A 56,683-nucleotide genomic window follows, 5' to 3' on the forward strand; every position below is an offset into this window, starting at 1 on the left:
TCATCGGTACGCCGACCCGCCGCGCCAGCTGTCTCTCGAGCGACGGCTGGAGCCACGGGCGCAGGACCAGCGCGTCGTCGGCGGTGTGCAGGTGCAGGGTGCCGCGGAGCGTCCCGAGCCGCACCAGGGAGGCGTCCTCGAGCCCCGCGGTGACGGCGTACGGGTCGAAGTCCTCGATGCGGGCGGCCAGGGAGAGGTACGGCGGCAACGTCTCCTGCGCCTGCAGCCCGCCGAGGTGGTGCACCACCGCAGCCGGGTCGTGCGGCGTGCGTTGCAGCAGGTGCTGGCGCGCGAGCAGCGTGCGGTTGAGCCGCCGCGCGCTCAGTCGCACCCGAGTCGCCTCACTGGACGGTGACGGTCCGGGTGTCCTCGGTCGGACCGCCGCCCTCGCCGCCCGACGGGTCGTCGGTCAGGGCGACGAACGTGTAGGTGCCGGGCGCGACGCCGGTCAGGTCGACGGTGGCCTCCCACGGGTACAACGCGTCGAGCCACCCGTCGGCCTGGGCGGACCCGTCGACGACCGCGGTGCCGGAGGCGTCGCGCAGCTCCCACGGCACCGTGCCCTCGAACGACGACGCGACGCCGGAGGCGGTGAACGACCCGTTCACGGTGGCACCCTCGGCGGGGTCGGTGACGTTGACCAGGGCGAGCACGTCGGTGAACTCGCCGGGGGTGAACCCGCCGTCGGGTGCGGTCAGGCCGAGCACCGGGCTGGGCGCCCCGTCGAGGGTGAAGGTGACCGGCAGCTGCTGCTGCAGGGCGCCCTGCACGGTGTGGACGACCTGCTGCACGGCGAGGGTCGCCTGCTCGGTGCTGGTGCCGGCGGGGGCCTGGGCCCAGCTCGCGTCGGGCAGGGCGACGTCGATGGTCGTGCTCTGCGCGGCCGCGGAGAGCGTGCCGGTCGGCAGGAGCGTGGTGTAGTCGGGGTCGAGGGCGTCGCCGGAGGTGATGAGGGCGAGCGCCTCGTTGACGGGCGAGCCGGCCGGGACGTCGCGGAACTCCCGGAACAGGCGCTGACCCAGCGGGGTGTCGCCGACGAAGTACGCCGGCACCGCGACGGTGTCCGCCGTGCCGCCCGACTCGCTGGGCGACGGGTCGGACGTCGCGGTCCCGCTCGGCGCGGCGGACGTCGCGGGCGAGGTCGGTGCGCTGCTGCTCGCCCCGTCCTCGGGGTCCGCGGCGGTGTCCTCGGTGCCGCACGCGCTCAGCGCGGCGCCGGCGACGACGCTCGCGGTGATCAGTCCGGCGAGGCGGGAGCGGTGCGTCGTACGGGTGCTCATGGAGCCATTGTCGCTGTGACGCGTGTGACTCGTGGGATCTGAGAGCTCTGCGCGGGCTCGCGTGTCGGGGCTGTGGCACGATCGCGGACGTGGACGACTGCCTGTTCTGCAAGATCGTCGCCGGCGAGATCCCCGCCGACGTCGTGCACACCACCGAGCGCACGGTCGCCTTCCGCGACCTGAACCCGCAGGCGCCGACGCACGTGCTGGTCGTGCCGCGCCAGCACTTCGCCAACGCCGCCGAGCTCGCGGCGGGCGACCCCGTCGCCTCCGCCGAGCTGGTCACGACCGCCGCCGCGGTCGCCACGGCGGAGGGCCACCCCGACGACTACCGGCTGGTCTTCAACACCGGCGCCGGCGCGGGCCAGACGGTGTTCCACACCCACCTGCACGTGCTCGGCGGGCGCGACCTCGGCTGGCCGCCGGGCTGAGCCTCGGTCATCAGGTCAGCCGGTCAGCCCCTGCAGGATCCGCAGCACCGCGAAGACGACCGGCATCCCGAACACCACGAGCAGCATCCAGGCGGTGAACCGGTGCAGCGGCTTGCTGCCGTCGAGCTTGCCGGCGAAGTCGAGCAGCGCGCCGTCGGGGACGTGGTGGGTCAGCCCCATCCGCACCGCGTCGGGCGGCAGGTGCCCACCCGGGAACCACGACGGCGGCGTGTCCTCGTCGCCGTACTCCTCGTCGAAGTCGGCGTCGGACCCGTGGTCGCCGTGCGGCATGGGGTGACCCTACGCCGCGGGGCAGGAGCCGCGGACCACCCACGACCCACCCGTGACCCGGGTCCTGTCCACAAGTCGTTGGGCGCTCGTCGCGGCGGTCAGTAGCATGGAGGGGCTCCAGCTCCTCACAGATCGGTCGCCCTCCGGGCTCAGATGACAGACGCGACACCCGCGACGCCGACGACGGCCAGCACGGACGGCTCGGCCTCCCAGCCGAAGCCCACCGTCAAGCACACCGTCTCGGTGCCCAACAGCATCAACATGGTCAGCCTCCTCGGGCCGGGCGACGAGCACCTGGGCCTCATCGAGCGGGCCTTCGACGCCGACGTGCACGTGCGCGGCAACCGGATCACCGTCGAGGGCCAGCCGGCCGAGATCGCGCTCGTCGAGCGGCTCCTCGACGAGCTCGTGACCATCATCCGCACGGGTCAGGGCGTCACGGGCGAGACGGTCGAGCGGGTGCTGTCGATGCTGCGGGCCGAGACCACCGAGCGGCCCGCCGACGTGCTCTCGCTCAACATCCTGAGCAACCGCGGCCGCTCGATCCGGCCCAAGACGCTCAACCAGAAGCGCTACGTCGACGCGATCGACAAGCACACGATCACCTTCGGCATCGGGCCCGCCGGCACCGGCAAGACCTACCTCGCGATGGCCAAGGCCGTCCAGGCGCTGCAGTCGAAGAACGTCAACCGGATCATCCTGACCCGGCCGGCGGTCGAGGCCGGCGAGCGGCTCGGCTTCCTGCCCGGCACGCTCTCGGAGAAGATCGACCCCTACCTGCGCCCGTTGTACGACGCGCTGCACGACATGATCGACCCCGAGACGATCCCCAAGCTGCTGGCCGCCGGCACCATCGAGGTCGCGCCGCTCGCCTACATGCGCGGACGCACCCTCAACGACTCCTTCATCATCCTCGACGAGGCGCAGAACACCACGCCCGAGCAGATGAAGATGTTCCTCACCCGCCTCGGCTTCGGCTCCAAGATCGTCGTCACCGGCGACGTGACCCAGGTCGACCTGCCGGGCGGCACCAAGTCCGGGCTGCGCGTCGTCGAGGAGATCCTCGACGGGGTCGAGGACCTGTCGTTCAACCGGCTCTCCGCGCAGGACGTCGTGCGCCACCGGCTCGTCGGCAAGATCGTGGCGGCCTACGACACCTTCGACGCCCGGGCCGCCTCGCCGCGACCGGGGGAGCGGCGCCCGTGAGCATCGAGGTCCTCAACGAGTCCGGGGCGACGCTCGACGTCCAAGGCCTCACGCGGCTGAGCCGCTTCGTCATGGACCGGATGCGCGTGCACCCGATGGCCGAGCTGTGCATCAAGGCCGTCGACGAGGACACGATGACCGGTCTCAACGAGAAGTGGATGGAGGGCACCGGGCCCACCGACGTGCTCGCCTTCCCCATGGACGAGCTGCGGCCCGGACTGGTCAACGAGGAGCCCGAGGAGGGCATCCTCGGCGACCTGATGCTGTGCCCGACCATCGCCGAGAGGCAGGCGGTCACCGCCGGCCACAGCACCGAGGCCGAGCTCGAGCTCCTCACCGTCCACGGCATCCTGCACCTGCTCGGCTACGACCACGCCGAGCCGGAGGAGCACAAGGAGATGTTCGGGCTGCAGGACGAGCTCCTCGCCGCCTGGCGCTCCGCGCCCGCCCCCCAGTGAGCCGCCCAGTGAGCCGCCCAGTGAGCCGCCCGGTGAGCCGCCCGGTGAGCCGCCCAGTGAGCCGCCCAGTGAACGGGCCGGTGTGAGCGGCCCCTCGATCACCGCGCTCGTCTCGGCGGGCGCGCTCGTCGTGCTGGGCGGTGCCTTCTCCGCCGCCGACGCCGCGCTGACGTCGTTCTCCCGCGCCCGCGCCGAGGAGCTGCAGGCCGAGGCCCGTCCCGGGGCCCGCGGGCTGGTCGCCCTGCTGGCCGAGCCGGCGCCGTACCTCAACACCACGATCCTGCTGCGGCTCCTGTGCGAGATCTCGGCGATCGTGATCGTGACCCGCGAGATGATGCGGATCTTCGACGACTCGTGGGCGCTCAGCGCCCTCGTGACGATCGGCGTGATGCTCGTCGTGTCGTTCGTCGTGGTCGGCGTCGCGCCGCGCACCGTCGGTCGCCAGCACGCCGAGCGGATCGCGCTCAGCGCGGCCGGGCCGATCACCGCGGTGACGCGCGTGCTCGGGCCGATCCCGCGGCTGCTGATCCTGCTCGGCAACGCGCTGACCCCCGGCAAGGGGTTCCGCGAGGGCCCGTTCTCCACCGAGACCGAGCTGCGCGAGCTCGTCGACATCGCTGAGGCCTCCGCGCTGATCGAGGCCGGCGAGCGCAAGATGATCCACTCGGTCTTCGAGCTCGGCGACACCACGACCCGCGAGGTGATGGTGCCGCGCAACGACGTGGTCTTCGTCGAGCGCCACAAGAACCTCCGCCAGGCGATGTCGCTCTTCCTGCGCTCCGGGTTCTCCCGGCTGCCCGTCATCGACGACAACCTCGACCACATCGTCGGCATCGCCTACCTCAAGGACGTCATCCGCCGCGACTTCGAGCAGCCCGACGTCGAGCTCACCCAGCGCATCGACGAGGTCATGCGCCCCGTGCACTGGGTGCCCGAGTCCAAGCCCGTCGACGCGCTGCTGACCGAGCTCCAGGCGCGCCGTCAGCACATCGCCGTCGTCGTCGACGAGTACGGCGGAACCGCGGGCCTGGTCACGATCGAGGACGTGCTGGAGGAGATCGTCGGCGAGATCACCGACGAGTACGACGAGGAGGAGGTCCTCGTCGAGCACCTCGACGGCGGGACCGTGCGGGTCTCGACCCGCTACCCGGTCGACGACCTCGTGGACCTGTTCGGCTCGGTCGTCGAGGAGGACGACGTCGACTCCGTGGGCGGGCTGATGGCCAAGCACCTCGGTCTCGTCCCGATCCCGGGCTCGCAGGTCGTGGCGCACGGGTTGCGCTTCACCGCCGAGGACACCACCGGTCGCCGCAACAAGGTCGGCACCGTGCGCATCACCCCCGTCGACCCGGACCCCTCGACCGACGAGACCCCGAGCGTGGCGTCCGCCGCCGACACCCCGAGCCAGGAGGCCACCCGTGACTGACCTGTCCACCGAGGACCAGAAGCTCGTCACCCTCGCCCGCGCCACCCGCGCCCGGACCGGTGCCGCCGAGGGCGCCGCCGTCCGCGACGCCGACGGCCGCACCTACGCCGCCGCCACGGTCGACCTGCCGTCGCTGCAGGTCTCCGCGCTCGGTGTCTGCGTCGCGATGGCCGTCGCCAGCGGCTCGCGCGGCCTCGAGGCGGCAGTGGTGCTCACCGAGGCGTCCGAGCCGGCCGGCGCCGACGTCGACGCCGTCCGCGACCTCGGCGGCGCCGGCCTCCCCGTCCACGTCGGCGACCCCCGCGGCACGATCGGCGCGACGCTCACCACCTGAGCTGTCGCAGGGTGGTTTCGAGGCGGCGCCGGCGCGCCTCCTCGACCACCGACAGCGGTGGTTGAGGAAGGACGGAGTCCTGTCTCGAAACCACTCGTGTGGTCGCGTGGTTCCGAGACGGTTGCGGCGCAACCTCGTCGACCACCGTGACTGGCGTGTGACCCGGCCCACAGCCAGGTGACCCCGGACGACCCGACGGAACCGCGAGGCGACTCGGGAGTAACGTGCGACGGGTGAAGGGCTGGCAACAGCACGAGGCCGCCGTGGCGCGGCTCCGGGCGTCGTACGACGAGATCCCGGCCGGCGCTCCGGTGCGCCTGGCCAAGCGCACCTCCAACCTCTTCCGGCCCCGCGTCAAGGCCCAGGGCAAGGGCCTCGACGTCAGCGGCCTCGACGGCGTGATCGAGATCGACGTGGCCGGGCGCACCGCGCAGGTCCAGGGCATGTGCACCTACGAGGCGCTGGTCGACGCGACGCTGCCGCACGGCCTGATCCCGCTCGTCGTGCCGCAGCTGCGCACGATCACGCTCGGCGGGGCCGTGACCGGGCTGGGCATCGAGTCGACGAGCTTCCGCAGCGGACTGCCGCACGAGTCGGTGCTCGAGATGGACGTCTTCACCGGTGCCGGCGAGGTCGTCACGACCCGCCCGGGGGACGAGCTGTTCGACGCCTTCCCCAACAGCTACGGCTCGCTGGGCTACGCCACGCGCCTGCAGATCCGGCTCGAGGCGGTGCCCAGCCACGTCGAGCTGCGCCACGTCCGCTTCGACGACGCCGAGCTGCTGGCCAAGACCGTCGACGAGATCGTCGAGACCCGCTCCTACGACGGCCTGCAGGTCGACGGTCTCGACGGCACGGCGTTCGAGCCGGGCGAGCTCTACCTGACGCTCGCGCGGTGGGTGGCGACCGAGTCGGCCGACGAGCCGCCGACCGCCGGCGACCGCCCGGCCCGGCCGACCAGCCCGAGCGACTACACCGGGATGGACGTCTACTACCGCTCGATCCAGCAGCGAGAGACCGACCTGCTGACCACCTACGACTACCTCTGGCGCTGGGACACCGACTGGTTCTGGTGCTCGGGTGCGTTCGGGGTGCAGGACCCGCGCGTCCGCCGGCTGTGGCCGCGGCGCTGGCGGCGCAGCGACGTCTACCACCGCCTCGTCGGGCTCAACCAGCGCACCGGGTTCACGGACTGGCTCGACCGGCGCCAGGGCAAGCCCCAGCGCGAGATGGTGATCCAGGACGTCGAGGTGCCGCTGGCGGCGCTGCCGGAGTTCCTGGCGTGGTTCGACGCCGAGGTCGGCATGCGACCGGTGTGGCTCTGCCCGCTGGTCAGCCCCGGCACCTCCACCGGCGCCCAGTGGCCGGCGTACCCCCTCGAGCCGGGCGCGGTCTACGTCAACGTCGGCTTCTGGGGCACGGTCCACGTCGGCCCCGAGGCCCCGGACGCGCCGGTCAACCGCGCCATCGAGGCGAAGGTCGCCGAGCTCGGCGGCCACAAGTCGCTCTACTCCGAGGCGTTCTACGACCGCGAGACCTTCGACCGTCTCTACGACGGTCCCCACCTGGCCGCAGTGAAGCGGCGCTTCGACCCCGAGGACCGGTTCCTCAGCCTCTACGACAAGGCGGTGCGCAGACAGTGACCACCCACACCCAGACCTCCGACAGGCTCTCGATCGCCGATGCGCTCAACCTGCTGATGGCGCACCCGCTGCCGCTGCGGTTCACCGCCTTCGACGGCAGCGCGAGCGGCCCCGAGGACTCGCCGTACCGCCTGCACCTGGCGACCGAGCGCGGCCTGACCTACCTGCTCACCGCCCCCGGCGACCTCGGCTTCGGCCGGGCCTACGTCGCCGGCGATCTCGAGCTGCACGGCGTGCACCCCGGCGACCCCTACGAGGCGCTCAAGCTGGTGCAGTCGCACCTGTCGTTCCGCCGCCCCACCCCGGCCGAGGTCGCGCGGATCGTCCGCTCGCTGGGTCTCAGCCGGCTGCGCCCGGTCGCCCCGCCGCCGCAGGAGGCGCCGTCGCGGCTGCGCCGCGTCGTCGACGGCGTGCGGCACTCGCTGGGCCGCGACGCCGAGGCGATCCACTACCACTACGACGTCTCCAACGCCTTCTACGAGATGGTCCTGGGCCCGTCGATGGCCTACACCTGCGCGGTCTTCCCGACGGCGGAGACCAGCCTCGAGGACGCGCAGGCCGAGAAGTTCGACCTCGTCGCCCGCAAGCTGGACCTGAAGCCCGGCCAGCGGCTGCTCGACCTCGGCTGCGGCTGGGGTGGCATGGTGCGCCACGCGGCGCGGGAGTACGGCGTGCACGCGCTCGGCGTGACCCTCTCGCGCGAGCAGGCGACGTGGGCCCAGCGTGCGATCAAGGAGGAGGGGCTCGACCACCTCGCCGAGGTGCGCCACATGGACTACCGCCACGTGGAGGAGACCGGCTTCGACGCGATCTCCTCGATCGGGCTCACCGAGCACATCGGGGTCAAGAACTACCCGGCCTACTTCGCCTTCATCGAGGACCGGCTCAAGCCCCAGGGGCGCCTGCTCAACCACTGCATCACCCGCCACGACAACGTCTACCGACCGACGGGCGCCTTCCTCGACCGCTACGTCTTCCCCGACGGCGAGCTGATCGGCTCGGGCCGGATCATCGCGGACGTCCAGGACGCCGGCCTCGAGGTGCAGCACGAGGAGAACCTCCGCCCGCACTACGCCCTCACGCTGAAGCACTGGTGCCAGAACCTCGTCGACAACTGGGACGCCTGCGTCGCCGAGGTCGGCGAGGGCACCGCTCGGGTCTGGGGGCTCTACATGGCCGGCTCGCGCATCGGCTTCGAGCGCAACGACACCCAGCTGCACCACGTGCTCGCCACCAAGACCGTCGACGGCGTCAGCGACTACCCGCTGCGGCCGACGTGGCGGGTCTGACCTCGGGCGATACCGGGTGGGCTCGTCGTCCGGTGGTCGAGGGAGGACGAAGTCCTGCGGGTTCCGCTGGTTGAGGAAGGACGAAGTCCTGTCTCGAAACCACTGTCGGGGTCGGGTGGTTTCGAGACGGTCGCTAGCGCGACCTCCTCAACCACCGGGGCATCTCTGTGGGTGAGGAAGGACGAAGTCCTGTCTCGAGACCACCAGGTCTAGTGTGGACACGATGAGCACTCGGGCCCGCACGTACGACGCGCACGTGGTGCGCAGGGAACGGCTCTCGGCGCACCTGGTGCGCCTCGAGCTCGCCGTGGACGGCTTCGTCTCGACCGGGGTGCCCGACGAGTGGGTCGGGCTGGTCGTGCCGGGGCAGTTCCAGAGCCGCTACTACACCGTCCGCTCGTACGCCGACGGCCGGCTGCTGCTCGACGTGGTCGTGCACGAGACCGGCCTGGTGACCGAGTGGGTGCTGCGCGACGACTGCGCCGGCTCGACGGTGACGATCACCGAGCCGAAGGGCTCGTTCGAGCCGCCGGCGGACGCGCAGTGGCTGATGCTCGTCGGTGACCTCACCGCGCTGCCGGCGATCGCCCGGATCGCCGAGACCACCGACCTGCCGACGCGGGTGTGGGCCGAGGTGCCCGACCACCTGCCCGACTACCTGCCGAGCGACCTGGCCGTCACCTGGCGCGACGGGCACGGCGCCGGTCTCGCCGAGGTGGTCGAGGGCCTGGAGTGGCCCGAGGGCGAGGGGTACTTCTGGATGGCCGGCGAGTCGGCCCAGATGCGGGCGATCCGCACCCACCTGATGCGCGTGCGGGGCCTGCCCGCGGCGTCGTACGACGTGATGGGGTACTGGCGCGCCGCCGGGCGCCGCCAGCCGCGCGCGGTCGACCCGGGACCGATCTGGCGTGCGGGCAAGGCCGCGGGCCACAGCGACGAGCAGATCTGGGCGCGCTACGACGAGGCCCGCTCGTGAGCGACCAGGAGCAGCAGCCGCACCGCTCGGGGTTCGCCTCGTTCGTCGGGCGCCCCAACGCCGGCAAGTCCACGCTGACCAACGCCCTCGTCGGCAGCAAGGTCGCGATCACCTCCGACAAGCCGCAGACGACCCGCTCCGCGATCCGCGGCATCGTCCACCGCCCCGACGGCCAGCTGGTGCTGGTCGACACCCCCGGGCTGCACCGGCCACGCACGCTGCTCGGCGAGCGCCTCAACGACCTCGTGATGACCACGTGGGCCGAGGTCGACGTGGTGGCGGTGTGCTTCCCGAGCAACGAGAAGATCGGCCCCGGTGACCGGTTCATCGTCACCGAGCTGGCCAAGGTGCGTCGTACGACGAAGATCGCCGTGGCCACCAAGACCGACCTGGCCGAGCCCGAACGGATCGGTCAGCACCTGCTCGACATCCAGGCGCTCGGCGCCGACCTCGGCTTCGAGTGGCAGGAGATCGTGCCGGTCTCGGCGAAGTCGGGCGACCAGGTCTCCCTGCTCTCCGACCTGCTGGTGGGACTGCTGCCCGAGGGGCCGCCGCTCTACCCCGAGGGCGAGCTCACCGACTCCCCGGAGGAGACGCTGGTCGCCGAGCTCGTGCGCGAGGCCGCGCTCGACGGCGTGCGCGACGAGCTGCCGCACTCGATCGCCGTGGTGGTCGAGGAGATGGGGCTGCGCCCCGACCGTCCGGCCGACAAGCCGCTGCTCGACATCCACGCCAACCTCTACGTCGAGCGCGACTCCCAGAAGGGCATCGTGATCGGCCACAAGGGCGCCCGGCTGCGCCAGGTCGGCACGCGCGCCCGCACCCAGATCGAGGCCCTGCTCGGCACCCCGGTCTACCTCGACCTGCACGTCAAGATCGCCAAGGACTGGCAGCGCGACCCCCGCCAGCTGCGCAAGCTGGGGTTCTGATGGCCCAGCCCGAGACGGTGGAGACGGCGCAGGTGCCCGCGCCGGTCGCCGCCTGGCACCGGATCGCCGAGGCCCGCGACCCCGCGGGGCTCGCCGACCTGCTCGCCGACGACTGCGTCTTCCGCTCGCCGGCCGTGCACACGCCGCAGGAGGGCAAGGCCCTCACCACGGCGTACCTCTCCGCGGCGATCGTCGTCCTCGGACCGACGCTGGCCTACCACCGCCAGTGGTGTGCCGAGGGCTCCGCCGTCCTGGAGTTCAGCGCCGAGCTCGACGGTCTGGCCGTGCACGGTGTGGACATGCTGGCCTGGGGCACCGACGGCCGGCTCACGGAGTTCGCGGTGATGGTGCGGCCGGTCAAGGCGCTTCACGAGCTGATGGCTCAGATGGCGGCCCAGTTGCAGCGCTGAGCTCTGCGCAGAGTCCGAGAGAGCGTGGTTTCGAGACAGGACTTCGTCCTTCCTCAACCATCGGTGGTCGGGGAGACAGGACTTCGTCTTCCTCAACCACCGTGATGGTGGTTGAGGAGGTTGCGCAGCAACCGTCTCGAAACCACTCAGAGCTCGATCGAGAGCCCGACCTGCTCGAGGCTGAGGTCCCACAGCCGGGAGGCGAGGGTCTGGTCCTGGGCGCAGCGGCTGAGGCGGGCGGGGCCGACGGGACCGCGGGCCTCGCGCAGCCAGGTCGAGCCGGTGTAGGAGCCGGGCTCGGCCACGGTGGCGGCGTAGAGCGTGGGACGCGCGCCGGCGGTGGCCGACTGGAAGAGCAGCCGCGACCACACCGGTGCGGTCCAGCGGATCGGCGCGATGGCCCCGAGCCCGTCGCGGCTCGTGACCAGCCCCGTGGCGGAGACGCCGGGGTGGGCGGCGGTCGCGGTGAGGGGCGACCCGGCGGCCGCCGCGCGGCGCTGCAGCTCGAGCGCGAAGAGCAGGTCGGCGAGCTTGCTGTTGCCGTAGGCCTTGTCGGGGCGGTACGTCGCCGCGGGGTTGCCCTGCAGCACCGACTCGTCGCCCGCGTGGTGGGCGATGGACGAGACCGACACGACGCGCGGCGCCGACGCCTCGAGCAGGCGGGGGAGGAGCCGCGCGGTGAGGGCCACGTGGCCGAGGTGGTTGGTGCCGTACTGCAGCTCGAACCCGTCGGCCGTCTCGCGGTAGCGCGGCGGGGTCATCACGCCGGCGTTGTTGACCAGCAGGTCCACCGGCCGGTCGACGCCCTCGGCGAAGCGGCGCACGGAGTCGAGCGAGGCCAGGTCGAGCTCGGCGACCTCCGTCGAGCCGTCGATGCCGGCCGCCGCCTCGCGGCCGGCGCCCGTCTTGCGGCAGGCCAGCACGACGTGGGCGCCGTGCTCGGCCAGCGCCTTCGCGGTCTTGAGGCCGATGCCGGAGTTGGCGCCCGTCACCACCGCGGTGCGGCCGGAGAGGTCGGGCAGGTCGCGCTCGGTCCAGCTCACCTCGTCAGCCTAGGCAGGCCCACCCAGCGGGGTGGGTGGTTCCAGACAGGACTTCGTCCTTCCTCAACCACCGGAGCCGGTGGTTGAGGAGGCCGGCTACGGCCGTCTCGAAACCACGTCCTTCGGCGGGGCTCAGTCCTGGGCCCAGCAGCGGCCGTAGATCTGGCCGGCCTTCCACTGCGCCTTGCTCGGCCACTCGTAGCCCCACTCGTAGTCCAACGGGTCGTCGGCGAGGTCGCGGGCGGCGGAGGCGCAGTCGCCGTCCTCGCCGGCGGCGTCGACGCCCTTCACGGCCCGCACGCCGGGGTAGGCCTTCCCGAGGCTGGCGAGGTCGACGACGCTGATCGCGCGCCAGGTGTGGGACTCGCTGCAGAGCACCCGGGTGAACGCCGGGTCGTCGGGTGCGGCGGTGCCGCACATGGCGTAGGCGTCGCGGACGTCGCTGCGCTCCAGCGCCTCCGTCAGGTCGCCCTCGAGCGGGGCGATCTGGTCGTCGCCCGAGACGGCGACGACGTCGCAGCGGTACCACGACGCGCCGAGGTCGGACTCCTCCAGCGTCGGGGTGAACCACACCGCGCGCAGCATGCTGAGGCGCAGCTGGGCCGGTGTCGCGCCGAGGAAGCGCGGCAGGCCCTGCGGGCACGCCCGGGCCGCCTGGCGGCGCACCGTGTCGGAGTCGACCGCGAGCAGGTGACCGGCCGAGACGGCGTCGAGCGCGCCGACCGCGAAGGTCTGGCTGGTGTGCCGGCGCTTGCACCCGACGGGGGTGGCGGTCGTGCTGGCGGCGACGGCGTCGTCGTAGCTCAGCCGGTAGCACGCGCCCTCGGTCGGCGCGACCGGCGCCGGCTCGGGCGTGGGCTCGGCGCTGGTCGCACCAGACGCAGACCCGGACCCCGCGGCAGAGGCGGACGCAGAGGGGCTCTCGCTCGGCGTCGACTCCGCGGACGGCGACCCGCCGCCCGAGCAGCCGGCGAGGACGACCGCAGCGGTGAGGGCCGCCAGCGTCCGGAGCAGGGTGGGGGAGAGGCGCCTCATCCCGACGTCGCCGCCCAGCAGATCGAGCGCCGGTTGCCGGCGTCCCACTCGGGCTGGTGGAACCAGGTGAAGCCGTAGTCGAACTCCTTCGGGTAGCCCAGCCAGGCGGCGACGGAGTTGTAGCAGTAGTCCTCAGTCGTCCTCGCGACCGCGCGGTCGCCGGGGTAGGGGTCCTCGGGCTGGCCGACCTTGATGGTGGTGACGGCGCGCCAGTTGTGCGGCTCGGTGCACGGCACCTTGGGGGAGGCCTCGACGGAGGCGCCGTCGACGCAGGCCATCCAGGCGTCGTCGGGGCGGTCGGCCAGCAGCCCGGCCGCGGTGGTCGGCAGGTCGACGTACGCCTCGCTCTGCTCGCCGCCGCCGACGATGTCGCAGCGGTACCACCGCGCGCCGTCGGCCCAGGCCTTCTCGGACGGGCGGAACCACGCCCAGCTGACGATCGTGCGCATGACCGTGCTCTCGTCGGCGCCGAGGAACTGCTGGAACTGCCCCGAGCAGGTCGCGTAGGCCCAGGAGCCGAGCGCCTCGGAGTCCCAGCCGGCGTCCGCGAGCTCGGCGGGGACCTCGCCCACGGCGTAGGTCTCCGCGGTGTGCGGCTGGGCGCAGTCGACGACCGGGGAGGCGTTGGACGGCTGGTCCACGTCGTCGGGCTCCAGCACCCGGCAGGCGCCCTGGACCGGGGCCTCGACGGAGTCCACGAGACGGGCGTCGGTCTCGGAGCCGTCGCTGCTGCAGCCGGCGACCAGCCCGGTCCCGAGCAGGGTCGCGGCAGCCAGGAGCAGAGCCGGACGCACCCGGCCGAGCGTACCGGCGGGTGAACCGCGGACCGGCGAGGCGTCGAGGTGCGCTACCGTGACCACGTCATGTGGCGCACCCTTCTCCTTCGCCGCCGCAGCGAGGTCTGAGCCAGAGCCGGACCCCCTCGCTGCGGAGTGTCTGTGCGTGTCCGGCCCACCAGACCGCAGACCAGACCCGAGGATCCCCATGACCATCCCGTCCCAGAAGCCCAGCACCATGCCGTGGCAGCGCTACTCGGCGTTCCCGCCGATCGACCTGCCCGACCGCACGTGGCCGTTCAAGACCATCACCCAGGCGCCGCGCTGGCTCTCCACCGACCTGCGCGACGGCAACCAGGCCCTCATCGACCCGATGAACCCCGCCCGCAAGATGGCGATGTTCGACCTGCTCGTGAAGATGGGCTACAAGGAGATCGAGGTCGGGTTCCCCTCGGCCAGCGAGACCGACTTCTCCTTCGTGCGCCAGCTCATCGAGGGCGACAAGATCCCCGACGACGTCACGATCTCCGTGCTGACCCAGGCCCGCGAGGACCTCATCGAGCGCAGCGTGCAGTCGCTCATCGGCGTCCCGCGCGCCAACATCCACCTCTACAACGCGCTGGCACCGCTCTTCCGCCGCGTGGTGTTCCGGGCCGGCAAGGACGAGATCAAGGACATCGGCGTCCGCGGCACAGAGCTGGTCATGAAGTACGGCGACGCCCACCTCGACATGACCGTCATCGGCTACGAGTACAGCCCCGAGATCTTCACCTCGACCGAGCTGCCGTTCTCCCTCGAGGTCTGCGAGGCGGTCAGCGACGTGTGGCAGCCCGAGGACGGTCGCGAGATCATCCTCAACCTCCCCGCCACCGTCGAGGTCGCGACCCCCAACGTCTACGCCGACCAGATCGAGTGGTTCTCCCGCCAGCTGACCCGGCGCGAGAACACCGTCATCAGCCTGCACCCGCACAACGACCGCGGCACCGCCGTCGCCGCCACCGAGCTGGCGATGATGGCCGGCGCCGACCGCGTCGAGGGGTGCCTGTTCGGCCACGGCGAGCGCACCGGCAACGTCGACCTGGTGACGCTGGGCATGAACCTGTTCAGCCAGGGCATCGACCCGCAGGTCGACTTCTCCGACATCGACGAGATCCGCCGCACGGTGGAGTACTGCACCCAGCTGCCCGTCCACCCGCGCCACCCGTACGCCGGCGACCTGGTCTACACGGCGTTCTCCGGCTCCCACCAGGACGCCATCAAGAAGGGCCTCGAGGACCTCGAGCGCCAGGCCGAGGAGCGGGGCGTCGAGGTCGGGTCGCTGCTGTGGGAGGCGCCGTACCTCCCCATCGACCCCAAGGACGTCGGTCGCACCTACGAGGCGGTCATCCGGGTCAACAGCCAGTCCGGCAAGGGCGGGGTCGCCTACGTCCTCAAGGCCGAGCACAAGCTCGACCTGCCGCGCCGGGCGCAGATCGAGTTCAGCCGCGTCGTGCAGGAGCGCACCGACGCCGAGGGCGGCGAGATGACCTCCGAGGCGATCTGGTCGGTCTTCCGCTCGGAGTACCTCGACCGCACCGCCCCGCTCGAGCTCGACTCGGTCCACACCTCCTCGGCCGCGGGCCAGCGCGACGCGCTCGACGTCGACGTGCGCGTGGACGGCGAGGCCCGCTCGCTGCACGGCGAGGGCAACGGCCCGCTCTCGGCGTTCTGCGCCGCGATCAACGAGCTGCCTCAGGAGTGGGACGTGCGCATCCTCGACTACGCCGAGCACGCGCTCACCGCGGGCGGCGACAGCCTCGCCGCGGCGTACGTCGAGTGCGCGGTGCGCGACGGGGTCTTCTGGGGGGTCGGCATCGACGCCAACATCGTCACCGCCTCGCTGAAGGCCGTCGTCTCCGCGGTCAACCGCGCCGGCTGACGAGGTCACGGCGGAGTCCAGCCCGCGTCGCCGAGTCGGCGACGCGGGCTGCGTCTCCGTAGAATCGGAGTCATGATGCGCCGGATCGACCTGCGCGGCGAGCGTCCCGAGGACTACCGGGACGTCGTACCGCGCGCCGACTTCGACATCGAGGCTGCGGTCCCGGCGGTCCACGCGATCTGCGAGGACGTGCGCACCCGCGGCATGACCGCGATCCACGAGCTGTCCGAGCGCTTCGACGGCGTCGCCCTCGACGACATCCGCATCGACAAGGCCACGCTCGCCGACGCCCTCGAGCGCCTCGATCGCGACGTGCTGGCCGGGCTCGAGGAGTCGATCCGGCGGCTGCGCGCGACGTGCGCGGCCGAGCTGGAGCACGACGTCGTCACCGACCTCGGCCCCGGTGCCCGGGTGACCCACCGCAAGGTGGCCGTCGACCGCGTGGGGCTCTACGTCCCCGGCGGGCTCGCGCCGCTGGTCTCCAGCGTGCTGATGAACGTCGTGCCCGCGCAGACCGCGGGCGTGCGCTCGATCGCGCTGGCCAGCCCGCCCCAGAAGGAGTTCGGCGGGCTCCCGCACCCGACCATCCTCGCCGCGTGCGCACTGCTCGGCGTCGACGAGGTCTACGCCGTCGGCGGCGCCCAGGCGATCGCGATGTTCGCCTACGGCGTCGGCCCCTGCCGTCGCGTCGACCTGGTCACCGGCCCGGGCAACATCTACGTCGTCACGGCCAAGCGGCTGCTCAAGGGGCAGGTCGGCATCGACTCCGAGGCCGGCCCGACCGAGATCGCCGTGCTGGCCGACGCCAGCGCCGACCCCGCCTACGTCGCCTCGGACCTCATCAGCCAGGCCGAGCACGACCCGCTGGCGGCCTCGGTGCTGGTGACCCCGTCCGAGGAGCTCGTCGAGCAGGTCAGCGCGGAGCTCGACCGGCAGGTGGCGGCCACCCGGCACCAGGAGCGGATCCGCACCGCCCTCGGCGGCCGGCAGTCGGCGTTCGTGCTCGTCGAGGACCTCGAGCAGGGCCTCGACGTGGTCGACGCCTACGCCGCCGAGCACCTCGAGATCCAGACCGACGACGCCGCGAGCTGGGCCGCGCGCGTGCGCAACGCGGGCGCGATCTTCGTCGGCCCGCACGCCCCGGTCTCCCTCGGCGACTACTGCGCCGGCTCCAACCACGTGCTGCCCTCCGCGGGCTGCGCCTGCCACTCCTCGGGACTGTCGGTGCGCGCCTTCACCAAGTCGGTGCACGTCGTCGACTACTCCCGCGAGGCCCTGGCCGAGGTGGCCGACCACGTGGTCACGCTGGCCGAGGCCGAGGACCTGCCCGGGCACGGCGCGGCCGTGCGCGCGCGGTTCCCGCGGTGAGGCGCGTCCCGTGACCTTCCCACCGCTGCGCGAGGAGCTGCGGGGCCTCGAGCCGTACGGCGCACCGCAGCTCTCGCCCGAGCTCGTGCCCGTGCAGCTCAACGTCAACGAGAACCCCTACGGTCCCTCGCCCGAGTGCGTCGCCGACATCGCCGCCTCGGTGGCGGCCGCCGCGACGACCCTCAACCGCTACCCCGACCGCGAGTTCGTCGAGCTGCGGGCCGAGCTCGCGGCGTACCTCTCGCGCGACACCCCGCACGGCATCGCGCCCGAACAGGTGTGGGCGGCCAACGGCTCCAACGAGGTCATGCTGCAGCTGCTGCAGGCCTACGCCGGCCCGGGCCGCTCGGCGCTGAGCTTCGCGCCGACGTACTCGATGTATCCCGAGTACGCCCGCGACACCGGCACGCGCTGGGTGCAGGGCCGTCGCGAGGACGACTTCTCGCTCGACCTCGCTCGCGCGCGCGACCTCGTCGAGTCCGAGCAGCCCGCCGTGGTGCTGCTGCCCAGCCCCAACAACCCCACCGGCACCGCGCTGCCGCCCGAGGCCGTCTCCATGCTGTGCGAGGCCGCGGGCGACGGGCTCGTGGTGGTCGACGAGGCCTACGGCGAGTTCCGCCGTGCCGGGGTGCCGAGCGCCCTCGAGCTGCTGCCCGAGCACCGCAACCTCGTCGTCACGCGCACGATGAGCAAGGCGTTCGCGCTGGCGGGTGCCCGGCTGGGCTACCTCGCCGCCGACCCCGCGCTGTGCGACGGCATCCGCGTCGTGCGCCTGCCCTACCACCTCTCCGCGGTCACCCAGGCCGTCGCGCTCGCCGCGCTGCGCCACCGCGACGAGCTGCTCGGCAAGGTCGACGAGCTGCGCGCCGAGCGCGACGCGCTGGTCGACTGGCTGCGCGGCGAGGGGTTCGAGGTCGCCGACAGCGACGCCAACTTCGTGCTGTTCGGCGAGCTGGCGGACCGGCACGCCGTCTGGCAGGCGATGGTCGACCGGGGCGTGATCGTGCGCGAGACCGGCCCCGAGGGGTGGCTGCGGGTCTCGGTCGGCACGCCGGATGAGATGAAGACGTTCAAGGTGAGCCTCACCGCTGCGGTGGCCGAGGTGACGCAGGACCACGCGACGGAGGAGCAGGCATGAGCCGCACGGCCAGGATCGAACGCGCCACCAGCGAGTCCAAGGTGCTCGTCGAGGTCGACCTCGACGGCTCCGGGCGCCACGACATCTCGACCGGTGTCGGCTTCTACGACCACATGCTCACGGCGTTCGCGCGCCACGCGCTGGTCGACCTGACGGTGCAGACCGACGGCGACGTGCACATCGACGCCCACCACACCGTCGAGGACACCGCCATCGCCCTCGGCCAGGCGCTGCGGCAGGCGCTCGGCGACAAGGTCGGCATCCGCCGCTTCGGCGACGCCACCGTGCCGCTCGACGAGGCGCTCGTCCAGGCCGTCGTCGACGTCTCGGGCCGCCCCTACTGCGTGCACACCGGCGAGCCCGAGGGGCAGCAGTACGTCGCCCTCGGCGGCTCCGGCGTGTCCTACCTCGGCTCGCTGACCCAGCACGTCTTCGAGACCCTCGCCTTCCACGGCCACTTCGCGCTGCACGTGCGGGTGCTGGCCGGCCGCGAGCCGCACCACCTCGTCGAGACGCAGTTCAAGGCCTTCGCCCGGGCCTTCCGCGACGCCGTCGCGATCGACCCGCGCGAGACCGGCATCCCCTCGACCAAGGGCGCGCTCTGAAGACGAAACCTCGCGTCGTCGTCCTCGACTACGGCTCCGGCAACCTGCGCTCCGCCGTCCGCGCGGTGGAGCGGGCGGGCGCCGAGGTCGAGCTGACCGGCGACCGCCACGCCGCTGAGGCGGCCGACGGCCTGCTCGTGCCCGGCGTCGGGGCCTACGCCGCGTGCATGGAGGGGCTGCGCGCTGTCGACGGTCCGCGCGCGATCGGGCGCCGGCTCTCGGGCGGGCGGCCCGTGCTCGGCATCTGCGTCGGCATGCAGGTGCTGTTCGCGCGCGGCATCGAGCACGGCGTCGAGACCGAGGGCTGCGACGAGTGGCCCGGGCTGGTCGAGCGGCTCCAGGCTCCCGTCGTACCCCACATGGGCTGGAACACCGTCGAGGTGCCCGAGTCGTCGCGGATGTTCGCGGGCCTCGAGGACGAGCGGTTCTACTTCGTGCACTCCTACGGCGTGCGCAGCTGGGAGCTGGAGACCAACGGGCGCACGACGGCGCCGAAGGTCACCTGGGCGACCCACGGCGGCGACTCCTTCGTCGCCGCGGTCGAGAACGGCCCGCTCTGGGCCACCCAGTTCCACCCCGAGAAGTCCGGCGACGCCGGCGCCGCCCTGCTCCGCAACTGGGTCGAGACGCTGTGAGGCTCACCTTGGCGGCGGAATCCCAGCATCTGCTGGGAATGCCAACGTTCTGGGGTGTTGCAACACCCCAGAACGTCAGTGATCCCAGCAGATGCTGGGATTCCTACGGCGACGCCACGTGAGCAAGGAGCGCGCCCGGCGGCGAGCAGAACGCGAGGTGGCGCAGGCGGCCGAGGCCGAGCGTCGTACGGCGGCCGCCGAGCGCGAGGCCCGTCGTGACGTGCGTCGGGAGCGGCTGACGGGCTGGCTGCCGAGCAGCACCCCGGCGCCGGGACGGCAGCGCGGCGCGCTGGCCGAGAAGCGCCGGCGTCAGGTGCTCGCCACGCTCGCGCTGCTGGTGGTGGTCAACCTGCTGCTCTTCGCCGTGGCCCGCGACCCCGCCCTGAGCGGCCTGCTCCTGGTGGCCAGCGTGCTGGGCGCCCCGATCGTGCACATGATGATGTTCCGGAGGACCTGATGAGCACCTACCTCGATCTGCTGCCCGCCGTCGACATCGCCGGCGGCCAGGCCGTCCAGCTGGTCCAGGGGGTGGCCGGCTCGGAGAAACGCTTCGGCGACCCCGTCGAGGCCGCCCTGCGCTGGCAGGAGGCGGGTGCGGAGTGGATTCACCTCGTGGACCTCGACGCGGCGTTCGGCCGCGGGCACAACCGCGAGCTGCAGGCGCAGATCGTCGGCGCCCTCGACATCCAGGTCGAGATGAGCGGCGGCATCCGTGACGACGAGTCGCTCGAGGCGGCGATGGCGACCGGCTGCCGTCGGGTCAACATCGGCACCGCCGCGCTCGAGCAGCCGGAGTGGTGCGCCCGCGCCATCGCGACGTACGGCGACCGCGTGGCGGTCGGGCTCGACGTGCGCGGCCGCACGCTCGCCGCGCGCGGCTGGACCCGCGAGGGCGGCGACCTCTACGAGGTGCTGGCGCGCCTGGACTCCGAGGGGTGCGCGCGCTACGTCGTCACCGACGTCAACAAGGACGGCATGCTGCAGGGGCCCAACCTCGACCTGCTGCGCGCGGTCTGCGAGGCGACCGAGAAGCCGGTGGTCGCCTCCGGCGGCGTCACCACCCTCGACGACATCGCCGCGCTGATGGAGCTCGTGCCGGTCGGCGTCGAGGGCGCCATCGCGGGCACCGCGCTCTACGAGGGGCGCTTCAGCCTCGAGGACGCGCTCGCACTGACCCGCGGAACGTCGGCGTGAGCCTCGCCGTCCGCGTCATCCCGTGCCTCGACGTCGACGGCGGCCGGGTGGTCAAGGGGATCAACTTCCAGCAGCTGCGCGACGCCGGCGACCCCGTGGAGCTGGCCCGCACCTATGACGCCGAGGGCGCCGACGAGCTGACCTTCCTCGACATCTCGGCCTCGCACGAGGGGCGGGCGACCACGATGGAAGTCGTGTCGCGGTGTGCCGAGGAGGTCTTCATCCCGCTGACCGTCGGCGGGGGAGTCTCGAGCGTCGCCGACGTCGACCGGCTGCTGCGTGCCGGGGCCGACAAGGTCGCGGTCAACACCGCCGCGATCCGCCGTCCCGATCTCGTCGCCGAGATCGCCGACCGCTTCGGCAACCAGGTGCTCGTGCTCTCCGTCGACGCCCGCCGGGCCGCGGAGACCGACTCCGGCTTCGAGGTCACCACCCACGGCGGGCGCCAGTCGGCCGGGCTCGACGCCGTCGCGTGGGCGTCCCGGGCGGCCGAGCTCGGCGCGGGCGAGATCCTGCTCAACGCCATGGACGCCGACGGCACCCAGGACGGCTTCGACCTCGCCCTCATCGAGCAGGTCCGCGCGGCGGTGAGCATCCCGGTGATCGCCTCGGGCGGGGCGGGTCGCCTCGAGCACTTCGCGCCCGCGGTCGACGCCGGAGCCGACGCGGTGCTCGCGGCCACGGTGTTCCACTTCGGGACCCTGCGCATCGGAGAGGTCAAGAAGTCCCTGGAGGAGGCCGGTCACCCCGTCCGATGATGGGCCGGTGACCAGCTACCAGGACGTCAACCGCCTCGTCTGGGACGAGCGCGCCGCCGCCCACGCCGCCTCGCCCGACTACGCCGTGGCGGCGTTCCGCGACGACCCGGAGCACCTCTCCGACGTGGTGCAGTTCGACCTGCCGCTGCTCGGTGACGTCAGCGGGCTGCGCGGGGTGCACCTGCAGTGCCACATCGGCACCGACACGATCAGCCTGGCGCGACTCGGGGCCACCATGACCGGCCTGGACTTCAGCGCCGCCTCCGTGGCCCAGGCGCGCGACCTCGCGACCGCGGCCGGGGCCGACGTCGCCTTCGTCGAGTCCGACGTCTACGCCGCCCGCGAGGCGCTCGACGGCGACTTCGACCTCGTCTTCACCGGCATCGGCGCGCTGTGCTGGCTGCCCAACGTCGAGCGCTGGGCCGCGACCGTCGCGAGCCTGCTGGCCCCGGGCGGGCGGCTGTTCATCCGCGAGGGCCACCCGGTGCTGTGGGCGCTCGGCGACCCGACCGAGCCGGGCCGCATCGAGCTGAGCCACCCCTACTTCGAGCTCGCCGAGCCCACCGTGTGGGACGAGCCCGGCACCTACGTCGAGACCGACGTGGAGTTCGAGCACACCGTCACCCAGGAGTGGAACCACGGCATCGGCGAGATCCTCACTGCCGTCCTCGGGGCCGGCCTGCGCATCGACACCTTCGTCGAGCACCACTCCGTGCCGTGGGAGGCGTTCCCGGGCCACATGGACGCGATCGGCGAGGGTGAGTTCCGGCTGTCGGTCCGGCCCGAGCGGCTCCCGCACAGCTACACCCTGGTGGCGACCCGGGTCTGAGTCTCAGGCCGAGAGGTCGGCCTCGCGCAGCCGCTGCAGGTTGGCCCGGTCGCCGAGCCACTCGAGGTCGGCGAGCTCGGTGCGCCCCGACAGCATCAGCACGAGCTCGGAGGGCCGGCCGATCACCTCCGCCGGTCGGTCGCCCCCGAGCAGCGTCAGCGACTGCGCGGGCACGTCGGAGCGGCGTACGACGAGCGGCACGCCGGCCCTGCGCGCCACCATCCGTCCGAGGAAGCGGAGCTGGGCCCACAGCGTGTCCTCGTCGCCCTGGGGCAGCTCGCGCGGGGACCAGCCGGCCTGCCCGCGTCGCAGGTCCTCGTGGTGCACGACGTACTCCACCGTGTTGGCGAGCCACTCGACCCCCGGCAACCGGAACGGCGTCAGTCCGACCCCGCGCAGGCTCGCCACCGACTTCTCGAACGGCGCCGCGGCGGTCCTGGCCATCGCGCGCTCGGTGAGTCCCGCGAGCGGCGGCACCGCGATGCCGACGCCGGCCAGCGGGGAGCGCTCGCGCACCAGCAGGTGGGCGACGAGGTCGCGGGCGGTCCACCCCTCGCACAGCGTCGGCGCGTCCGGGCCGAGCCCGAGGGCGAGGTCGCAGAGGGCGTGGCGTTCGCGGCGGGCGAGGTTCACGGTCGTCCGGTAACCGAAGGTCTCGACGACGCTCGCTGGCGCTCACTGCTCGACCAGCGGGCCCCCGAGGAAGACCGGGTTGTCGGTGGCCGGGAATACCGTGGCGCAGCGCTCGGGTTGTCCGAGGGTTGCGAGGAGGACTGTGACTGTCGAGCAGGAGACCCACCCTGACGAGCCAGGGCTGGACGGGGACGGAGCGTCCCGGGCGGCGACGACCCGTGAGGGGTTCGGCGTCATCTGGGTGGCGATCAAGCGTGAGCCGGGCGTCTTCGCCCTCTCGACGGTCGGGAGCATGCTCTTCGGCCTGCTCACCGTCGCCGACGCGTGGGCGCTGGGGTGGTCGACCGACCACGTGCTGACGCCGGCGTTCCGCGACGGCGAGATCGGCACCAGCATGCTCGTCGCCGTCTTCGCGATCTTCGTCGGCATCGCCCTGCTGCGTGCGGTCGGCATCGTCGCCCGAAGGCTGTTCGCCGGGATGATGCAGTACCGCATGCAGGCGCACAGCCGCCGCGCGGTCACCCGTCAGTACCTCACCCTCCCGATGGAGTGGCACCAGCGCCACCCCACCGGCGAGCTGCTCAGCAACGCCAACTCCGACGTCGAGGCAGCCTGGGGGCCGATCGCACCGCTGCCGATGGCGGTCGGCACGGTCGTGATGATGGCGATCGCCATCGTCCAGATGTTCGCCGCCGACCTGGTGCTGGCCCTGGTCGGCCTGCTGGTCTTCCCGGCGGTCATCGTCGCCAACCTCGCCTACCAGCGCCTCGCCTCCCCGCTCATGACCCGCGCGCAGGAGCTGCGCGCCGAGGTCAGCGAGATCGCCCACGAGTCCTTCGACGGCGCGATGGTCGTCAAGACGCTCGGGCGCGAGGGCGAGGAGACCGAGCGGTTCGCCGCCAAGGTCCACGAGCTGCGCGACGTCAACATCCGAGCCGGTCGCATCCGAGCGGCGTTCGACCCGACCCTCGCCGCGCTGCCCAACCTCGGCGTGCTCGTCGTGCTCGGGATCGGCGTCGAGCGCGTGCTCGGCGGCAGCACCGACGCCGGCGCGGTCGTCACCGTCGCCTACCTGCTGACGATCGTCTCCTTCCCGATCCGCTCCATCGGCTGGCTGCTGGGCGAGTTTCCACGCAGCGTGGTCGGCTTCCGGCGCCTCAGCACGGTCCTCGAGGCCGAGGGCGAGATGCCGTACGGCGACCGCTCGGTGCCCGACGTGCCCGGGACCGGTGCGCGGCTCGAGGTCGGGGGGCTGGCCTACTCCTACGTCGCCGAGCAGCCGCTGCTGCGCGACGTGAGCTTCACCGTCGAGCCGGGCCGCACCGTCGCGATCGTCGGCGCCACCGCCTCGGGCAAGAGCACGCTCACCGCGCTGCTGACCCGTCTCGTCGACCCCGACCGGGGCCGCATCACCCTCGACGGCGTCGACCTGCGCGACCTCGACCGCGGCGAGCTCGCCCGGGTCAGCGGCGTCGTGCCCCAGACGGCGTTCCTCTTCGACGACACCGTGCGCGGCAACGTCACCCTCGACGCCCGGGTCGACGGCATGCCGCTCACCGACGACGACGTGTGGGAGGCCCTGCGCGCCGCGCAGGCCGACGGGTTCGTCGCGGCCCTGCCGCACGGTCTCGACACCCAGCTCGGCGAGCGCGGCACCTCCCTCTCGGGCGGTCAGCGTCAGCGCATCTCGCTGGCCCGCGCCCTGGTGCGCCGTCCCCGTCTGCTCGTGCTCGACGACGCCACCTCGGCCGTCGACCCGGAGGTCGAGGCGCGCATCCTCGCGGCGCTGCGCCACGGCCCGTCCGACACGACGCTGGTCGTGGTCGCCTACCGCAAGGCCACCATCGCGCTGGCCGACGAGGTGGTCCACCTCGAGGACGGTCGCATCGTCGACCGCGGCACCCACGCCGAGCTGCTGCGCCGCAGCCCGTCCTACGCCCGGCTGGTCAACGCCTACGAGCAGGCCGAGCCGGGCGACGCCCCGGTCTCGGTGGAGGTCGGCTCGTGAGCACCACCGTGAAGGCACCCGCCGACGCGACCGGGACCGCCGCGGCCGCCCGCTCCGGCACCGCCATGGACTCCGGCGAGGAGATGGCGGCGCTCCAGACCCTCCGGCGCGGGGTGCAGATCAGCCCCGAGCTCAGGGAGGGCATCGGCTGGACGCTGGTCCTGGCCGTGCTGGCCTCCGTCGGCCAGGTCATCGTGCCCGTCGTCGTGCAGCAGACCCTCGACCGCGGCCTCGGCGCCGACGGCGGCCCGGACGTGTCCTTCGTGGTGTGGATGGGCGTGATCGCCGCTGCCGCGATCGCGCTGACCTCCGGCGCGTCGTACCTCATGACGAGCCGGCTCTTCCGCACCTCCGAGCGCGGCCTCGCGACGCTGCGGATCAAGGCGTTCCGCCACGTGCACGACCTGCCGCTGCTCACCCAGAACACCGAGCGCCGCGGCGCGTTGGTCTCACGCGTCACGAGCGACGTCGACCAGGTCAGCCAGTTCCTGGTCTTCGGCGGGCTGCTGTTCGTCGTGAGCGTCGGGCAGGTGCTGATCGCCACGATCGTGATGGCGATCTACTCCTGGCAGCTCGCGCTGGTCGTGTGGATCGCCTTCGCGCCGCTGTTCCTCTCGATCCGGTGGTTCCAGCGCAAGCTCTCGGAGGCCTACGGCGTGGTGCGCCGCCAGATGGGGTCGATGCTCTCGGCGATCTCCGAGCCGGTCGTCGGCGCCGCGGTCGTGCGCTCCTACGCCGTCGAGGCCCGCACCCAGGCCCGCATCGACGAGGCCATCGACGGGTTCCGGGCCGCGAGCACCCGCGCCCAGCGCTTCACGGTGGTGTCGTTCTCCCTCGGCGGCATATCGGCGGGCCTCGCCAACGCGGGGGTGATCGTCATCGGCGTGCTGCTCGGCTTCGCCGACCAGATGACGATCGGCACGGTGCTGGCGTTTGCCTTCCTCGTGACCCTCTTCGTCGGGCCGGTGCAGATGGGCACCCAGATCCTGACCGACGCCCAGAACGCCATCGCCGGCTGGCGCCGCGTCATCGGCATCCTCGAGACCCCGGCCGACCTGGTCGACCCGGGGGAGGACGGCGAGACGCTGCCGCGCGGCCCGGTCGACGTCCGCTTCGAGGGTGTCTCGTTCGCCTACCCCGGCGGTCCGTTCGTGCTGCGCGACATCGACCTCGACATCGCGGCGGGTCGGCGCGTCGCGGTGGTGGGCGAGACCGGGTCGGGCAAGTCGACGGTGGCCAAGCTGCTGACCCGGCTGATGGACCCCACCGAGGGCGCGGTGCTGCTCGACGGCGTCGACGTGCGCCGCATCGCCGCGCGGTCCCTGCGTCGCTCCGTGGTGCTGGTGCCCCAGGAGGGGTTCCTCTTCGACGACTCGATCACGGCCAACGTCCGCTACGGCGATCTCGACGCCACAGAGGCCGACATCCTCGCCTCCGCCGACGAGCTCGGGCTCAGCGACTGGCTGGCCACGCTGCCGGCCGGGCTCGCGACGCAGGTCGGCCAGCGCGGTGAGTCGCTGTCCGCCGGTGAGCGTCAGCTCGTCGCGCTGCTGCGCGCCCACCTCGCCGACCCCGACCTGCTGGTGCTCGACGAGGCGACCAGCGCGGTCGACCCGGCGCTCGAGATGCGCATCGGGCGCGCGCTCGAGCGGCTGATGTCGGGACGCACCTCCGTCACGATCGCCCACCGGCTCTCGACCGCCGAGTCCGCCGACGAGGTGGTGGTCGTCGACCGCGGGCGCATCGTGCAGCGCGGCCCCCACGCTGAGCTCGTGCACCAGGAGGGCAGCGTCTACGCCGGCCTCCACGCCAGCTGGGTGGCGCAGCAGGGGGCGTGACCCGCGCCACGGGCGCTCGTTGAGGTCACATGACCTCGACCCGTCGTGTGCTCGTCGCCCTCGCCACGCTCCTGGTGCTCCCCGCCCTCGTGCTGGGACTGCTCCCCGGTGCCGCCGGCGCCGGGACGCCGGGGGAGCGGTTGAAGTACGTCGCCCTCGGCGACTCCTACAGCGCCGCCTCCGGGGTGCTGCCGGTCGACCTGACCTCCCCGGCGTGCCTGCGCTCGACGCGCAACTACCCGAATGTCGTCGCGAGGACGATCGGCGCGCGCCTGACCGACGTCACCTGCGGCGCAGCGGAGACGCGACACTTCAGCGAGCCGCAGTACCCCGGCGTCGCGCCCCAGCTCGACGCCCTCGACGCCCGCACCGACCTGGTCACGATGACCATCGGCGGCAACGACAGCTCGGTGTTCATCGGCGCGATCGCGGCCTGCGGGGCGGCGGGCCTCACCACGCTCGGCACCGGCAGTCCGTGCCGCGACACCTACGGCACCTCCTTCGAGGACACCGTGCGCACCACGACCTACCCGGCGCTGGTCTCCGCGCTGCAGGCGGTGCAGGCGAAGGCCCCGCACGCCCGCGTCGCCATCCTCGGCTACCCGTGGATCACCCCGGCCTCCGGCTCCTGCTATCCGCAGCTGCCGGTCGCCCGCGGCGACGTCGCCTACCTCCACTCGCTGCAGACCACCCTCAACGACGCCGTGCGTCGCGCCGCCGCGGCCACCGGGGCGACGTACGTCGACCTCGACCAGGCCTCGACGGGCCACGACGCCTGCCAGGCGATCGGCACCCGCTGGGTCGAGCCCGTCGTCGGCACCACCAACCCCGTGGTCGTGCACCCCAACGCCCTGGGCGAGCGCGAGATGGCCGCCGAGGCGATCCGCCAGCTCGGTCTCTGACCGCAGGGCGGGCGCCACTGGTGGCGCGGCGCGGCTTCGGGCACTGTCGGGGCATGACTGCTGATGAGGCCACCCGGGCCAAGGCCACCGAGCTGCTCCGCCTGCACCAGGACGAGAAGCTGCTCACCGTCGTCAACGTGTGGGACGTCGTCTCCGCCACCACCGTCGCCGCCGTCGAGGGCACCATGGCGCTCGCCACCGCGAGCCACTCCATCGCCTCGTCGTTCGGCTACGAGGACGGCGAGAACATCCCGCTCGACCTGATGCTCGAGCAGGTCGAGCGGATCGTCGACGCCACCGACCTGCCGGTGACCGCCGACCTCGAGGGCGGATACGGCAACGCCGCGGAGACCGTGCGCCGCGCCATCGGCCTGGGCGTGGTCGGCGCCAACATCGAGGACCAGCTCAAGCCGCTCGCCGAGGCCGCGCGCCAGGTCGAGCAGATCGTCAAGGTCGCCGAGGAGGAGGGCGTCGACTTCGTCCTCAACGCCCGCACCGACGCCTTCGCGCTCAACCGGGAGGGCGACCCGGACGAGAACCTCGCCAACGCGATCGAGCGCGGCAAGGCGTTCCTCGACGCGGGCGCGCCGGTGGTGTTCGTGCCGGCGATCCTGAGCGAGGAGCAGATCCTCGCCCTCGTCGACGCCTTCGGCCCGCGCCGGCTCACCACGATCGGCATCCCCGGCCTGCCCCCGCGCGACTGGCAGGAGGCCCACGGCGTCGCGCGCACGTCGTACGGCCCGCTCTCGCAGAACGTCGCCCTCACCGCCCTCCAGGAGCTCGTCGAGGAGGTCCACCGCGGCGGCGGCGTGCCCTCGAACATGCGCATCCTCAACTGAGGACCGGGCGTCGCGGCCGAGCGCCACTGGCCCGTCCGTCGACAGTCGAACATCCGGGACGCCAGGGGGTCCCGGATGTTCGACTGTCGATCTCGCGCGCCCGCCTCCGTCCCACGCGGAGGGAGGCGGGCGAGATCGTCCCGGACCGGGAGATAGGGTCAGGCCCACCCAGGGCGAGGGAGCGGTGATGGCGGAGGCAGGGCTCGACGACCAACCGGTCGTGCCGGTGTTCTTCCTGTCCGACTCGACGGGCATCAGCGCCGAGACGATGGGCAACGCGCTGCTCATCCAGTTCCCCGACCTGCGCTTCGACCGGACGCTGTTCCCGTTCATCACCACGGTGCAGGAGGCCCAGCGGGTCGTCGAGGTGCTCGACGCCGCGATGGACGGGCCGGTCACCCCGCTGGTCTTCATCACCGCCGCCGACGACACGGTGCGCGACGAGCTCGTGAAGACCCGGGCGCCCGTCATCGACTTCTTCGCCCTGCACATGGACCGCGTCGAGGCGGTGCTCGGCCAGCGCGGCCTGCACGAGGCGGCCCGGCTCCACGGCGTCGGCGACATCCGCAACTACAACGACCGGATGGCCGCGGTCGAGTTCACCATCGAGCACGACGACGGCCAGAGCCTGCGTGTGCTCGAGAAGTCCGACGTCATCCTCATCGCGCCGTCCCGGTGCGGTAAGACGCCCACCAGCATGTACCTCGCGCTGCAGCACGGCCTGTTCGTGGCCAACTACCCGCTGGTCGACGAGGACCTCGAGTCCACCGACCTGCCGCGCCCCCTCCTCGACTTCGCCGACCGCTGCGTCGGCCTCTCTACGACCGTGGAGCGGCTCAGCCGGGTCCGCAACGAGCGGCGCCCCGGCTCGCGCTACGCCAGCGCCGAGCAGTGCCGCTGGGAGCTGCGCCGCGCCGCAGCGCTCTACGAGGCGCACCGCATCCCCGCCATCGACTCCTCGGCCCGCTCGGTCGAGGAGATGGCGACCCTGATCGTGCAGAGCCTGAAGCGCAACCGGAAGAGGGATCGATGAGCGACAACGTCAGGTGGTTCTCCGAGCTCGGCATGGGCGACGTGGAGGAGGTGGGCGGCAAGAACGCCTCGCTCGGCGAGATGGTCTCCAACCTCTCCGACCTCGGCGTCCGGGTGCCCAACGGCTTCGCGACCACGTCGTCGGCCTACCGGCACTTCATCGGTGACACCGGGCTCGCCGACCGCATCTCGGGGCTGCTGCGCGACCTCGACACCGACGACGTACGCCGCCTCGCGGAGGTCGGCAAGGAGATCCGCGGCCTTGTCATCGGCCAGGAGTTCCCCGACGACCTCGAGCAGGACATCCGCGAGGCCTACGACCAGCTCGTCGAGGAGATGGACGACGCCGGCGAGCCGTCGTTCGCCGTCCGCTCCAGCGCCACCGCCGAGGACCTGCCCGACGCCTCCTTCGCGGGCCAGCAGGAGACCTTCCTCAACGTGCAGGGGATCGACGCGATCCTGCACGCGATCCGCGAGGTCTTCGCCTCGCTCTACAACGACCGCGCCATCGCCTACCGCGTCCACCACGGCTTCGAGCACGACGCCGTTGCCCTGTCGGCGGGTGTGCAGCGCATGGTGCGCTCCGACATCGGCGCCAGCGGCGTCATGTTCACGATGGACACCGAGTCCGGCTTCACCGACGCCGTCTTCGTCACCTCCGCCTGGGGGCTGGGCGAGGGCGTCGTGCAGGGTGCGGTCAACCCCGACGAGTTCTACGTCTACAAGCCCGCGCTGCGCGAGGGGCGCTCGGCGGTGCTCAAGCGCGGCATCGGTGACAAGGCCACCAAGATGGTCTACACCGACGACCCCACGGTCGGGCGCACCACCGAGTTCGTCGAGACCTCCCCCGAGGAGCGCCGGCGCCTCAGCCTCACCGACGCCGAGGTCGAGGAGCTCGCCCGCCACGCCCTCACCATCGAGGAGCACTACGGCCGCCCGATGGACATCGAGTGGGGCAAGGACGGCGTCGACCACGAGCTCTACGTCCTGCAGGCCCGACCCGAGACCGTGCAGTCGCGCGTGAGCGGTGCCCTCGAGCGCTACAGGATCGACAAGGCCACGACCAGCGGCGCCGACGTGCTCGTCGAGGGTCGCGCCATCGGCCAGAAGATCGGCGCCGGCGCGGTCCGGGTGCTCACCTCCGTCGAGCAGATGCACGAGTTCAACGCCGGCGAGGTGCTCGTCGCCGACATGACCGACCCCGACTGGGAGCCGATCATGAAGCGCGCCTCCGCGATCGTCACCAACCGCGGCGGACGCACCTGCCACGCGGCGATCATCGCCCGCGAGCTCGGCATCCCGGCCGTCGTCGGCACCGGTGGTGCCACCCGCGAGCTCGCCGACGGCCGCGAGGTCACCGTCTCGTGTGCCGAGGGCGACACCGGCCTGGTCTACGACGGCGCGCTGGAGTTCGACGTCGAGCGCACCGAGCTCGACTCGATGCCCGACCTGCCCGTCAAGATCATGATGAACGTCGGCACGCCCGACCAGGCCTTCGCCTTCTCGCGCCTGCCGCACCGCGGCATCGGCCTCGCGCGGCTCGAGTTCATCATCAACCGCCAGATCGGCATCCACCCCAAGGCCCTGCTCGACCTCGAGCGTGACCCCGACTCGCTCGAGGCGGGCGTGCGCGCCGAGATCGAGGAGACGATCCGGGCCTACCCGGGCCCGCGGGAGTTCTTCGTGCAGCGCGTGGCCGAGGGGGTCTCGATGCTCGCCGCGGCGTTCGCGCCGTACCCCGTGATCGTGCGGATGAGCGACTTCAAGTCCAACGAGTACGCCAACCTCGTCGCCGGCCCCGCCTACGAGCCGCACGAGGAGAACCCGATGATCGGCTACCGCGGTGCGTCGCGCTACCTCTCCGAGGACTTCGCCGAGTGCTTCGCGATGGAGTGCGAGGCGCTGCGCCACGTGCGCGACGACATGGGTCTCACCAACGTCTGGGTGATGATCCCCTTCGTCCGCACGCTGGCCGAGGCCTCCGGGGTCATCGACCTGCTCGGGCAGCACGGCCTGCGCCGGGGCGAGAACGACCTCAAGGTCGTGATGATGTGCGAGGTGCCGTCCAACGCCGTCATCGCCGAGCAGTTCCTCGAGCACTTCGACGGCTTCTCGATCGGCTCCAACGACATGACCCAGCTGACCCTGGGCCTCGACCGCGACTCGGCGCTCGTGGCCGGCGGCTTCGACGAGCGCGACCCGGCCGTGCTGCACATGCTCGAGCTGGCCATCAAGGCCTGCAAGGACCAGGGCAAGTACGTCGGCATCTGCGGCCAGGGCCCCTCCGACCACCCCGACCTCGCCGCCTGGCTGCTCGAGCAGGGCATCGAGTCGATGTCGCTCAACCCCGACACCGTCGTCGACACCTGGCTGAAGCTGGCCGGGCAGGGCGTCGACTGACCGCCTCGATGGACGGGCTCGTCGGGCTGGTCAGCGGTTGCGGCGCCAGATCTCGGCGTTGAGCGCGGTCGCGAAGCCCGTCCACGCGACGTACGGCGCGAGCGCGGCGGCAGCGGTGCCGTCGCGCTTCGCCGTCTCGCGCAGCAGAGCGACGTTGAGCGCGTCGAGGGCGACGATGGTGACCAGCCCGCCGCGGGTCGACTCGCGCGCGAAGAACGCCCAGCACCACCACGCGTTGACGGCGAGGTCGGTGCCGACGAGGGCGAGGTAGCGCTCGCGGCCCTCCGGGCTCGCCTCGGCGGCGCGGCCGGTGCCCCACCCGATGAGGGCGTAGAGCGGGGTCCACACCAGCGGGAAGGCGACCGGCGGCGGCTGCCAGGAAGGCCGGTCGAGGGTGGTGTACCAGCGGCTGTCGGGCTTGGTTCCGAGCGAGCCGACGACGGCGGCGGCCGCGGTGAGGGCCGCAGTGACGAGGCGTGGGCGCATGTCCGAGCGGTACCCGGACGCACAGGGGGGCGGGACCCGGGTGGGTCCCGCCCCGCTGGGTGCTGCTGCTCGGGGTGGTGGTCCGGCGACGGCTCAGGCGGTGATGGCCTGGTGGTCGTCGCTGGGCGTGCTCAGCTGGATCTTGCGCGGCTTGGCGCGCTCGGCGACGGGCACGACGAGGCGCAGGACGCCGGACTCGTAGCTCGCCTCGATCCTGTCGAGGTCGAGGTTGTCCCCGAGGACCAGCTGGCGGCTGAACGCGCCGCGGGTGCGCTCGCTTGCCAGCATCTCCCAGTCGCCGTTGCGGCCCACGCGCTCGGCCCTGACGGTCAGGACGTTGCGCTCGACGTCGAGGTCGATGCTCTCGGGCGAGACGCCCGGCAGGTCGAACTCGATGACGAAGCGGTCGCCCTCGCGCCACGCGTCCATCGGCATGACGGCCGGACGGCTGGTGGTGCCGAGCAGCTGCTGGGTGAGACGGTCGAAGTCACGGAACGGGTCGGTGGTGCGGAGCAGCATGGTCATCCTCCTGAACTGTGTCGACTGGACTGAGGTCGAGGGGCCGTGGGAACCGGCCCACATCTGTATCAACGAGTACAGGTTTGTTGTATTCCAATGGCGAGGTAATTTCAAGTCGTGCCCGCGAGCTCCTCGACCAGCGCCGTCTTCGCCATCTCGGTGGCCGCGCGCAAGGCCTCGATGGAGATCCAGAACCTCCGCGTCTACGAACGCCGCGGCCTCGTCTCCCCGGCCCGCACCGACGGCGGCACGCGGCTCTACAGCGAGGCCGACGTCGACCGCCTGGTGCGCATCGGCGAGCTCCTCGCCGAGGGGCTCAACCTCGCCGGCATCGCCAAGGTGCTCGAGCTCGAGCGCACCGTCGAGCGCCTGCGCGCCGACAACCGCCGCCTCCGCGCCCGCTGACCCGGCGCGAACTGCTCTCAGACGTACGCCGACCCGGCGCAGATTGCTGTCCCACGTACGCCGACCCGGCGCGAAGTGCTGTCAGAGGTGCGTCGACCCGGCGCAAAGTGCTGTCAGACGTGCGCCGGGTCGGCGCCGTTCGACTCGCAGTTTGCGCCGGGTCGGCGTGGTTGGACTCGCAGTTTGCGCCGGGTCGGCATACGCGCAGCAGCACTTTGCGCCGGGTCGGCGTCGTTCCCGCAGCACTTTCCGCCGGGTCGGCGTCGTTCCAGCGGCAGTGTGCGCCGGGTCGCGTTCCTGTCAGCCGAGGAGCTCGGCGAAGGGGGTGACGTCGGCGAAGGGGTCGACGGCGTGGGGGCGGGGTCGGCGGGTGACGGCGTCGGCGAGCTCGCCGGCCGCGCGCTCGACGCGGGCGGCGAGCTCGGGGGAGGCGAAGTCCTCGGCGGCCGCGAAGACGCCGGTGGGCACCGGCACCGCCCGCAGGTAGGAGAACAGCGGTCGCAGCGCGTGGTCGAGCACCAGCGAGTGACGCGGGGTGCCGGCCGTCGCGGCGAGCAGCACCGGGGTGCCCTCGAGCGTGCCGGGGTCGAGCACGTCGAAGAACGACTTGAACAACCCGGAGTACGACGCGCTGAAGACCGGCGTCACGACGACCAGGGCGTCAGCCTGCGCCACCGCCGCGACCGCCTCCGCCAGCTCGCCCGACGGGAAGCCGGTCAGCAGGTTGTCGGCGATCGCGTGGGCGAGGTCGCGCAGCTCGACGTGGGTGACCTCGGCTCCGGGCAGCCGGTCGAGCGCGGCGGTGGTGAGCCGGTCGGCCAGCAGCCGGGTCGACGACGGGTTGGAGAGCCCGGCGGAGACGACGACGAGACGGGTCATGCCACGGCCTCCTCGTCCTGCTGGGCCGCGGCGCGCTGGGCGAGCACGGCCGGGTGCAGCGGCGGGTCGGAGGGCACGTGCGCGGGACGCAGCGCCTCGAACTCGCGGCGCAGCACCGGCACGACCTCCTCGCCGAGCAGGTCGAGCTGCTCGAGCACGGTCTTGAGCGGCAGGCCGGCGTGGTCGATGAGGAACAGCTGGCGCTGGTAGTCGCCGGCGTACTCCCGGAAGCCGAGCGTGCGCTCGATGACCTGCTGCGGCGAGCCGACGGTCAGCGGCGTCTGGGAGGTGAAGTCCTCCAACGACGGACCGTGGCCGTAGACGGGCGCGTTGTCGAAGTACGGACGGAACTCCGCGACCGCGTCCTGGCTGCGCTTGCGCATGAAGACCTGCCCGCCCAGGCCGACGATCGCCTGGTCGGCCGAGCCGTGGCCGTAGTGCTCGAAGCGCTGGCGGTAGAGCGCGACCATCCGCGCGGTGTGCGACGGCGGCCAGAAGATGTGGTTGTGGAAGAAACCGTCGCCGTAGTAGGCCGCCTGCTCGGCGATCTCGGGGGAGCGGATCGAGCCGTGCCAGACGAACGGCGGGACGTCGTCGAGCGGGCGCGGGGTCGAGGTGTAGCCCTGCAGCGGCGAGCGGAACCTCCCCTCCCAGTCGACGGTGTGCTCGCGCCACAGCCGGCGCAGCAGCGCGTAGTTCTCGACGGCGAGCGGGATGCCCTGGCGGATGTCCTTGCCGAACCACGGGTAGACCGGGCCGGTGTTGCCGCGGCCCATCATCAGGTCGAGGCGGCCGTCGACGAGGTGCTGCACCTTGGCGTAGTCCTCGGCGATCAGCACCGGGTCGGTGGTGGTGATGAGCGTCGTCGCCGTCGAGAGCTGCAGCGTCGAGGTCTGGGCGCCGATGTAGGCGAGCGTGGCCGTCGGGTTGCTCGAGATGAACGGCTCGTTGTGGTGCTCACCGGTCGCGAAGACGTCGAGCCCCACCTCCTCGGCCTTCTTCGCGATCGCGACGGTGGCCTTGATGCGCTCCTGCTCGGTGGGGGTGCGACCCGTCGTCGGGTCGGCCGTGAGGTCGCCGACGCTGAAGATGCCGAACTGCATGACGTGCTCCTCGGGAAGTAGTTGAGAATGCAACTACCCGAACAGTAGAGGGTCGCGCTTCATTCCCGCCACCCTTGCACCGGGCGGGCCGGAGCCTCAGCCGGCGAGCAGCTCCAGCAGCGGTCGTACGTCGGGCCGCCCGCCGCCGCCCTGGAGCAGGACGGCATCGGCCCCGGCCTCGGCCAACGACGCCACGAGCTCGTCGGCCTCGGACCGGGTCGTGGTGGGGGAGACCTCCGCGAACACCCGCACCTCGCGGTCGGGGCCGACCGCCTCGCGCGCGCGTCGTACGGCGGCCGCGTCGGCGACGCTGTCGAGCAGCACACCGTCGGCGACCTCGCCCGCCAGCGCCACCGAGCGCGGGCCACGGGCGCCCAGGAGCAGCGCCGGGGCAGTGGCCGGGGGCCAGTCCAGGGCGACGTCGTCGAGCGAGACGTAGCGGCCCGAGGTCGAGACGCGCTCGCCGCGCAGCAGGGCTCGGACCGCGCTCGCGTGCTCGCGCAGCAGGGTCATCGGCGAGTCGACCGCCGCCCCGACCTGCTGCATCCACGGCTGCACGCCGTGACCGAGCACGGGGATGAACCGGCCGGGGAAGGTGCGCGCCAGCGTCGCGACCTCCATGGCGGCGAGCGCCGGGTTGCGCAGCGGCACCGGCATCAGCCCGAGGCCGACCATGATCCGCTCCGACCACGCGAGCGCCAGCGCCGCGGTGGTGAGCCCGCCCTCCAGGAAGCAGTCCTCCCACAGCCACAGCTGCCCGACCCCGGCGGCCTCGGTGGCCGCCACGGCTCCCCGGAGCTCCTCGGGCGGGCTCTGCGGACGGAAGACGACACCGGTGCTGACCACGGACCCGACTGTGCCAGAGGCCGCCGACACCCGGCGTTCATCCGCGCGTTCGCCCGCAGGCCTAGCGTGGAACCCGTGCTGATGGACGTCCGCGAGTACATCGACCGCCTGCGCATCGAGGGCCACACGATCGGCGAGGACCACGACGACGACCCGGTGCTCATCGACCCCGAGGGCCGTGCCGTCGACACCTGGCGCGAGAACTACCCCTACGACGAGCGCATGACCCGCGAGGAGTACGACGAGACGAAGTACCGCCTGCAGGTCGAGCTGCTGAAGTTCCAGCGCTGGGCGGCCGACTCGGGCACCAGGCACGTGCTGCTCTTCGAGGGCCGCGACGCGGCCGGCAAGGGCGGCACGATCAAGCGGTTCATGGAGCACCTCAACCCGCGCTACGCGCGCACGGTGGCCCTCGGCAAGCCGAGCGACCGGGAGCAGGGGCAGTGGTACTTCCAGCGCTACGTCCAGCACCTGCCGACCCAGGGGGAGATGGTTCTGTTCGACCGGTCCTGGTACAACCGCGCCGGCGTGGAGCGGGTGATGGGCTTCGCCGACGACGCCGAGTACGACCGGTTCATGGCCCAGGCGCCGCTGTTCGAGAAGATGCTGGTCGACGACGGCATCTCGCTCACGAAGTTCTGGTTCTCCGTGACCCGCTCCGAGCAGCGGACGCGCTTCATCATCCGTCAGGTCGACCCGGTGCGGCAGTGGAAGCTGTCGCCGATCGACCTCGAGTCGCTCGACAAGTGGGACGACTACACCGCGGCCAAGACCGCGATGATCAGACGCACCGACACCGACTGGGCGCCGTGGACCACGATCAAGTCGAACGACAAGAAGCGGGCCAGGGTCAACGCGATGCGTCACTTCCTGGCCCGCTTCGACTACGACGACAAGGACGTCGACGTGGTCGGTCAGCCCGACCCCGCCATCGTGCAGCGCGGGATCGACGCGGTGGGCGACTGACCTACGACGTACGACGGCGTGGTCGTCGCTGTCGCCGCCCCGGTCAGCGCGTCGCGGAGGGGCGGCTCACGAGCGCGGTCAGCTTCACCGAGGCGAGTCCGAGCAGGCACCCGCAGAGCAGGCTGGCCGTCACGCTCAGCCACACCATCTCGTAGGGCGTCGAGATGACGCCGCCGAAGGCACCCGCCCCGGCCGTGGCCGGGTCGGCGAGGGAGGAGAGGGTGTTGCCGGTGCCGCCCCCGCCCGGGGCCCAGTGGTCCAGGCCCGTGGCGGTCCACCAGAAGAACACCGACGCGAAGGCGCCGAAGGTGGCCGGCACGTGGTGCCAGTCGCCGAGCTCGCCCATGAGCACGAGCACGATGGCGAAGATCCCGACCCACACCGCGATGCCCCAGAACGACGGCAGGTCGGCGGTCAGCGAGGCCCCGGCCATCGCCCCGAGGGCCGCGAGCCCGCCGGTGATGCTGGCGGCGACCAGCTTGACGAACGCCGCGGTGTCGGCGCCGGCGGCGAAGAAGAACCCCCAGGCGACGAAGGCCGCGGGCACGACCAGGTGGAAGTTCTCCGGCAGCGACAGGCCGTTGCCGAGGTCGCCGGCGGTGAACCAGTGGAAGGTGAAGTTCAGCGCGAACTCGCACCAGGCGAAGGCCAGCACGCCGATCACGGCGGCCAGCGGCAGCGCCCCTCGCAGCCGGGCGCCGAGCGGGCTGCGCACGGGCGTGGTCGCGGTCGGGGCGGCAGGTGCAGTCGTCACGGTCTCGCCCCTGCCTACGGGACCAGGATCGCGCGGCCGCGGACCCGGCCGGCGTCGAGGTCGTCGATGGCGCTCTGGAAGTCGTCGAGCGCGTAGGTCTGCGTGTGCAGGGTGACCGCACCGCGAGCCGCGAGGGCCATCAGGTCCTGCAGGTCGTTGTAGGACCCGACCAGGTTGCCGATGACGTTCTTCTCTGCGGAGACCAGGTCGATGGTCGGCACGTCGACGTTCTCGCCGTAGCCGACCACGTGGTAGTCGCCGGCCTGGCGGGTCATCGCGAGGCCCTCGGCCGTCGAGCCGCCCTCGCCGACGAAGTCGACGACGACCTCGGCGCCGTGGCCGCCGGTGATGTCGAGGACTTCCTCGACCTGCTTGCCCTCGGCGACGACGCCGTGGTCGGCGCCGATCGAGAGCGCGAGCTTGAGCGCGTCGGGGTTGCGGTCGACGACGATGAGCTCGGCGGGGCTGAGGGCCCGCAGCACCTGGATGCCGATGTGGCCGAGGCCGCCCGCGCCGATGACGACGCAGCGGTCGCGCGGGGTCAGACGGCGCGCCGCCTTCGCGGCGGCGTGGTACGCCGTGAGCCCGGCGTCGGCGAGCGCCGCGACCGCGGCCGGCTCGAGGGAGTCGTCGAGCCTGACCACGGAGCGGGCCGAGGTCTTGAGGTACTCCGCGTAGCCGCCGTGGGTGCTGATGCCCGGGAACTGGTTGTCCTCGCAGTGCACGTCGTCGCCCGAGCGGCACGCGCGGCAGAGCCCGCAGGTGATGAGCGGGTGCACGATCACCTTGTCGCCCTCGCGGACGTTGGTGACGGCGCTGCCGACCTGCGCGACCCAGCCGGCGTTCTCGTGGCCGATCGTGTAGGGGAGCGTGACCCCCGACTTCTCCTCCCATTGGCCCTCGAGGATGTGGAGGTCGGTGCGGCACACGCCGGCGCCGCCGATCCTGACGACGACGTCCCAGGGGCCGGTGGCCTCGGGGACCGGCTGCTCGGTCATCTCCAGCGGCTGGTGGTAGCCGACGACCTGGACTGCTCGCATGGTGCTCACGCGACGGTCTCCTTCTCTCGGGTGGTGTGGCTGGGGGTGTGAGCGAACAGGTCGCCGACCGACACGAACGCCGGCTCGGTCGGCTCGTCGGGGTAGCGGGTGGCGAGCAGGCCGCGGCAGAAGTGCGCGTTGCCCTCGATGGAGATGCGCGTCGAGCGGGCCCGGCGCAGGGCCATCGGGACCTCGCCCTCGGCGTACGGCGTGCCGTCGGCGTCGACGAGCACCCGGTCCAGCGGGTCGGCCCCGAGGCCGATGTCGGCGCGGCGCCGCAGCAGGGCCGCGGTGGTGGCGTCGTCGGGCAGGTCGCCGAGGACGACGCGTCCGACCTCGGCCTCGGCGAGGTCGGCGTCCGAGCGGAGCAGCGACGTGAGCGCCCGCTCCATCGCGGCCGTGTGGGCCTTGCGCTGGAACGTCGCCCGCAGCTCGTCCAGGTCGCTCTCCGCCTCGTGGCGGAACGTGCCGCGGTAGCCCGCGTCGGCGGCGAGGCCGCGGTTGATGAGGTCGGAGTCGTGGTGGTCGTCGAGCTCGACCACGACCCGGGCGGTCCAGGGCAGCGCGTCGAGCACGTCCTTGGCGTCGGAGGCCATGAGGTAGGCGAAGTTGGGCGCGCAGAAGGACGTCGGCAGGCGCAGGTGGGTCTCCACCTCCAGGTCGCCGTCCGCGGTCGGACGGACCTCGAGCGAGCGGACGAAGCCCAGGTCGGTGATGGGCTCGTCGAGCTCGGGGTCGATGACGACCCCCAGCGCGTCGTACGCCGCCCGGGTGAGCTCGGCCAGGTCGGTGGCGGCGGCGGTCGTGGTGCGGGTGCCGGTGCGGGTGCTGGTGCGGGTGCTCATGCCGAGGCTCCAGCGAGGTCGGCGCGCTCGGGCTGGCGAGGGCCCGTGGCGCTCTCGTCGGCGTCCGCCACCTCGGTCGGCAGCCGCAGCTCGGCCGGGACGGTGAGGTCGTAGAGCGCCGCGGCGTTGAGGCCGAGCACCTTCTTCTTCTGGGCGGTGGTGAGCGGGGCGTACTCGCTCATGTCCTCGGGGATCTGGAAGTCGACGAACGACTCGACCAGCCAGCGCGGCGTCCACAGGGCGTAGTCGGAGGAGAAGAGGATGCGGTCCTCGCCGATCCAGTAGACGAGCTCGCCGATGATCTGGGCGAAGTAGCGCGGCCGGGTGTGGATGAACGGCATCGCGACCGCGAGGCCGCCGTAGACGTTGGGCTCCTGGGTGGCGATCCAGCAGAAGTCCTCCAGGCGCGGCAGGCCGACGTGCTCGACGATGAAGTTGAGGTCGGTGAAGTCGCTCGCGGCGTGGTCGACGTCGGCGACGTCGAAGGCGTCGCGGTCGAGGGGGCGGATGGTGGGGCCCTTGTGGATGTGGATGTTCGTGATGCCGAGCTCGCGGCACAGCTCGAGGTAGCGGTAGGTCCAGGGGTCGCTGAGCTTGTAGCCGCGCGACTCGCCGTGCCACTCCGCGGTGTACAGCTTGACGCCCTTGAGACCGAAGCGCTCGGCGTCCGCACGCAGCTGGTCGAGCCCGCGCTCGCCGTTGCGGGGGTCGAAGTAGTGGTTGTAGGTCAGCTTGTCGGGGTGGGCCGCGGCGAGCGCCGACGCCTCGTCGGTCTGGCCGAAGCCGTTGCGGTAGAACTCGTAGAGGTAGGCGGGCTGGAAGACCGCGTGGTCGACGTAGCCGTCCTCGAAGAGGTCCTTCATCAGGCGCTCGCCGCCCTGGTAGAGGTACTCCTCGTAGCTCCACTTCTCCGACTCCGGCGAGAGGTTGGCGTGGTAGTCGTAGAAGCAGTCGATGAACTGCTTGCCGTGGATGTTGCGCTGGTTCTCCGGCCGGGCGTCCCACAGTGCGATGTGGGCGTCCACGATGAAGTAGCTCTCGCCGTCCTGGGTGTACATGCCGTCAGCTCCCTTGCTGTCACCTGCTGTCGTGTGGCGGTGACCGCCGCCACATCTGCAGGCAACGTAGGTCGGCTGTCGCCGACCGGGGCCGGGGTGCGCGTCTCAATCTGAGAACCGGCCGTCTCAATCTGAGACGCCGTCTCCTCGCCGCGTGCGCGGGCGCGACGTAACGTGGGTCACACCCCTGACCGGAGTCTCGGAGGCGCCGTGGACGACCAGCTGCCGGCTCGTGCGCACCTGCAGGGCGAGCTCGTGCCCCGACAGGTCGCCTCCGCCCAGGTCGCCCGGATGCCGCACCGACTGCTCGCCTCCTGGCAGCGCAGCGAGGACTACGGCGTGCCGGTCGAGACGGTGCAGCCGGTCTTCACCGGTGCCTACGACGAGCAGTCGCTCTTCTTCGAGTGCGGCCAGCAGGTGCTGGGGGAGCTTGCCCGCAACCTCGCGGACGAGCCGATCAGCCTGATGCTCACCGACGCGGACGGGCTGGTCCTCAACCGGTTCAGCGGCGACCACGCGCTGCTGCGCGCGCTCGACGCCGTGCACCTCGCCCCGGGGTTCTCCTACGCCGAGCGGGAGGCGGGGACCAACGGTCTGGGGCTGGCGCTCGCCGACCGGGTGCCGACCGTCGTGCGGGCCGAGCAGCACTACGCGCTCAGCCTGTGCAGCTACACCTGCGCCGCCGTGCCGGTCCTCGACCCCGTCACCGGGCGGCTCGAGGGAGCGGTCAACCTCACCACCTGGTCGCAGGCCTCCTCCGACCTGCTCCTCGCGCTCGCGCACTCCGCCGCCAGCACCACCTCGGCGCTGATGCTCTCGCGGGCCTCTGGGCGCACGGCGCGTCCGGCCCCGCGGGGCGAGGTGTTCCGCGTCGAGGTCCCGCGCCTCGAGCCGGGGGCCGGCACCCTGCGCGAGCTGTCGCAGCCGTGGACCGCGGCCCTGCACCGCGCCGAGGACGCCGTCGCCGCCGGGCGGGTGGTCGCTGCGGTCGGTGAGCGGGGCACCGGGCGCGCGACGCTGCTCGCCCAGGCCGAACGACGCCACCGCCCCGCCTCGCGCATCCTGGCCGCCAGTGCCCCCGCGCCCGCCGACGTCGAGGCCTGGCTCGACCTGTGGACCCCCGAGGTCGGCAAGCCGCACACGGCGGTCGTCGTACGCCGGGTCGACGAGCTGCCGGTCTGGGCGGCGCAGCGACTCCGCGACCTGGTCACCGAGGTCCCCCTCGCGGTCACCGCTGAGCGGTTCGAGGACATCCCGGCCCCGCTGGCCGGCCTGGTCGACGCCGTGGTGCAGGTGCCGGCGCTGCGCGAGCGGGCCGAGGACGTCGTCGCGCTGGCCCGGCACGCCGCGATGCGCGTGCGCGGTCGCGAGATCGACATCGACCCGAGCGCTGCACACGCGCTCGAGCAGCACCACTGGCCGGGCAACGTCTCCGAGCTGGTCGAGGTCGTCCGCGCCGCGGCCGGTCACACCGACCGCATCGAGGTGCGCCACCTGCCGGCCGAGCTCCTCACCGGGTCGCGGCGGCGACTGAGCCGCATCGAGGCGTTCGAGCGCGACGAGATCGTGCGGGTCCTGACCCGCCCCGGGGTGACCATGCGTGACGCCGCCGAGGAGCTCGGCATGAGCCGGGCCACCCTCTACCGCAAGGTCGCCCACCTCGAGCTGCGCGTCCCTCGCTGAGGGGGCCGTCCTCGGCACGGGGGTGGGGCCGGGTGGGCCATGCCGGGTGGCCCGAGGGGGCCATTCTGCCGCTGGCGTCTTCCGCTGGGGGCCGGAAAACGCTTACGTTTCTCCACGACGACACCGGGCCCCCTGGGGAGGGAGCGCGGGACGGACTGGCCCTGCTGGTGCGCACCGTGAGGTCCACGTGTCGTCGCCCGGTGCCGGCTCGTCAGAGCCGGACACCGCGCCCGGCCCCCTCCGGCCTCGCCGGAGGGGGCCGTTCGACGTCCTGGGGCCGGTGGCCGCTCACGTCCGGGCGGTAGTCACCGACGTTCGGGCGGTAGTCACAGACGTTCTGGGGCCCTGAGACGACTCTCATGCCCCGGAACGTCGGTGACTACCGCTCGCCCCCTCTGCCCCGGGTCGTCTCCGGGCCGCCGCCGGGCACAGCAGACGCCCTCCCCGAGATCGGGAAGGGCGTCCGGCGCGACCTGGAACCGGGTTCCCCCATGGCCCCCCAGGCAGGTCGCGCTGACCTCCATTGCCCAGGACGGGCTCACCCCAAGCCCGGGTGACCGGTCCGGTCCAGCCCGGACCGGTTCACGCGACGTTCACCGCGTGCTCACGCGTCCTGTGGTGTGCGCCACGCCCACCGGCCCTACCGTCGCCGCAACCCCCGCGCGACCCGTGCGGGGTGAGGGTGCGGACGGGTCGGAGGAGCGGCATGGGTCAGGTGGCGTTCACCGAGGACGGACCGCGGGTCCTCTCGGTCTACGAGGGGTTCTTCGCCGGCGGCGCGCGGGTGCTGCACACCGGGGTCGTGAGGGCCCTGCACTCGACCACCGGCCAGCACCACCGCGTGCTCAGCCTGACCGACCGGTCGGTGCGGGAGAACACCGTGCAGCTCGCCCAGGGCGACGCGAGCCACCGCTCGCTGGTCCGCGCGGGCGTGCCCGTGACCGCACTGCGCCGCGGGTCGGGGGAGGCCTGGCGCCCCGGCCAGCGCCGGGCCCTGCAGCGGGCGGTCTCCGCCGCCGATGTCGTGCTCACGCTCAAGGAGCAGCCCCTGCTCGCGCTCGCCGACGCGCGTCTCGGCGGTCGCCCGGTGCTCACCTGCCTGCACCGCTCCGACCCCGAGCACCAGGGCCGTGCGCTCGAGACGCTCGTCTCCCTCGTCGAGCGCGGCACGGTCCGAGCGGCGATCTGCTGCGCGCACTCCACCCAGGCGGCCTACCACGCGGCCACCGGCATCCCGCTCGACCAGCTGCCCGTCGTACCCAACGGCACCGACCTGCGCCGCTTCCGTCCCTGCGCGACGACCCGTGCCGAGGCCCGGGGCGAGCTGGGCGTGGTCGGCGAGGTGCCGGTGGTGCTCTTCTCCGCCCGGTTCGACCCGATGAAGGACGTCGCGCTGTTCGTGCGTGCCGCCGCGCGGTTCCGGGAGCTGCGACCCGACGCCCACCTCGTCCTGTGCGGCGCGGGCATGAGCGCGGGCAACGCCGAGCTGGTCGCGCTGCTCGCCGGCGCCGGGCTGGCGAGCGAGCGGGTCCACCTGCTCGGCATCCGCACCGACGTGCCCCGCTTGTGCAACGCCGCCGACCTCGTCGTCATCACCAGCGCGTACGGCGAGGCCGCGCCGCTGGCGCTGCTCGAGGGGATGGCGTGCGGGGCCGTGCCGGTCACCACCGACGTCGGCGACGCCGCCCTCATGGTCGGCGAGCCGCGGCTGGTCGCCCCTCGCGAGGCCACGGCGATGGCCGACACCTGGGTGGCGGCGTACGAGCAGCGCGAGGAGCACGCCGAGCGCATCCTGCGCCGACGTCAGCGCCTGAGCGACCAGCGCACCTACGACGCCTACGCCGCGCTGATCCGCGAGCACGCCGCCGGTTCGCGGCTGGACCTCGTCGGCTGAGGCGTCCGACCCGCTGTCGCCCTCAGTGGTGGGCGGTCCGGTGGCGCGCGAGCAGGTCGAGGCCGAAGTCGGCCTCGGGGTCGCGCCACACCGAGTGGGCGTGGTTGGCTCCGCGCTGGGTGTTGTCCCACTCGATGAGCAGTCGAGGACCCTGCAGCCGGTAGTAGTGGGGCTCACCGGGCTCGGTGGACCCGGCCCACGCGAGGTGCACGGCGTCGAGGGCCGCGCCGTCCCGCGCCGGGTCGTACGCCGGCAGGGGGGACACGTCCTCGGGCACCCGGTCGAGGTAGGTGCCGAGGAGGGCGTGCAGCAGCTCGCGCTGGCCGCCGTCGAGGTCGGAGCCCGCGACGCCGCGCGGGGTCGTGGAGTAGGCCACCGTGCGGTGGTGCTCGTCCGTCAGCCCGGCGGCGTCGTCGATGGCGTCGGACAGTGCCTGCAGCTTGGCCTGCTCCTCGGCGTCGGGGAAGCGCTCGTCGCGCCAGATGCCGGCCAGCGGGATCACCCGGTCGCCCTCGGCGACCGTCGTGCGGTTGGCGGTGACGAAGTCCGACGGCGCCCTGTCGAGCAGCACCGCCCGCGCCCGCAGGTCGGGGGAGAGGGAGCGCACCAGCTCGCGGGCGAGGTCCTCGACACGCGCCAGGGGACGGTTGAGGACGCCGCCCAGCAGCGGGGAGGAGGCGGGGTCGGCGCCCATGAAGCACGGGGTCGTCGAGACCAGCTCGCCGTCGATCACGAGGTTGTTGAGGCTGACGTGGTGGCCGCCGAAGCGCCAGCCCCAGGGCGCCTCGCTGCCCGGGTCGCCGAAGACCCGCAGGTAGTAGAGCCCCGGGTCGCGCCCGCGCTCGCGGTCGAAGCGGGTCACGAACCCCTCGACGCGGTCGAGGACGTTCTCGAGGCCCATCGTGGTCGCCACCGTGACGTAGCCCGCCATGGACAGCCCGGTCGCCACCAGCCGCATCGCCGCGCGGTGCTGCGGCGGGCGCTGCTGGTGCACGGTCAGGCCCCCGTGGTCGGTGGGGGTGTAGAACCACCGCCGGCGCTCCGCGTCGGTCTCCGCGTCGTCGGAGGGGCCCACGCCCTGGGCCACGGCCCGCTGCTCGTCGTCGAGCGTGTCGAGCCAGGCGATCGCGGCGTCAGCCATGTGGACAGCAGCCTGGTGGCGGGGCGACATGCGACCTAGCCTGACCGAGGCTGCGACCGCGTTCAACGCAGTGTCCAGCAGTGTCCAGCTCACCTGTACGCGAGACGACGACGTCCCTGGAGGAACCCGTGACCACACCCACCGATGACAACCGCGACCTGCTCACCGTGGTGGCCTACATGCGGGCCGCCGAGGGCAAGACCGAGGAGCTCAAGGCGGCCCTCGAGGCGCTCATCGAGCCCACCAGCCAGGAGGAGGGCTACGTCAACTACGACCTCCACCAGGGTGTCGAGGACCCGAGCTTCTTCACCTTCTACGAGAACTGGCACTCCGGCGAGCACCTCGACGCCCACCTCGCGGCCCCGCACCTCGTCGACTTCGCCAGCAAGATGGGCGACCTGCTCGACGCCGACGGGCTGACCGTCAACCGGGTGCGTCGCATCGCCTGACCCTCCTCGGGCGTGGCTCTCCGACCGGCGCGGTCGCCCGCGCGGCGTCGCATCGGACCTGGACTGCGTTGTCGTCGCCCGCCGTGGCGCTGCCACGGCGGGCTCCTCCGCCTTGCCAGCTCCGCGCGACCCCACGCCTGCTCCCACGGGGGTCGGAGAACCACGCCCTAGACTCCGCAGGTGTCCACGGCGCGCACGGTCCCTGTCACCGTCGAGATGGACGGCGAGGAGCTCGACGCCGAGGACGCCTGGCACGAGCTGCGCAAGGTCGGTGTACGCCGCCTCGCGGTCGACGCCTTCGTCCGCTTCCGCTACGGAGACGGGTTCAGCTCGTCGCGGGCGCTGGCCCTGCAGGCCTCGCTCGCCGTGGTGCCGTTCCTGCTCGCGCTGTCGGGCCTCGTCGCCGATCTCGACGAGGCCCGACCGGCCGAGGTGCTCGCCGCCACCGTCGCGGCGATCAGCCCCGGTGGCGGCGACAGCGACGCACTGGCCCGGGCCGTGCGCGGCTCCGACGCCTCCGAGCTGACCGGCGAGCTCGCGCTGTGGGCCGGTCTCGCGCTCGCGCTCGTCTCGATGACCACGGCCATGGCGCAGATCGAGCGCGGGCTCAACCGCATCTACGGCATCCGGCGCGACCGCCCCGCCCTCCACAAGTACGGCCGGGCCGCGGCCCTCACGGCCGTCCTCGCCGTGCCGGTCGGGGTGGGCTTCCTGCTGATCGTCGCCGGCTCGGCGTTCGCCGACGCCATGGCCGACGGCTACGGCTGGTCGTCCGGCACCGTCACCGCCTGGAACTGGCTGCGCTGGCCCGTCGGCGTCGTGCTCGTGACATTCACGGTCGCGGTGCTGCTCAACCACGCCCCGCGGCGGCGCCAGCCCGGGCTCAGCTGGCTCGCGGTCGGCGCCGGCGTCTCGGTCGCGCTCAGCCTGGCGAGCACCGGCCTGCTGGCGGCGTACGCCGGGCTGAGCCCGTCGTTCGGCGACGTCTACGGCCCGCTCGCCGGGGTCGTCGCCCTGCTGCTGTGGACCCTGCTGTCGTCGGTCGCGCTCTTCCTCGGCGCCGCCGTCTGCGCCCAGCTCGAGGCCTGCCGCGGCGGCCAGGCCGACCCCGCCGAGGACGATCCGGGACGTCCCCACGGGGTCGTCGTCGACGAGCGGGGCGTGCCCGCCTGAGGGTGCCTCCACCCGGTGGTCGAGGAAGGACGAAGTCCTGCCGACACGGTGGTCGAGGAAGGACGAGGTCCTGCCGACACGGTGGTTGAGGAAGGACGAAGTCCTGTCTCGAAACCGCTCTTCTGCGGCAGTGGTTTCGAGACGGTCGCCAGCGCGACCTCCTCGACCACCGTCGGCGCGGCTGCGCCGAACTCAGGTCGCGTCGGGCACGGCCTTGAGGCGGCCCCGGGCCTTGGCGGCCTTGGCAGCGCGGCGCTCGGTGCGCACCCGGCGGGCGAGGGCGCGCACCTGCGGCACGACGTTGCCGCGGTGGGTCTCCTCGAGCCAGCCGTCGGGGAACGACAGCCGCAGCACGCGGTGCCAGGCCGAGGCGACCTGGGGCACGAACGGGCGCGCGCAGTAGTCGAGGCCGTAGCGCTCGAAGACCTCGCGCACCTGCGGGGCGACCTCGGCGTAGCGGTTGCTCGGGAGGTCGGGGAACAGGTGGTGCTCGATCTGGTGCGAGAGGTTGCCGGTCATGAGGTGCATCGCCCTCGACCCCGAGATGTCGGCGGAGCCGAGCATCTGGCGGAGGTACCACTCACCGCGACTCTCGTCGATGTCGAGCTCGTCGAGCTCGAAGGTCTCGACGCCCTCGGGGAAGTGGCCGCACATGATCACCGAGTGCGACCAGACGTTGCGCACGAGGTTGGCCACGGCGTTGGCGGCGACGGTGCGGCCGAAGCCGCCGCGGCTGACCGCACCGACGACGACCGGGTGCACGAGGTAGTCCTTGGCGACCTGCTCGCCGGCACGGCGCAGCGTGCGGCGCAGCCGGCCGCGGGCCTCGGGGGAGAGGCCGCGCTTGTCGTCGATGGAGTCGCCGAGGTCGGCGTCGTACATCGCGATCGACCACTCGAAGACGCACGCCATGAGCGCGTTGAGCAGCGGCTGGGTCAGGTGGATCGGCTTCCACTCCTGCTCCTCGGTCACGCGCATGACGCCGTAGCCGAGGTCGTTGTCGTGGCCGACGATGTTGGTGAAGCGGTGGTGCACCTCGTTGTGCGCCCGCTGCCACTGGTCGGGCGGCGAGGCGTGGTCCCACGTCCAGGTCGTCGAGTGGATCTTGGGGTCGCGCATCCAGTCCCACTGCCCGTGCAGGACGTTGTGGCCGATCTCCATGTTCTCGAGGATCTTGGCCAGCGACAGGCTGACCGTGCCGAGCCACCAGGCCGAGCGCCGCGAGCCGGCGAGCAGCACGACGCGGCTGCCGAGCTCGAGCGCGCGCTGGGTCGCGATCACCCGGCGGATGTACGCCGCGTCGCGGGCGCCGCGGCTGTCGAGCACGCGCTGGCGGATCGCGTCGAGCTCACGGCCGAGGGCCTCGACGTCCTCGGCGCTCAGGTGGCAGGCCACCGGCGGGCGGGACTGGGCCGGGGCGGGACGGGCTGCGACGGGCTGCGCGGTCACGGAGACCTCCAGTTCGGTGTGCGGCAGGGGTCACCCGAACGACCCCCTGCGACACCTTTGCACCCTTCCCTGTGAATTGGGTACTGCTAGTGCTCGCCTCGTTGCTTGTGCGGCACCCAGGAGGTGACGGAATCCCAGCATCTGCTGGGATCCCTGACGTTCTGGGGTGTTGCAACACCCCAGAACGTTGGCCGTCCCAGCAGATGCTGGGATTCCGACCGTCAGGGTAGCCCCGACGCGACGACCGCCCCCAGCAGCTCCGCGACCGCCGCGGCGGCGGGGGAGAGGTCGCCCGTGCGGTGTGCGAGGGCGAGCTCGGCGGTGGGGGCGCGGCGCAGCGGCACGTGCACGACGCCGGCCAGTGCGAGGCTGCGCACGGGCTCCGGCACGAGCGCGACACCGAGACCGGCCGCGACGAACACCATCAGCGTCGCGGTCTCGGCGACCTCGAGCACTGGGTCGGGGGTGAACCCCGCCGCCGCGCAGGCGTTGAGGACCGTGCGCTGGAACGACGAGCGGTGGCCCGAGGGGTGGGTCACGAACGGCTCGCCCGCGAGCTCGGCCAGGTCGAGGCGACGCCGGTGGGCGAGGCGGTGGTCGCGGGGCAGCGCGGCCACGAGCCGCTCCGTGCGCAGGGGTCGCCAGGCCAGCCGGTCGTCGGCGCCCGGGCGCAGGACCGCGAGGTCGTGGGTGCGGTCGAGCAGGCCGCGGGCGAGGTCGGGGCTGAGCACCTCCCCGCGCAGCTCGAGCTCCACGTCGGGCAGCTCCTCGCGGGCCCGGCGCGCCAGGCCCGGCAGCACGTCGTACGTCGCGGTGCCGACGAAGCCGACCGCGACCCGCCCGGTCGTGCCACCGGCCAGGCGCCGCAGGTCGGCGACGGCCTCGTCGGCCCCGGCCAGCACGGCGCGCGCGTGGGTGCGCAGCCGCTCGCCGGCCTCGGTCACCTCGACCCGGCGCGTGGTGCGGGTGAACAGCTCGACGCCCAGCTCGCGCTCGAGCTGCTTGATCTGCTGCGAGAGCGCGGGCTGCGCGAGGTGGAGGCTCTCGGCCGCCCGGCCGAAATGACGGTGCTCGACGAGCGCCTCGAACGAGCGCAGGTGGCGCAGCTCCACGATCGGCAACCTACCAGCGATCCATCACGCAGGAGGATCAGTCGAGACCGATTGACTGTTGGAGATGATCGGCGCACCCGGCCTAGATTGGGTCCGTGACCGATGCCTACCTGTACGCCGCCGCGCGGACGCCGTTCGGCCGCTTCGGCGGAGCCCTCGCCGAGGTGCGACCCGACGACCTGGCCGCCACCGCGGTCTCCGCCGTGCTGGCCAAGGCGCCCGGCCTCGACCCCGCCGCGGTCGGCGACGTCGTCTGGGGCTGCGCCAACCAGGCCGGCGAGGACAACCGCAACGTCGGCCGGATGGCGGTGCTGCTCGCCGGCCTCCCGGTCTCGGTGCCCGCCGTCACCGTCAACCGGCTCTGCGGCTCCTCGCTCGACGCGTTCATGGCCGCCTCGCGCACGGTCGAGACCGGCGACGCCGACGTCGCGCTCGCGGGCGGCGTCGAGTCGATGACGCGCGCCCCGTGGGTGCTGCCGAAGCCGTCGCGGGCCTTCCCCGCCGGCAACGTCACCGCCGTCTCCACGACGCTGGGCTGGCGCCTCGTCAACGACCGGATGCCTGCGGAGTGGACCGTCTCGCTCGGCGAGGCCAACGAGCAGCTCGGTGAGCGGTTCGGCATCTCCCGCGAGCGCCAGGACGAGTTCGCCGCGCGCTCCCACCGCCTCGCCGACGCGGCCTGGGCCGAGGGGTTCTACGACGACCTCGTGGTCGCGGTCGACGGGGTGGACCTGACCCGCGACGAGGGCATCCGCCCCGGCTCCAGCGCCGAGAAGCTCGCCGGGCTCAAGCCGTCGTTCCGCTCCGCAGAGGCCGGCGGCACCATCACGGCCGGCAACGCCTCCCCGCTCAACGACGGCGCCTCGGCGCTGCTGGTGGGCGCCGCGGGCGCCGTGCCCGGCCTCGACCCGCTCGCCCGGGTGGCCGGTCGCGGGACCTTCGCGCTGGCCCCGCAGGAGTTCGGCTTCGCCCCCGTCGAGGCGGCGAACCGGGCGCTCGCCCGGGCCGGCATCGGTTGGGGCGACGTCGGGGCGGTCGAGCTCAACGAGGCCTTCGCGGTCCAGTCGCTGGCCTGCGTGGACGCCTGGCTCGCCGACGGCCTGCGCGACCCCGAGCTGGTCAACGCCAAGGGCGGCGCCATCGCGATCGGCCACCCGCTCGGCGCCTCCGGCGGCCGGGTCGTCGGCACGCTGGCCCACCGCCTGCGCGAGTCGGGGGAGCGGTGGGGCGTCGCCGCGATCTGCATCGGCGTCGGCCAGGCCCTCGCCGTCGTGCTGGAGAACGTCGAGGCGGCCGCGTGACCACTCTCTGCGCGGACCCCGACGAGGCGGTCGCCGAGGTCCGGGACGGCTCGACCGTGCTGGTCGGTGGCTTCGGCATGGCCGGGATGCCGGTCCAGCTCATCGACGCGCTCATCCGCCAGGGCGCCACCGACCTCACCGTGGTGTCCAACAACGCCGGCAACGGCGACACCGGCCTCGCCGCGCTGCTCGCCCAGGGCCGGGTGCGCAAGGTGATCTGCTCCTTCCCGCGCCAGGCCGACTCGTGGGTCTTCGACGGCCTCTACCGCTCGGGCGAGATCGAGCTGGAGCTCGTGCCGCAGGGCAACCTCGCCGAGCGGATGCGCGCTGCCGGGGCCGGGATCGGGGCGTTCTTCACCCCGACCGGCGTCGGCACGCCGCTCGCCGAGGGCAAGGAGACCCGCGAGATCGACGGGCGCACCTACGTCCTGGAGATGCCGATCCACGGCGACGTCGCGCTGATCGGCGCCCACCGCGCCGACCGCGCCGGCAACCTCGTCTACCGGCGCACGGCGCGCAACTTCGGCCCGGTCATGGCCACCGCCGCGACCTCGGTCGTGGCCCAGGTCAGCGAGGTCGTCGAGATCGGCGACCTCGACCCCGAGACGGTCGTGACGCCGTCGGTCTTCGTCGACAAGGTGGTGGCGGTGTGAGCACGTCGGAGAAGCCCCTCGGTACGCAGCCCCTCGGCAAGGACGAGATGGCCGCGCTCGTGGCGCGCGACATCCCGGCCGGGTCGTTCGTCAACCTCGGCATCGGCCAGCCCACCAGCGTCGCCGACCACCTCCGCGCCGACCAGGGCGTCGTCCTCCACACCGAGAACGGCATGCTCGGCATGGGTCCGCGCCCCGCGCCCGGCGAGGAGGACCCCGAGCTCACCAACGCCGGCAAGCAGCCGGTCACCGAGCTGCCCGGGGCGTCGTACTTCGACAGCGCGGCGTCGTTCGCGATGATGCGCGGCGGCCACCTCGACGTGTGCGTGCTCGGCGCCTTCCAGGTCTCGGCCGGAGGCGACCTGGCCAACTGGCACACCGGCGCGCCCGACGCGATCCCCGCCGTCGGTGGCGCGATGGACCTCGCCCTGGGCGCCAAGAGCGTGTTCGTGATGATGACGCTCTTCGCCAAGGACGGCACCCCCAAGCTCGTGCCGAGCTGCACCTACCCGCTCACCGGCGTCGGCTGCGTCGACCGGGTCTACACCGAGCTCGCGGTCTTCGACCTGCGGCCCGAGGGGGTCGTCGTGCGCGAGACCTTCGGCACGTCGTACGACGAGCTCGCGGCGCGGCTCGAGGTGCCTCTGCTGCGCTGAGATTGGCTAAGTTCTCGGCGTGGAGCGCGAGCAGCTGCGGGCCCTGGCTGACGCCGTCTTTCGCGAGGAGGTCGGCGCCGTGGTGGTCGCCCGGCTCTGCCCCCGCTGCGCCTCGGGCGGGCACGGGCGCCCGGTCGTGCGGGTCGCCTCGGGCCGGGCGCCGGCGGTGAGCGTGTCCTACGCGCCCGGTCTGATCGCCGTCGCGTGGAGCCACGAGGGCCCCGTCGGCGTCGACGTCGAGGCCGCCGGCCCGCCGGTCGACGGCATCGACCGGCGCGAGTGGACCGAGGTCGAGGCGGCGTTCAAGGCCGGAGGTGCGGTGCCGCTGAGCGCGCTGGCCCTGCCCCCGGCGTACGTCGGCACGCTGGCGGGCGGGGACGACGCACAGTGGCGCATCGCCGGGCCCGGCGCGGAGCCCTCCTAGGGCAGCGCCGGCAGCGCCGGCAGCGCCGTCTCGTCGAGCCAGGCGTCGAAGAGCGCGGTGAGGTCGGTGCCGGTGCGCTCGGCCGCGAAGACGCGGAACTGCTCGGTGGTCACCGAGCCGCCCGTGTGCTCGGCCACCCAGCCGCGCAGCAGGTCGAAGAACGCGTCGTCACCGACGGTGAGCCGCAGGGCGTGCAGCGTGAGCGCGCCACGCTTGTAGACGCGGTCGTCGAACATCGTCTCCGCACCGGGGTCGGAGAGCACGAGGTCCTGGTCCAGCCCGGCGAGGCGCCGGTGGTGGTGACGCGCCCACTCGTCGGCGGTGCGTGCGCCGGAGGCCTCCGACCACAGCCACTCGCTGTAGCAGGCGAACCCCTCGTGCAGCCAGATGTCGCGCCAGCGCGCGAGCGTCACGGCGTTGCCGAACCACTGGTGGGCCAGCTCGTGGGCGACGAGGCGCACCGAGTCCCAGTCGTCGGTGCAGAAGTTGCGCCCGAACGTCGACAGCCCCTGCGACTCCAGCGGGATCTCGAGGTCGTCGTCGGTGACGACGGCGGCGTAGGACGCGAACGGGTAGGGCCCGAAGCGCTCCTCGAACGCCGCCATCATCTCGGGCTGGCGACCGAAGGCCTGCTCGAGGCCGGGACCGGCGTCGGCGGGGGCGATCGTGGTCAGCGGCACCGGGGCGCCGTCGTGCTCGTGGACGACGTAGGGGCCGATCTGCACGGTGGCGAGGTAGGTCGCCATCGGCACCGGCATCTCGTAGCGCCAGGTCACCGACGACCCGCGCCGCTGGCGCGAGGCGAGCGCGCCGTTGGAGACGACCGTGTAGTCGGGCTGGGTGGTGACCGCGACGGCGTACGTCGCCTTGTCGTCGGGCCGGTCGTTGCACGGGAACCACGTGGGCGCGCCGTGCGGCTGGCCCGCGACGATCACGCCGTCGGTGAGCTCCTCCCACCCGGCGTCGCCGTGCTGGCGCACGACGAGCGGGCGGGGGCGACCGGAGTACTTCACCGCGATGCGGAAGGTCTCGCCCGCGTCGAGCGGGGTGCGCAGGGTGAGCAGCAGCCGGTGCAACCGCACGGTCCACTTGGCGGGCGGGCGGCCGTCGACGGTGATCTTGTCGACCTTGAGGTGGGCGAGGTCGAGGACCAGGCGGGTGAGGTCCTCGACGGCGGCCGCCTCGATGACGGCCTCGCCGCGCAGGGCGTTGCCGGCGACGTCGTAGTCGAGGTCGAGCGCGTAGTGCGTGGCGCTCCAGGAGGGGTCGCCGTGGCCGGCGAGGTAGGGGTCGGCGGTCGGGAGCTGGCTCACTCGGGCGCCCACGGCCCGATCGGGTTGCCGATCCAGGTCGTCTTGTCGGGCACCGACTCGCCCCTCATCACCAGCGACACGGGACCGACCGTAGCGTGGCGACCGAGGGTCGCCGCGGGCAGGATCACGCTGTTGGGGCCGAGCGTCGCGCCGCGCTTCAGCACCACCCGGTCGAGGCTCAGCAGCCGGTCGTGGAACAGGTGGGTCTGCACGACCGTGCCCTGGTTGACGGTGGCGCCGTCACCGAGCTCGACGAGGTCGGCCTCGGGCAGCCAGTAGGTCTCGCACCACACGCCGCGCCCGATCCGTGCGCCCATCGCGCGCAGCCAGACGTTGAGCAGCGGGGTGCCGGAGACGGCGCGGGCGAACCACGGCGCGGCCAGCACCTCGACGAAGGTGTCGGCCAGCTCGTTGCGCCACACGAACGACGACCACAGCGGGTGCGAGCCCGGGCGCAGCCGGCCGACGAGGACCCACTTGGCGAGCACGGTGACCGCGGCGGCGACCAGTCCCGCGAGCGCCAGCACCGGCCCGGCGAGCAGCAGCGCCCACAGCGGTCCGAGCGGCTGGGCGAGCAGCCACGCGAGCGCGACCACGACCACCAGCGCGAGCGCGGCCGTCGCCGTCGACGGCACGAGGCGGCACGCCTCGACGAGGGCGCGCGCGACCTTGAGCCGGGTCGGCGGGTCGTAGGTGCGGGCGTCGTCCTCGACGCTCGCCGTACGCCGCAGCGGGGCCGGGGGACTGCCGAGCCACGACTCGCCGGAGCGGGCGGTGCCCCGGCGCGGGGCGGCGGACAGCACGGCGACCAGCGACGCCTTGGGCACGCGGCGCCCGGGGGCGGCCATGCCGGAGTTGCCGACGAAGGCGCGCTTGCCGATCTTGACGCGCTCGACGCGCAGCCAACCACCGCCGAGCTCGTAGCCCCCGATGAGCGTGTCGTCGGCCAGGAACGACTGGTCGTTGACCTGGGTCAGGCTCGGCACCATCAGCACGGTCGAGGCCTCGACGTCCTTGCCGATCTTCGCGCCCAGGGCCCGCAGCCACCACGGCGTGAGGCTGGAGGAGTAGAGCGGGAACAGCCAGGTGCGCGCCTCGTCGAGCACCCGCACCGTCGTCCAGACGGCCAGGGCCGGACCGCTGCGCACGGGGTGCACCCCCGGCGCCACGGCGCGGCCCGCGACCCGGACCACGGCCCACACGGCCGCCGCGAGCACGACCGAGCCGAGCAGCACCGCGAGCGGCGTCCACGCGACCAGCGCGAGCACGCCGCCCCAGGTGCGCGGCTCACCGGCGACGAGCAGCGGCACCAGTGCCCCGGCGCCCACCGCGACGGCGGGCAGCAGTGAGAGCAGCACGGCGACCGCGGCGTACGCCGAGGACCAGGCGCGGCTGGTCTCGGGGCGCGCCGACCACGGGCCGCGGGCCCGCTCGCTGACGCGTTCGGCCGGCGAGCCCGACCAGAACTCGCCCTCGGGCACGGCGCCGAACACCGCCGAGCCGGGCGCCACCTCGGCGTCGCGGCCGACGTCGGCGCCGGGGCACAGCGTGCTGCGGGCGCCGATGCGGGCGCGGGCGCCGACGCGCACGGCGCCGACGTGGACCAGGTCGCCGTCGACCCAGACGCCGGACAGGTCGACCTCGGGCTCGATCGAGGCGGCCCGGCCGAGGTGGAGGAGCCCGGTGACCGGCGGGAGGCTGTGGAGGTCGACGTCACGACCGACGCGGGCGCCGAGGAGCCGCGCGTACCACGTCATGTACGGCGCGCCGGACAGTGCGGTGGCGCCCAGCTCGTCGGCCACGCGGGTGGCCAGCCAGAGCCGCAGGTGGGCCTTGCCGCCGCGCGGGTGGGTGCCCGGTGCGACGGGCCGCAGGAGCAGGCGGGCCGCCCCCGCGGCGAGCAGCATGCGGGCGGGGGCGGTGCCGAAGACCAGCCAGCCGAGGCCGATGACCCACCACGGCACCGCGGGCAGCACCCCCCAGCCGAGCACGTCGTGGAGCAGGCGGCAGCCCAGCGCCACCCACACCAGCCACCGCGGGCCGGCCAGCGCCCGCAGCAGGACCGTCGCCACGACCTGCCCCGTCTGGGTCTTGATCGGCGTCGGAGGCACGGTGCGGTCGCTCGTCGGGCCGGACGCGGTGAGGCCGTCGAGGAACGCCCCGAGCGTGCCGACGCTCGGGTGCTCGTAGAGGTCGCCGACGACGACCTCGGGGAAGCGGGTGCGCAGCCGCGAGACGAGCTGGGCGGCGGTCAGGCTGCCGCCGCCGAGGTCGAAGAAGTCGGCCTCCGGGCCGGTGACCTCGGCGCCGAGCACGTCGAGCCACAGCTCGGCGATCCAGGCCATCGTGCCGGTGAGCTCCGCGCCGGTGCTGGTGCCGGTCGTGCCGGTCCCCGCTCCCGGGACGGGCCAGGGGAGCGCGTCTCGGTCGACCTTGCCCGAGGTCCGCGTCGGCAGGGTGTCGACGACCGCCAGGCGCGGCACCAGCGCCGCGGGCAGGGCGTGGCGCAGCAGCTCGAGCGCCTGGGCCTGGTCGAAGCGGTCGTCCGTGGCGACGTACCCCACGAGCAGCTGGTTGCCGGCCGACGTACGCCGGACCGCGGCCGCGGCGCCGACCACACCCGGCACCGAGAGCAGCGCGGAGTCGACCTCGCCGAGCTCGATGCGGCGCCCGCCGAGCTTGACCTGGTCGTCGGCGCGGCCGCCGAACAGCAGCCCGGCGGGGTCGCGGACGACGAGGTCGCCGCTGCGATAGGCGCGGTCCCAGCCGAGGGTGGGCATGGGGGCGTACTTCTCGGCGTCCTTGGCCGGGTCGAGGTAGCGCGCCAGCCCGACGCCGCCGATGATCAGCTCGCCGGTCGCGCCCTCGGCGACCTCCCGGCCCTCGGCGTCGACGACGGCGAGGTCCCAG

Annotated in this window: 56 protein-coding genes (2 of these 56 cut by a window edge); 35 read left to right on the plus strand and 21 right to left on the minus strand. The window is 72.9% G+C overall.

Annotation, left to right across the window (positions count from 1 at the left end; genetic code table 11):
• On the minus strand, positions 1-331 hold the start of the coding sequence (locus GRQ65_RS16085) for a DNA glycosylase AlkZ-like family protein (RefSeq protein WP_160879002.1). The gene continues 695 nt to the left of window position 1, outside the view; only the first 331 of its 1,026 coding nucleotides appear in the window; it begins with the start codon at positions 329-331; its stop codon lies beyond the left edge, outside the window.
• Positions 332-341: 10 nt separating this feature from the next.
• Positions 342-1,280: a Gmad2 immunoglobulin-like domain-containing protein gene (locus GRQ65_RS16090; protein WP_160879003.1), complete on the minus strand. Its 939-nt coding sequence runs from the start codon at positions 1,278-1,280 to the stop codon at positions 342-344.
• A gap of 89 nt (positions 1,281-1,369) precedes the next feature.
• Between GRQ65_RS16090 and GRQ65_RS16095 the strand changes: the two genes are divergently transcribed.
• Complete coding sequence (locus GRQ65_RS16095) at positions 1,370-1,711, plus strand: HIT domain-containing protein (protein ID WP_160879004.1); 342 nt, start codon at positions 1,370-1,372, stop codon at positions 1,709-1,711.
• 15 nt (positions 1,712-1,726) lie between these two features.
• Here the strand turns inward: GRQ65_RS16095 and GRQ65_RS16100 are convergent, their stop codons facing one another.
• A complete protein-coding gene (locus GRQ65_RS16100; protein ID WP_160879005.1) occupies positions 1,727-2,002 on the minus strand; it encodes a hypothetical protein in 276 nt (91 codons plus the stop codon).
• 153 nt (positions 2,003-2,155) lie between these two features.
• On the opposite strand from GRQ65_RS16100, the gene GRQ65_RS16105 reads away from it, so the two are divergent.
• From GRQ65_RS16105 to GRQ65_RS16145, 9 genes are all read left to right on the plus strand, one after another.
• A complete protein-coding gene (locus GRQ65_RS16105) occupies positions 2,156-3,208 on the plus strand; it encodes a PhoH family protein (protein ID WP_160879006.1) in 1,053 nt (350 codons plus the stop codon).
• Positions 3,205-3,666 carry an rRNA maturation RNase YbeY gene (ybeY, locus tag GRQ65_RS16110; protein ID WP_160879007.1) on the plus strand — a complete coding sequence of 154 codons (462 nt, stop codon included), beginning with the start codon at positions 3,205-3,207 and terminating at the stop codon, positions 3,664-3,666. Before GRQ65_RS16105 ends, ybeY begins: the two co-directional genes overlap by 4 nt.
• A gap of 82 nt (positions 3,667-3,748) precedes the next feature.
• The gene (locus GRQ65_RS16115) at positions 3,749-5,092 is read left to right on the plus strand and encodes a CNNM domain-containing protein (RefSeq protein ID WP_160879008.1); all 1,344 of its coding nucleotides are present in this window, start codon (positions 3,749-3,751) and stop codon (positions 5,090-5,092) included.
• Positions 5,085-5,426: a cytidine deaminase-like protein gene (locus tag GRQ65_RS16120; RefSeq protein ID WP_160879009.1), complete on the plus strand. Its 342-nt coding sequence runs from the start codon at positions 5,085-5,087 to the stop codon at positions 5,424-5,426. Before GRQ65_RS16115 ends, GRQ65_RS16120 begins: the two co-directional genes overlap by 8 nt.
• A 233-nt stretch (positions 5,427-5,659) precedes the next feature.
• Positions 5,660-7,069 (plus strand): FAD-binding protein, encoded by a 1,410-nt coding sequence (locus tag GRQ65_RS16125; protein ID WP_160879010.1) that lies wholly within the window; start codon positions 5,660-5,662, stop codon positions 7,067-7,069.
• The gene (locus GRQ65_RS16130; RefSeq protein WP_337191790.1) at positions 7,066-8,358 is read left to right on the plus strand and encodes a class I SAM-dependent methyltransferase; all 1,293 of its coding nucleotides are present in this window, start codon (positions 7,066-7,068) and stop codon (positions 8,356-8,358) included. The genes GRQ65_RS16125 and GRQ65_RS16130 overlap by 4 nt, the downstream gene beginning before the upstream one ends.
• A gap of 223 nt (positions 8,359-8,581) precedes the next feature.
• Positions 8,582-9,334 (plus strand): siderophore-interacting protein, encoded by a 753-nt coding sequence (locus tag GRQ65_RS16135; protein WP_160879011.1) that lies wholly within the window; start codon positions 8,582-8,584, stop codon positions 9,332-9,334.
• Entirely contained in the window at positions 9,331-10,263 is a 933-nt protein-coding gene (gene era, locus GRQ65_RS16140; RefSeq protein WP_160879012.1) for a GTPase Era, read from the plus strand. Before GRQ65_RS16135 ends, era begins: the two co-directional genes overlap by 4 nt.
• Entirely contained in the window at positions 10,263-10,673 is a 411-nt protein-coding gene (locus GRQ65_RS16145; RefSeq protein ID WP_160879013.1) for a nuclear transport factor 2 family protein, read from the plus strand. The genes era and GRQ65_RS16145 overlap by 1 nt, the downstream gene beginning before the upstream one ends.
• 146 nt (positions 10,674-10,819) lie before the next feature.
• Here GRQ65_RS16145 and GRQ65_RS16150 read toward each other — a convergent pair whose 3' ends face one another.
• From GRQ65_RS16150 to GRQ65_RS16160, 3 genes are all read right to left on the minus strand, one after another.
• Positions 10,820-11,716: an oxidoreductase gene (locus GRQ65_RS16150; protein WP_160879014.1), complete on the minus strand. Its 897-nt coding sequence runs from the start codon at positions 11,714-11,716 to the stop codon at positions 10,820-10,822.
• Between the two features lie 132 nt (positions 11,717-11,848).
• Complete coding sequence (locus GRQ65_RS16155; protein ID WP_160879015.1) at positions 11,849-12,751, minus strand: septum formation family protein; 903 nt, start codon at positions 12,749-12,751, stop codon at positions 11,849-11,851.
• Positions 12,748-13,545: a septum formation family protein gene (locus tag GRQ65_RS16160; protein ID WP_337191791.1), complete on the minus strand. Its 798-nt coding sequence runs from the start codon at positions 13,543-13,545 to the stop codon at positions 12,748-12,750. The genes GRQ65_RS16155 and GRQ65_RS16160 overlap by 4 nt, the downstream gene beginning before the upstream one ends.
• A gap of 190 nt (positions 13,546-13,735) precedes the next feature.
• Here GRQ65_RS16160 and leuA point away from each other — a divergent pair, with 190 nt between their 5' ends.
• The 9 genes from leuA (at position 13,736) to GRQ65_RS16205 (ending at position 21,972) form a co-directional block, all read left to right on the plus strand.
• The gene (gene leuA / locus GRQ65_RS16165) at positions 13,736-15,445 is read left to right on the plus strand and encodes a 2-isopropylmalate synthase (RefSeq protein WP_160879017.1); all 1,710 of its coding nucleotides are present in this window, start codon (positions 13,736-13,738) and stop codon (positions 15,443-15,445) included.
• 72 nt (positions 15,446-15,517) lie between these two features.
• A complete protein-coding gene (gene hisD, locus GRQ65_RS16170) occupies positions 15,518-16,813 on the plus strand; it encodes a histidinol dehydrogenase (protein WP_160879018.1) in 1,296 nt (431 codons plus the stop codon).
• Positions 16,814-16,823: 10 nt separating this feature from the next.
• Positions 16,824-17,951 (plus strand): histidinol-phosphate transaminase, encoded by a 1,128-nt coding sequence (locus GRQ65_RS16175; RefSeq protein ID WP_160879019.1) that lies wholly within the window; start codon positions 16,824-16,826, stop codon positions 17,949-17,951.
• On the plus strand, positions 17,948-18,556 hold the full coding sequence (gene hisB, locus GRQ65_RS16180) for an imidazoleglycerol-phosphate dehydratase HisB (RefSeq protein WP_160879020.1): 609 nt from the start codon (positions 17,948-17,950) through the stop codon (positions 18,554-18,556). The genes GRQ65_RS16175 and hisB overlap by 4 nt, the downstream gene beginning before the upstream one ends.
• Positions 18,553-19,191, plus strand: coding sequence for an imidazole glycerol phosphate synthase subunit HisH (gene hisH / locus GRQ65_RS16185; RefSeq protein WP_160879077.1), 639 nt, complete (start codon positions 18,553-18,555; stop codon positions 19,189-19,191). Before hisB ends, hisH begins: the two co-directional genes overlap by 4 nt.
• A 118-nt stretch (positions 19,192-19,309) precedes the next feature.
• The gene (locus GRQ65_RS16190; RefSeq protein WP_160879021.1) at positions 19,310-19,648 is read left to right on the plus strand and encodes a hypothetical protein; all 339 of its coding nucleotides are present in this window, start codon (positions 19,310-19,312) and stop codon (positions 19,646-19,648) included.
• Positions 19,648-20,385 carry a bifunctional 1-(5-phosphoribosyl)-5-((5-phosphoribosylamino)methylideneamino)imidazole-4-carboxamide isomerase/phosphoribosylanthranilate isomerase PriA gene (gene priA / locus GRQ65_RS22890; RefSeq protein WP_160879022.1) on the plus strand — a complete coding sequence of 246 codons (738 nt, stop codon included), beginning with the start codon at positions 19,648-19,650 and terminating at the stop codon, positions 20,383-20,385. Before GRQ65_RS16190 ends, priA begins: the two co-directional genes overlap by 1 nt.
• On the plus strand, positions 20,382-21,143 hold the full coding sequence (gene hisF / locus GRQ65_RS16200; protein ID WP_160879023.1) for an imidazole glycerol phosphate synthase subunit HisF: 762 nt from the start codon (positions 20,382-20,384) through the stop codon (positions 21,141-21,143). The genes priA and hisF overlap by 4 nt, the downstream gene beginning before the upstream one ends.
• A gap of 7 nt (positions 21,144-21,150) precedes the next feature.
• Positions 21,151-21,972: a methyltransferase domain-containing protein gene (locus GRQ65_RS16205; RefSeq protein ID WP_160879024.1), complete on the plus strand. Its 822-nt coding sequence runs from the start codon at positions 21,151-21,153 to the stop codon at positions 21,970-21,972.
• 3 nt (positions 21,973-21,975) lie between these two features.
• Here GRQ65_RS16205 and GRQ65_RS16210 read toward each other — a convergent pair whose 3' ends face one another.
• On the minus strand, positions 21,976-22,605 hold the full coding sequence (locus tag GRQ65_RS16210) for a TIGR03085 family metal-binding protein (protein WP_160879025.1): 630 nt from the start codon (positions 22,603-22,605) through the stop codon (positions 21,976-21,978).
• 142 nt (positions 22,606-22,747) lie between these two features.
• On the opposite strand from GRQ65_RS16210, the gene GRQ65_RS16215 reads away from it, so the two are divergent.
• The 6 genes from GRQ65_RS16215 to ppsA all read left to right on the plus strand — a co-directional run bounded on the left by GRQ65_RS16215 (position 22,748) and on the right by ppsA (position 31,624).
• Positions 22,748-24,613 (plus strand): ABC transporter ATP-binding protein, encoded by a 1,866-nt coding sequence (locus GRQ65_RS16215; protein WP_337191792.1) that lies wholly within the window; start codon positions 22,748-22,750, stop codon positions 24,611-24,613.
• Positions 24,610-26,451: an ABC transporter ATP-binding protein gene (locus GRQ65_RS16220; protein WP_337191793.1), complete on the plus strand. Its 1,842-nt coding sequence runs from the start codon at positions 24,610-24,612 to the stop codon at positions 26,449-26,451. Before GRQ65_RS16215 ends, GRQ65_RS16220 begins: the two co-directional genes overlap by 4 nt.
• Before the next feature lie 29 nt (positions 26,452-26,480).
• Positions 26,481-27,353, plus strand: a complete 873-nt coding sequence (locus GRQ65_RS16225) for an SGNH/GDSL hydrolase family protein (RefSeq protein WP_160879026.1) — start codon at positions 26,481-26,483, stop codon at positions 27,351-27,353.
• Between the two features lie 53 nt (positions 27,354-27,406).
• Positions 27,407-28,192, plus strand: a complete 786-nt coding sequence (locus tag GRQ65_RS16230; protein WP_160879027.1) for an isocitrate lyase/PEP mutase family protein — start codon at positions 27,407-27,409, stop codon at positions 28,190-28,192.
• Positions 28,193-28,379: 187 nt separating this feature from the next.
• A complete protein-coding gene (locus GRQ65_RS16235) occupies positions 28,380-29,225 on the plus strand; it encodes a pyruvate, water dikinase regulatory protein (RefSeq protein WP_160879028.1) in 846 nt (281 codons plus the stop codon).
• On the plus strand, positions 29,222-31,624 hold the full coding sequence (gene ppsA / locus GRQ65_RS16240; RefSeq protein ID WP_160879029.1) for a phosphoenolpyruvate synthase: 2,403 nt from the start codon (positions 29,222-29,224) through the stop codon (positions 31,622-31,624). Before GRQ65_RS16235 ends, ppsA begins: the two co-directional genes overlap by 4 nt.
• Before the next feature lie 30 nt (positions 31,625-31,654).
• Here ppsA and GRQ65_RS16245 read toward each other — a convergent pair whose 3' ends face one another.
• Both GRQ65_RS16245 and GRQ65_RS16250 read right to left on the minus strand, forming a co-directional pair.
• Positions 31,655-32,110, minus strand: coding sequence for a TspO/MBR family protein (locus GRQ65_RS16245; protein ID WP_160879030.1), 456 nt, complete (start codon positions 32,108-32,110; stop codon positions 31,655-31,657).
• 93 nt (positions 32,111-32,203) lie between these two features.
• Positions 32,204-32,629, minus strand: coding sequence for an Hsp20/alpha crystallin family protein (locus GRQ65_RS16250; RefSeq protein WP_160879080.1), 426 nt, complete (start codon positions 32,627-32,629; stop codon positions 32,204-32,206).
• Positions 32,630-32,746: 117 nt separating this feature from the next.
• Between GRQ65_RS16250 and GRQ65_RS16255 the strand changes: the two genes are divergently transcribed.
• A complete protein-coding gene (locus GRQ65_RS16255) occupies positions 32,747-33,034 on the plus strand; it encodes a MerR family transcriptional regulator (RefSeq protein WP_337191794.1) in 288 nt (95 codons plus the stop codon).
• Positions 33,035-33,334: 300 nt separating this feature from the next.
• Here GRQ65_RS16255 and GRQ65_RS16260 read toward each other — a convergent pair whose 3' ends face one another.
• The 3 genes from GRQ65_RS16260 to GRQ65_RS16270 all read right to left on the minus strand — a co-directional run bounded on the left by GRQ65_RS16260 (position 33,335) and on the right by GRQ65_RS16270 (position 35,862).
• Positions 33,335-33,913 (minus strand): CE1759 family FMN reductase, encoded by a 579-nt coding sequence (locus tag GRQ65_RS16260; RefSeq protein ID WP_160879031.1) that lies wholly within the window; start codon positions 33,911-33,913, stop codon positions 33,335-33,337.
• Complete coding sequence (locus GRQ65_RS16265) at positions 33,910-35,016, minus strand: LLM class flavin-dependent oxidoreductase (protein ID WP_160879032.1); 1,107 nt, start codon at positions 35,014-35,016, stop codon at positions 33,910-33,912. Before GRQ65_RS16265 ends, GRQ65_RS16260 begins: the two co-directional genes overlap by 4 nt.
• A gap of 96 nt (positions 35,017-35,112) precedes the next feature.
• Positions 35,113-35,862 carry an LLM class flavin-dependent oxidoreductase gene (locus GRQ65_RS16270; protein ID WP_160879033.1) on the minus strand — a complete coding sequence of 250 codons (750 nt, stop codon included), beginning with the start codon at positions 35,860-35,862 and terminating at the stop codon, positions 35,113-35,115.
• 81 nt (positions 35,863-35,943) lie between these two features.
• Here GRQ65_RS16270 and ppk2 point away from each other — a divergent pair, with 81 nt between their 5' ends.
• A complete protein-coding gene (ppk2, locus tag GRQ65_RS16275) occupies positions 35,944-36,828 on the plus strand; it encodes a polyphosphate kinase 2 (protein WP_202388260.1) in 885 nt (294 codons plus the stop codon).
• Positions 36,829-36,871: 43 nt separating this feature from the next.
• On the opposite strand, the gene GRQ65_RS16280 is transcribed toward ppk2, so the two are convergent.
• From GRQ65_RS16280 to GRQ65_RS16295, 4 genes are read right to left on the minus strand one after another with little or no spacing between them, the layout of a single operon-like run.
• Positions 36,872-37,582: a DUF1097 domain-containing protein gene (locus GRQ65_RS16280; RefSeq protein ID WP_337191795.1), complete on the minus strand. Its 711-nt coding sequence runs from the start codon at positions 37,580-37,582 to the stop codon at positions 36,872-36,874.
• Between the two features lie 14 nt (positions 37,583-37,596).
• Positions 37,597-38,622: an NAD(P)-dependent alcohol dehydrogenase gene (locus tag GRQ65_RS16285; RefSeq protein WP_160879083.1), complete on the minus strand. Its 1,026-nt coding sequence runs from the start codon at positions 38,620-38,622 to the stop codon at positions 37,597-37,599.
• Between the two features lie 5 nt (positions 38,623-38,627).
• Positions 38,628-39,467, minus strand: coding sequence for an iron-sulfur cluster assembly protein (locus tag GRQ65_RS16290; protein ID WP_160879035.1), 840 nt, complete (start codon positions 39,465-39,467; stop codon positions 38,628-38,630).
• Positions 39,464-40,525, minus strand: a complete 1,062-nt coding sequence (locus GRQ65_RS16295) for an amidohydrolase family protein (protein ID WP_160879036.1) — start codon at positions 40,523-40,525, stop codon at positions 39,464-39,466. Before GRQ65_RS16295 ends, GRQ65_RS16290 begins: the two co-directional genes overlap by 4 nt.
• Positions 40,526-40,735: 210 nt before the next feature.
• On the opposite strand from GRQ65_RS16295, the gene GRQ65_RS24090 reads away from it, so the two are divergent.
• Both GRQ65_RS24090 and GRQ65_RS16305 read left to right on the plus strand, forming a co-directional pair.
• A complete protein-coding gene (locus GRQ65_RS24090) occupies positions 40,736-42,208 on the plus strand; it encodes an AAA-type ATPase lid domain-containing protein (protein ID WP_202388223.1) in 1,473 nt (490 codons plus the stop codon).
• Positions 42,209-42,914: 706 nt separating this feature from the next.
• Positions 42,915-44,102 carry a glycosyltransferase gene (locus GRQ65_RS16305; RefSeq protein ID WP_160879037.1) on the plus strand — a complete coding sequence of 396 codons (1,188 nt, stop codon included), beginning with the start codon at positions 42,915-42,917 and terminating at the stop codon, positions 44,100-44,102.
• A gap of 22 nt (positions 44,103-44,124) precedes the next feature.
• Here the strand turns inward: GRQ65_RS16305 and GRQ65_RS16310 are convergent, their stop codons facing one another.
• Positions 44,125-45,243: a DUF3500 domain-containing protein gene (locus GRQ65_RS16310; protein WP_202388224.1), complete on the minus strand. Its 1,119-nt coding sequence runs from the start codon at positions 45,241-45,243 to the stop codon at positions 44,125-44,127.
• Positions 45,244-45,371: 128 nt separating this feature from the next.
• Here GRQ65_RS16310 and GRQ65_RS16315 point away from each other — a divergent pair, with 128 nt between their 5' ends.
• Both GRQ65_RS16315 and GRQ65_RS16320 read left to right on the plus strand, forming a co-directional pair.
• Positions 45,372-45,692, plus strand: coding sequence for an antibiotic biosynthesis monooxygenase (locus GRQ65_RS16315; protein WP_202388225.1), 321 nt, complete (start codon positions 45,372-45,374; stop codon positions 45,690-45,692).
• Between the two features lie 180 nt (positions 45,693-45,872).
• Entirely contained in the window at positions 45,873-46,865 is a 993-nt protein-coding gene (locus GRQ65_RS16320; RefSeq protein ID WP_160879039.1) for a YhjD/YihY/BrkB family envelope integrity protein, read from the plus strand.
• Positions 46,866-47,057: 192 nt separating this feature from the next.
• Here the strand turns inward: GRQ65_RS16320 and GRQ65_RS16325 are convergent, their stop codons facing one another.
• Both GRQ65_RS16325 and GRQ65_RS16330 read right to left on the minus strand, forming a co-directional pair.
• Positions 47,058-48,314 carry a fatty acid desaturase gene (locus GRQ65_RS16325; RefSeq protein ID WP_160879040.1) on the minus strand — a complete coding sequence of 419 codons (1,257 nt, stop codon included), beginning with the start codon at positions 48,312-48,314 and terminating at the stop codon, positions 47,058-47,060.
• A gap of 221 nt (positions 48,315-48,535) precedes the next feature.
• Positions 48,536-49,426 (minus strand): LysR substrate-binding domain-containing protein, encoded by an 891-nt coding sequence (locus GRQ65_RS16330; protein ID WP_160879041.1) that lies wholly within the window; start codon positions 49,424-49,426, stop codon positions 48,536-48,538.
• Positions 49,427-49,521: 95 nt separating this feature from the next.
• On the opposite strand from GRQ65_RS16330, the gene GRQ65_RS16335 reads away from it, so the two are divergent.
• From GRQ65_RS16335 to GRQ65_RS16350, 4 genes are read left to right on the plus strand one after another with little or no spacing between them, the layout of a single operon-like run.
• Positions 49,522-50,727 carry an acetyl-CoA C-acyltransferase gene (locus GRQ65_RS16335; protein ID WP_160879042.1) on the plus strand — a complete coding sequence of 402 codons (1,206 nt, stop codon included), beginning with the start codon at positions 49,522-49,524 and terminating at the stop codon, positions 50,725-50,727.
• Positions 50,724-51,380 (plus strand): 3-oxoacid CoA-transferase subunit A, encoded by a 657-nt coding sequence (locus GRQ65_RS16340; RefSeq protein WP_160879043.1) that lies wholly within the window; start codon positions 50,724-50,726, stop codon positions 51,378-51,380. Before GRQ65_RS16335 ends, GRQ65_RS16340 begins: the two co-directional genes overlap by 4 nt.
• Positions 51,377-52,036 (plus strand): 3-oxoacid CoA-transferase subunit B, encoded by a 660-nt coding sequence (locus GRQ65_RS16345; RefSeq protein ID WP_337191796.1) that lies wholly within the window; start codon positions 51,377-51,379, stop codon positions 52,034-52,036. Before GRQ65_RS16340 ends, GRQ65_RS16345 begins: the two co-directional genes overlap by 4 nt.
• 19 nt (positions 52,037-52,055) lie before the next feature.
• Positions 52,056-52,460, plus strand: a complete 405-nt coding sequence (locus GRQ65_RS16350; RefSeq protein ID WP_160879044.1) for a 4'-phosphopantetheinyl transferase family protein — start codon at positions 52,056-52,058, stop codon at positions 52,458-52,460.
• Here the strand turns inward: GRQ65_RS16350 and GRQ65_RS16355 are convergent.
• A complete protein-coding gene (locus GRQ65_RS16355) occupies positions 52,457-53,773 on the minus strand; it encodes a M1 family aminopeptidase (protein WP_160879045.1) in 1,317 nt (438 codons plus the stop codon). The genes GRQ65_RS16350 and GRQ65_RS16355 overlap by 4 nt on opposite strands.
• A protein-coding gene (locus GRQ65_RS16360; protein ID WP_160879046.1) for a Pls/PosA family non-ribosomal peptide synthetase crosses the window boundary here: on the minus strand, positions 53,770-56,683 show its 3' portion. 941 nt of this gene lie beyond the right edge of the window; 2,914 of the gene's 3,855 nt are visible here — the last part of the coding sequence; the start codon falls outside the window, past its right edge; the stop codon is at positions 53,770-53,772. The genes GRQ65_RS16355 and GRQ65_RS16360 overlap by 4 nt, the downstream gene beginning before the upstream one ends.

The organism is Nocardioides flavescens (genome assembly GCF_009823805.1).
Lineage (GTDB): Bacteria > Actinomycetota > Actinomycetes > Propionibacteriales > Nocardioidaceae > Nocardioides > Nocardioides flavescens.

Bases quoted from the DNA above. Each gene is read 5' to 3' on its own strand.
- GRQ65_RS16090 (WP_160879003.1), bottom strand. From the start codon at position 1,280: ATGAGCACCCGTACGACGCACCGCTCCCGCCTCGCCGGACTGATCACC.
- GRQ65_RS16100 (WP_160879005.1), bottom strand. From the start codon at position 2,002: ATGCCGCACGGCGACCACGGGTCCGACGCCGACTTCGACGAGGAGTAC.
- GRQ65_RS16105 (WP_160879006.1), top strand. From the start codon at position 2,156: ATGACAGACGCGACACCCGCGACGCCGACGACGGCCAGCACGGACGGC.
- GRQ65_RS16135 (WP_160879011.1), top strand. From the start codon at position 8,582: ATGAGCACTCGGGCCCGCACGTACGACGCGCACGTGGTGCGCAGGGAA.
- GRQ65_RS16145 (WP_160879013.1), top strand. From the start codon at position 10,263: ATGGCCCAGCCCGAGACGGTGGAGACGGCGCAGGTGCCCGCGCCGGTC.
- GRQ65_RS16155 (WP_160879015.1), bottom strand. From the start codon at position 12,751: ATGAGGCGCCTCTCCCCCACCCTGCTCCGGACGCTGGCGGCCCTCACC.
- leuA (WP_160879017.1), top strand. From the start codon at position 13,736: ATGACCATCCCGTCCCAGAAGCCCAGCACCATGCCGTGGCAGCGCTAC.
- hisD (WP_160879018.1), top strand. From the start codon at position 15,518: ATGATGCGCCGGATCGACCTGCGCGGCGAGCGTCCCGAGGACTACCGG.
- hisB (WP_160879020.1), top strand. From the start codon at position 17,948: ATGAGCCGCACGGCCAGGATCGAACGCGCCACCAGCGAGTCCAAGGTG.
- priA (WP_160879022.1), top strand. From the start codon at position 19,648: ATGAGCACCTACCTCGATCTGCTGCCCGCCGTCGACATCGCCGGCGGC.
- GRQ65_RS16225 (WP_160879026.1), top strand. From the start codon at position 26,481: ATGACCTCGACCCGTCGTGTGCTCGTCGCCCTCGCCACGCTCCTGGTG.
- GRQ65_RS16230 (WP_160879027.1), top strand. From the start codon at position 27,407: ATGACTGCTGATGAGGCCACCCGGGCCAAGGCCACCGAGCTGCTCCGC.
- GRQ65_RS16235 (WP_160879028.1), top strand. From the start codon at position 28,380: ATGGCGGAGGCAGGGCTCGACGACCAACCGGTCGTGCCGGTGTTCTTC.
- ppsA (WP_160879029.1), top strand. From the start codon at position 29,222: ATGAGCGACAACGTCAGGTGGTTCTCCGAGCTCGGCATGGGCGACGTG.
- GRQ65_RS16245 (WP_160879030.1), bottom strand. From the start codon at position 32,110: ATGCGCCCACGCCTCGTCACTGCGGCCCTCACCGCGGCCGCCGCCGTC.
- GRQ65_RS16250 (WP_160879080.1), bottom strand. From the start codon at position 32,629: ATGCTGCTCCGCACCACCGACCCGTTCCGTGACTTCGACCGTCTCACC.
- GRQ65_RS16260 (WP_160879031.1), bottom strand. From the start codon at position 33,913: ATGACCCGTCTCGTCGTCGTCTCCGCCGGGCTCTCCAACCCGTCGTCG.
- GRQ65_RS16265 (WP_160879032.1), bottom strand. From the start codon at position 35,016: ATGCAGTTCGGCATCTTCAGCGTCGGCGACCTCACGGCCGACCCGACG.
- ppk2 (WP_202388260.1), top strand. From the start codon at position 35,944: ATGGACGTCCGCGAGTACATCGACCGCCTGCGCATCGAGGGCCACACG.
- GRQ65_RS16285 (WP_160879083.1), bottom strand. From the start codon at position 38,622: ATGCGAGCAGTCCAGGTCGTCGGCTACCACCAGCCGCTGGAGATGACC.
- GRQ65_RS16290 (WP_160879035.1), bottom strand. From the start codon at position 39,467: ATGAGCACCCGCACCAGCACCCGCACCGGCACCCGCACCACGACCGCC.
- GRQ65_RS16295 (WP_160879036.1), bottom strand. From the start codon at position 40,525: ATGTACACCCAGGACGGCGAGAGCTACTTCATCGTGGACGCCCACATC.
- GRQ65_RS16305 (WP_160879037.1), top strand. From the start codon at position 42,915: ATGGGTCAGGTGGCGTTCACCGAGGACGGACCGCGGGTCCTCTCGGTC.
- GRQ65_RS16310 (WP_202388224.1), bottom strand. From the start codon at position 45,243: ATGGCTGACGCCGCGATCGCCTGGCTCGACACGCTCGACGACGAGCAG.